A 55,816-nucleotide genomic window follows, 5' to 3' on the forward strand; every position below is an offset into this window, starting at 1 on the left:
GTCCGCGCCAGGGATGGCGCGGCCGATCCGCATGGATGCGGGAATCCTTTGCGATCAGGCATACCTTTCCTGACCTTGCACCTAAATCCAATAGCGATTGTTTTTGCTGTCATACAAAAGACAACCTAAGTCTTTGCTATAACTTAACCCTTTCTTGAACTTGCACTTTCCCCCACCAGCCTGTATTGCTTGTAGCCTGAAAAAACAAAGGTCGCCAGCGCCATGCACATTGCCGAGCTAAACCAACATCCCGGCTTCGCCGGACAAACCGCACAACTGTTGCACACTGAATGGTCACACCTTCCTGCATGGTCTCACCCGCCTGCCATCCTTGAGCGTTTAAAACAGCGCAATCAGAAACCTTCGGCAGAATTTACTCTTATTGCCACACCGGATGGCGAAACGGTGGTCGCGACCTGCAGCGTCATTCGCTATGAACTGGATGACATTCCGGCACGAGAATTCTGGATTGGTGAGGTGGTGACGGACAAGGCATTCCGGGGTCAGGGCGTGGCAAAAGCGTTAATACAGCAGGCGATTGCGCGAGCCAGACAACAGCAGATGGGTGAACTGTGGCTCTATACACCCGATCAACAGGCGTACTATCAGCGTTCAGGATGGCAGGCGGTGGAACAGCGGCAAATCGCGGGTGAAGAAGTTACGGTAATGGTGCTGCCTCTGGCGCAGTAAAAGGCGGCTCCTGCGAGCCGCCATTGATCGGAGTACTGAAGAACTCAGGAAGGTAATCGCTTAACGGGCGCGTTCTGCTGACGATCCCAGATGACCGTCAGTAACCGCTGCAGGGCGATAAACGCAAACAGCAGAATTCCGATGGCGATCTTGGTCCACCAGGAACTCAGCGTACCGTCGAAGTTAATCCAGGTCTGAATCAGCCCCTGAATCAACACACCGAACAGCGTGCCCAAAACTGTACCGACACCACCCGACAGCAGCGTGCCGCCAATCACCACTGACGCGATCGCATCCAGCTCCACACCCAGCCCTGCCAGCGCATAACCTGCCGAGGTATAAATCGAGAACACGATCCCGGCCAGCGTCGCCAGCGTGGTGGAAAGCATATAAATCTTAATGGTGGTCGCACGGGTCGAAACGCCCATCAGCTGGGCGGATGTCATATTGCCACCGATGGCGTAAACCCGGTTACCAAAGCGCGTGCGGTGCGCCAGAATAATCCCGCCAGACACTACCACCAGCATAATCACCGCCAGCAGGCTGAGACGCCCACCGCCCGGCACTTTCCACGCCAGACTGGAAAGCATGCTGTAGAACGGATGATCGATAGGAATTGAGTTCTCCGACACCAGATAACTGCATCCGCGCAGGAAAAACATCCCCGCCAGCGTAATGATAAATGCCGGAATCTTCAGTGCATCGATCAGCCAGCCCATCATGGCGCCGAACAGCGCGCCCAGCGACAGAATCAGCGCAAAGGCCAGCAAGGGATCGATATGAAAATCACCGATCGCCCGGGCAAGAAACACGCCGGTAAAGGCGATCACTGCACCCACCGACAGATCGATACCGCCCGATAAAATCACGAAGGTCATGCCGACGGCGATAATCCCAAGGAAAGCATTATCGGTCAGGATATTGCAGATTACCCGGGTGGAGGCAAAGCCCGGAAACTGACTCAGACAAAACAGGTAACCCGCCACAAACACCAGCAAGGTGATCATCAGCGGAAGATGACGTTTAATCATGTCGGGCGTCTCCGTTTCAACATCGCAATAAACCGTGGTGACTGCAGCAACAGCACGCACATCACCACCACCGCTTTCACCACCTGATTCAGCTCAGGCGGGAAGCCGGAGAGCAAAATCCCGGTATTCATCGACTGAATAATCAGCGCACCGAGCAGCGACAACACCAGATTAAAGCGGCCACCCATCAGCGACGCACCGCCAATCACCACGGCGAGAATCGCATCCAGCTCCAGCCATAATCCGGCGTTATTCGCATCCGCACCGCGAATATCCGCCGCGACGATCAGCCCCGCAACTGCGGCACAAATGCCACTTATGGCGTAGGTTGACATCACCACCAGCCAGCCTGTCACCCCCGCGTTACGGGCCGCGCGCAGATTAATCCCCACAGCTTCGATAAACAGACCCAGCGCGGTTTTGCGCGTCAGCAACCAGACCGCCAGCGCTACCACCAGTGTGATCCAGACCGGGACCGGCAACATCCACAGCGAGCCGTTACCAAACCAGCCAAGACTGTCACTGTCGAACGTCACAATCTGCCCCTGCGTAATCAGCTGAGCGATTCCGCGCCCGGCGACCATCAGAATCAGCGTGGCAACAAATGGCTGAATACGCAGCAGCGCCACCAGCACGCCATTCCATACGCCACAGGCTAAACCGGTTCCCAGCGTGCAGAGAATAATAAACGGCACACCGTGTCCGGCTACGGTCAATGTCGCAGCCGTCGCGCCTGCTATCGCCATCACCGCACCCACGGAAAGATCGATGCCGCCGGTGGCGATCACCAGCGTCATCCCGATCGCCAGCAGGGCAACCGGTGCCGCACGGTTAAGAATATCGATCGGACTGCCGAACAGACGCCCATCCTGCAGATGCACGGCAAAAAAGTTATTGGCCACCAGACTGTCAATCAACAGCACCAACAGCAGCGCGGCGATTTGCGGCATCCCTGGCGGGAGTTTCAGCTTACGACGTGGCGTTTTTTCAGATGTCATAGGGGACTCAAGCATGTTTTACCCCTCCGTCCGCGATAGCATTGACGATCGACGCTACCGAAAGCTGCTCCAGCGGAATTTCTGCCACCTGCTTCAGATCGCGCATAATCAACACCCGATCGGCATAACCGACCAGCTCTTCGAGTTCAGAGGAGATCACCAGCAGCGCCAGACCATCAGCGCACAGGGATTCAATTAAACGGATAATCTCGGCGTGCGCGCCCACATCAATGCCGCGCGTCGGTTCGTCGAGGATTAAAAACTGCGGTTTGGTCACCAGCCAGCGCGACAGCAGCACCTTCTGCTGGTTGCCGCCCGATAACAGCTCCACAGGCTGCTCTGCATGCGGCGTACGAATACCCAGACTCTTGATAAAACGATCGGCAATCGCCTGCTGCTCACGCTTCTTAATTGGCCGTAGCCAGCCGCGCTGCGCCTGCAACGCCAGAATAATATTTTCACGAACCGAGGCCGCGCCGATAATCCCGTCTGTCTTACGGTCTTCCGGGCAAAAACCCATGCCCAGCTGCGAGGCTTTCGCCGGATTAGTAATGCGCTGCACCTTGCCTTTGATCTTTGCTGTTCCTCGGTCGGCACGACGAATACCAAACAACACCTCGGCGGTTTCGGTGCGGCCCGAACCCAGCAGCCCCGCCAGTCCCACGACTTCGCCTGGACGAACTTCCAGGTTAAAGGGCTCAATGGTGCCTTTCCTGCCGTAATCTTCAAACGACACCACCGGCTGATTGCTGCGCAGCGTGCTGCCCTGCCGCTGTAGCGCCGTCTCCAGCAGTTCGCGACCCAGCATCAGCTTAATCAGCTCAATCTGCGGCAGCGTGGCGGTATCGCGGGTGGCGATAAACTGCCCGTTTCGCAGCACGGTAATCCGGTCAGTAATGCGGTACACCTGGTCGAGAAAGTGCGTCACAAAAATCAGGCTCATCCCTTTGGCTTTTAACTGCGCCATCAGGGTAAACAGCATCTCAACCTCGCTGGCATCCAGACTGGCTGTCGGCTCATCCAGGATCAAAACCTGGGCGGAAAGATCGACCGCGCGGCAGATGGCGATAATCTGCTGCATCGCCACCGAGTAGTGGCCCAGCGGACGTGTCACATCAAGGGAAAAACCATAGTTCCGCATCAGCGCATCGGCCTCCCGCACCATCCGGCGACGGTCAATCATGCCAAAGCGGCGTGGTTCGCGGCCAATATAGAGGTTATCTGCCACCGACATGTTCGGCAGCATATTCACTTCCTGATAAACGGTGCCGATGCCCATCTCCTGCGCCTGCGCCGTATTATGCGGCGTAATCGGCTCACCATTCAGGGTGATGGTCCCTGCATCACGGCTGTAAACACCGGTCAGCACTTTAATCAGGGTGGATTTGCCGGCACCGTTCTCCCCCAGCAGCGCCATGATCTCCCCTTTACGGATATCAAAGGAAACATTATTCAGCGCTTTGACGCCGGGAAAACCTTTGCTGACGCCGCTGATGGATAACAGCGGTGTTTCATTTTGCGTGGTCATTCTGCTCACTCCGCCTCACGTCATGAAAAACCGCCCCGTAAGGCGGTCTGCGGCTGGTCTGCGGCTGATCGGTGAATCAGTAACCCATGCCTTTTTTGGTATCCAGCTCCTTCTGCGCGTCGGCAGGCAGGAACAGCTTAGATTCGGTCTTGATCACTTTTGGCGGCAGCGTGCCATCTTTCTTGAATTTTTCCAGCGCATCAAACGCCGGGCCAGCCATGTTTGGCGTCAGCTCCACGTTGGCGTTAGCCTCACCCGCCAGCATCGCTTTATAGATATCCGGTACACCATCAATCGAGCCGGTCAGAATATCTTTGCCCGGTTTCAGGCCAGCTTCTTTAATCGCCTGAATGGCACCGATCGCCATATCATCGTTATGCGCGTAAACCATGCAGATGTTTTTGCCGTTGTTCTCCGCCTTGATAAAGCTCTCCATCACCTCTTTACCCTTACTGCGGGTAAAGTCACCCGACTGCGAGCGGATCACTTTAATGTTTGGATGGTTGCTGATCGCTTCAGCAAAGCCTTTCTTACGATCGATTGCCACGCTGGCACCCACCGTGCCCTGCAGTTCCACCACGTTACACTGCTTGTCGCCCACGGTTTTCACCAGCCAGTCGCCAATCAGCTTGCCTTCCAGCACGTTGTCAGCCGTCACCACCGCCTGATAGAGCGATTTGTCTTTTACCACAATGGCGCGGTCCAGCAGGTAAACCGGGATTTTGGCATCTTTGGCTTCTTCCAGTACCGGCTCCCAGCCGGTCTGCACCACCGGTGCGATGAAGATGGCATCAACGCCCTGAGCGATGAACGAACGTACCGCCTTGATCTGATTCTCTTGTTTCTGCTGTCCGTCGGCGATTTTCAGGGTGATTCCGCGTTTTTTGGCTTCGCTTTTCGCTACGTTGGTTTCCGCCGAACGCCAGCCAGATTCCGAACCTACCTGCGAGAAGCCGACCGTCATATCTGCAGCGAGTACCGGGCCGGTTAACGCGGCGCTGACCAGCGTGGTCAGAAGTAAACGTTTCCACATAGTTTTTAATCCTCTGAAAGGCGTTTGCTGTTTAGGGTAGAGAGCCTGCTTAGACTGGACTAAAAAAGCGTGCATAATGGCGACACACTTCACAAAACAGAGCAATTTAAAGGGGTTACGTGTAGTCACACGGTTTGGCTGACGAGGGAGCTATGGATAAAACGGCTGAGTAGAAAAAATCTGCTCGTTAAATAATTGTAATAAACAGAATCGCTTATGCTTACTGCCACTGGAAACGATTACAGCCAGGCGTACAAAACGGGTTATCCGGCCTGCGATGAACAAAAAATGGGATTTGTGATAGTCCGCACAGTAGATCGCTGGCCTGAGTCAGGGGCGAAACGTTTCTCTGGCACTAAGTGCAGAATGGTTAATTTTTTTGGGCTAAAAGGGTGAGAAAGAAGCCACTAATGCATTGTCAGCGCTGAATAAGAAAAAAATAATATTTAACCTCTGCTTTTAAACGCTTTATGCCGGCTCTGTCCGTAATAAGTTAGTGAGGTGTTTAAGATAGAGACGCTGAGTTGCTGGCTCAGACAATAGTAAAAAAGCCAGATATGGAGTTTTAGTGACTAATAAGGTGCTTTTATCTGATTTTCGCCTTTTTTAAGCCGCATGATCTGGACAGCATAAGCTTGCCCCCTATACTGAGCACTCCTTTGTTACTTCTATCTGTTATGGCAATGATGACTGCGCACGATTACCTGCTTAAATTCCGCAAAGTAAATAATTCAGACAGTCTGGAAAAGCTTTTCGATCATCTTAATTACTCCCTGACGAATGATCTGGAAATCATCAATATGTACCGGGCTGCCGATCACCGACGTGCTGAATTGGTCTCTGGCGGACGGTTATATGATCTCGGCTGTGTCCCTAAAACGGTGTGGCGCTACGTGGTCTGATTTTCGGCTGATTTATCGCTGTTTATCCCGCTGATCTTGTCCGGATGGGCGTGCCCCTCTGGACATGTTATTCTGCTGCGCTTCGACTCCCTGAGACAGGAATAACCACGATGAATGAACAGGTTGCTGCGCCGCGTATTGGTGGCTGGCTTTTGCTGCCGCTGGCCTGGCTGATAATGACCCTGTTAACCACCGTTCTGGTGCTGGCGATGTATCTGACACCACTGTTTAATCCGGAATGGCGTGTGGCGCTGTTTTCTCACGGCAGCACACTCTTCTCTTACTGGGCTATTTCCCTGCTCACCGCCGTGGCGGTCTGGGCTTATAGTCTCTGGATCAGCTGGCTGTTCTTTAAGCGCTCCCGCCGCCTGCCGCGTCACTACCTGCTCTGGCTGCTGATTACCGTGCTGCTGGCGCTGAAAACCTTTGCCTTTACGCCGGTTACCGATAGCCGTGCCCTCCAGACATTACTGCTGTCACTGCTGGCCGCTGCGGTGTTTGCGCCCTACTTCAAACGCTCAAAACGGGTAAAAACGACCTTTATCGCGCCATAACGCTGTGAGTTATGTCAGGAATTTAATTCTGAGTGCGGTCTGCCGCTCAGCAGATGGCGCAGGTGTTGAGATACGCCGCGCTATCAATGATAATAAGCCGCTTTCTGGCTCCCAGGCGAAAAAATGACCGATTATCTGCTTCTCTTTGTTGGCACCGTGCTGGTGAATAACTTCGTCTTAGTGAAGTTTCTCGGCCTGTGTCCTTTTATGGGCGTTTCCAAAAAACTGGAAACGGCGATTGGCATGGGCCTCGCCACGACATTCGTCATTACCCTGGCCTCGATCTGCGCATGGCTGGTCAACCATCTGATCCTGCTGCCGCTGGATCTGGTCTATCTGCGTACCATGGCCTATATCCTGGTGATCGCCGTCGTGGTGCAGTTCACCGAAATGGTGGTGCGTAAAACCAGCCCGTCGCTCTATCGTCTGCTGGGTATCTTTCTGCCGCTGATCACCACCAACTGTGCGGTGCTGGGCGTACCTCTGCTGAGCGTCAACCTTAACCACACCTTTATGCAGGCCGCGCTGTATGGTTTCAGTGCCTCTATCGGCTTCTCGCTGGTGATGGTGCTGTTCGCCGGTATGCGCGAGCGGCTTGTGCTGGCTAATGTTCCTGCCCCGTTTAAAGGCAACTCCATCGCCCTGATTACCGCGGGCCTGATGGCGCTGGCATTTATGGGCTTCAGCGGTCTGGTGAAATTCTGATGACCGCGATCTGGATTGCTGTTGCCGTATTAAGTGCGCTGAGCCTGGTGTTCGGCGCGCTGCTGGGTTACGCCTCGCGCCGCTTTGAGGTCGAAGAAGATCCTATCGTTGAGCAGATTGATGCCATTCTGCCGCAGAGCCAGTGCGGTCAGTGTGGCTATCCGGGTTGTCGCCCCTATGCGGATGCGGTCGGTAACAATGGTGAAGCGATCAATAAATGCGCGCCAGGTGGTGAGCAGACCATGCTCAAGCTGGCAGCCCTGCTTAACGTTGAACCGCAGCCGATTGATGGCGATGAAACGGCGAAAGAGCCGGTGCGCACCGTGGCGTTTATTGATGAAGCCAACTGCATTGGCTGCACCAAATGTATTCAGGCTTGTCCGGTAGATGCCATTGTCGGGGCAACCCGCGCCATGCACACCGTGCTGAGCGATGTCTGCACCGGCTGCGATCTCTGTGTCGCGCCCTGCCCGACTGACTGTATTGAAATGCGTCCGGTTGCCACCACGCCAGCTAACTGGAAGTGGGATTTAAATACCATTCCTGTACGGGTGATCCCGGTAGAAACTCATGCTTAATCTGTTTAACTTCCTGAAAAAAGATAAGGTCTGGGATTTTCAGGGTGGTATTCATCCGCCGGAAATGAAAACCCAGTCCAACGGCACGCCGCTCTCCGAACTGCCGTTGCCGCACCGTTTTATTATCCCGCTGAAACAGCATATCGGACATGAAGGTGAGATCTGCGTTGCGCCTGGCGACAAAGTGCTGCGCGGTCAGCCTCTGACATTTGGCACTGGCCGCATGCTGCCAGTCCACGCGCCCACCTCCGGCGTGATTGAAGATATCGGTCAGCATATGACCGCGCACCCTTCAGGTCTCTCTGAGCTTTGCATTTTCCTGACGCCAGATGGCGACGACCGCTGGATGCCGCTGGATCCGCTGCCTGACTACCGGCAGCATCCGCGCGCCGACATTGTGCAGCGTATTCACGACGCCGGCATTGCCGGTCTCGGCGGCGCGGGTTTCCCCACCGCCACCAAACTGAAGGGCGGCCTGCGCGGGGTTAAAACCCTGATTATTAACGCGGCGGAGTGTGAACCTTATATCACCGCTGACGATCGTCTGATGCAGGACTACGCTGCCGAAGTCCTGGAAGGCAGCCGTATTCTCGCCTGGGTGTTACAGGCTGAACAGGTGCTGATTGGCATTGAAGATAACAAGCCTGAAGCCATTGCCGCACTGAAGCAGGCGCTGGGTAGCGAGCGCGATCTGCACATCCGGGTCATCCCGACCAAATATCCCTCCGGCGGTGCCAAGCAGCTGACCCGAATCCTGACCGGGAAGGAAGTGCCGCACGGCGGACGTTCCTCCGATATCGGCGTGCTGATGCAGAACGTCGGCACCGCCTGGGCGGTTAAGCGGGCCATTATTAATGGTGAACCGATCACCGAACGCGTTGTGACGCTGACCGGCGAGGCGATCGCCCAGCCGCGTAACGTCTGGAGTCGTCTCGGCACCCCGATCAGCCATCTGTTGTACCATGTCGGGTTCACGCCTGCGCCGCGTCAGATGGTGATCATGGGCGGTCCGCTGATGGGCTTTACTCTGCCATCGCTGGATGTGCCGGTGGTGAAGATCACCAACTGTATTCTTGCCCCGTCTGCCAGTGAGATGGGCAACAACGACGAAGAGCAGTCCTGCATTCGCTGTTCAGCCTGTGCCGATGCCTGTCCGGCCAAACTGCTGCCGCAGCAGCTTTACTGGTACAGCCAGGGCGGCGATCACGATAAAGCGCGCGCTCACCATATTGATGACTGCATCGAATGTGGTGCCTGCGCCTATGTCTGCCCGAGCAACATTCCGCTGGTGCAATATTACCGTCAGGAAAAAGCGGAACTGCGCGCCATCGATCTGGAAGCGAAACGCACGCTGGAAGCCAAAGCACGCTTCGAAGCCCGTCAGGCGCGACTGGAGCGTGAAAAGCAGGCTCGTGAAGCGCGTCATGAAGAGGCGAAGCAACGCGTTGCCCGCACCGATACCAGCGAACTGGCTGCGGCCAAAGCGCGGGTGAAAGCCCGCCAGGCGGCCGAACCGGATGAGGCAACGCTTGAAGCCCAGCGTGAAGCCCGCCATGCGCAGGCGCGTCTGCGTCAGGCCGAGGCGCAGGCTGAAACCCAGCCGGTGACGCGTCAGACCGTCGATCCGCGTAAAGCGGCGGTTGAAGCGGCTATTGCCCGGGCGAAAGCGAAGAAAACAGTGCCGGTTGAGGCGGCGGATAACCAGGCTGAGGCCAGTGTCGATCCGCGTAAATCGGCAGTAGAAGCCGCCATTGCCCGCGCCAAAGCGAAGAAAGCCGCTCAGGCTGAAGGCACCGAGGCACCGCAGGCCGCAACCGACAGCGCTGCAGAAGCCGTGCCAGACGCCGCCGCTGAGACCGATCCGCGTAAAGCCGCGGTTCAGGCTGCCATTGCCCGCGCCAAAGCGAAGAAAGCCGCACAGGCTGAAGGCGCCGAGGCACCGCAGGCCGCAACCGACAAAACTGCAGAAGCCGCGACAGACGCCGCCGCTGAGACCGATCCGCGTAAAGCCGCGGTTCAGGCCGCTATCGCCCGCGCCAAAGCGAAGAAAGCCGCACAGGCTGAAAACGCCGAGGCACCACAGGCCGCAGGCGACAGCGCTGCAGAAGCCGTGCCAGACGCTGCCGCTGAGACCGATCCGCGTAAAGCCGCGGTTCAGGCCGCTATCGCCCGCGCTAAAGCGAAGAAAGCCGCACAGGCTGAAAATGCCGAGGCACCACAGGCCGCAACCGACAGCACTGCAGACGCCGCGCCGGACGCCGCCGCTGAAAGTGATCCGCGTAAAGCCGCGGTTCAGGCTGCCATCGCCCGTGCCAAAGCGAAGAAAGCCGCACAGGCTGAAAACGCCGAGGCACCACAGGCCGCAACCGACAGCACTGCAGACGCCGCACATGACGCCGCCGCTGAGACCGATCCGCGTAAAGCCGCGATTCAGGCCGCCATCGCCCGCGCCAAAGCGAAGAAAGCCGCTCAGGCGGAAAGTGAGGCGGATGCCGCTTCACGTGATGCCGCAGCACTGGCTACCGCCGCGCATTTTGCGGTGGATAAAGCGGAGCAGGCCCAGGAGCAGGCAAACAACGCCAATGCAGAACCTGAACAGGCACCTGAACTGAATCAACCCGATGATGCGCGCAAGGCCGCTATTGCTGCCGCCATCGCCCGTGCCAAAGCGCGTAAAGCGCAGTCGTCTACGACGCTTGAGGATTAAATGGCTTTTCGTATCGCAAGTTCTCCTTACACCCATAATCGCCGCAGCACCGGCAATATCATGCTGCTGGTGGTGCTGGCCGCGGTGCCAGGTTTTGCTGCACAGTGTTATTTCTTTGGCTACGGCACCTTTTTACAGGTCTTACTGGCGACGCTGACCGCCTGGCTGACAGAGGCAGCAATTCTGCGACTGCGCAAAGCGCCCGTTGCCAGTACCCTCGCGGATAACTCGGCGCTGCTGACCGCCGTCCTGATCGGTATCAGCCTGCCGCCGCTGGCGCCGTGGTGGCTGGTGGTGATCGGTACCCTGTTTGCTGTTGTCATTGCGAAACAGCTCTATGGCGGACTGGGTCAGAACCCGTTTAACCCGGCGATGGTGGGCTATGTGGTCCTGCTCATCTCCTTCCCGGTGCAGATGACCAGCTGGTTGCCGCCCGATACGCTTCAGGCGATCAAATCCGGGCTGATGGACAGCCTGAGCATGGTGTTCCAGGGCCACACGCTGGCGGGTGAAACCATGCAGCAGTTACAGATGGGTTTTGATGGCATCAGCCAGGCGACGCCGCTTGATACGTTTAAAACCGGTTTACGCGCGGGGCACAGTGCTGAACATCTGCTGGCGCAGCCGATTTACAGCGGCGTGCTGGCGGGCCTCGGCTGGCAGTGGGTTAACGTGGGTTATCTGGCCGGCGGCCTGTTCCTGCTTTGGAAAAATGCTATCCGCTGGCATGTCCCTGCCGCCATGCTGCTGTCACTGGCCTTCTGCGCGACGCTGGGCTGGTTCTTCTCACCAGAATCGCTGAACAGCCCGCTGATTCATCTTTTCTCCGGTGCCACCATGCTGGGTGCGTTCTTCATTGCCACCGATCCGGTGACCGCTTCAACCACCAACCGTGGCCGCCTGGTGTATGGCGCGCTGATTGGACTACTGGTCTGGCTGATCCGCAGTTTTGGCGGTTATCCCGATGGCGTAGCGTTTGCTGTGCTGCTGGCGAACATCTGCGTGCCGCTCATCGATTACTACACCCAGCCGCGCGTTTACGGCCATCAGAAGGATTAAGCGATGCTGGAGACGATTCGCAAAAACGGGGTTACGCTGGCGATTTTTGCTGCGATCACTACCGCCGCCACGGCAGTGGTAAATACGGTAACCAAGCCGACGGTGGAACATCAGACCCTGTTGCAGCAGAAAAACCTGCTGGACCAGGTGGTGCCTGTTGAGCTTTATGACAACAACATCCAGCAGGACTGTTACGTTGTCACGGATGCAGCGCTGGGCAACAGTGCGCCGCATCATCTCTTCCTGGCGCGTAAAGGCGGCCAGCCGGTCGCGGCTGCGCTGGAGACGACTGCACCTGACGGCTATTCTGGTGCGATACAGATGCTGGTCGGTGCCGATTTCCAGGGTAAAGTATTGGGCGTGCGGGTGATTGAACACCACGAAACGCCCGGTCTGGGGGATAAGATCGAACTGCGTATCTCTGACTGGATCAACAGCTTTAATGGCAAAGTGGTTCATGGTCCGGCGGATAAAGCTTTTGCGGTTAAAAAAGATGGCGGTGAATTCGATCAGTTCACCGGTGCCACCATTACCCCACGCGCGGTGGTCAATGCGACCAAACGCACCGCGCTGTTAATGAAAACGCTTCCGGAGAGACTCTCTTCGTTACCGGTATGTGGAGACGCAAATGAGTGAAGCTAAAAGCCTGCTGGTCGGTGGATTATGGAAGAACAACTCAGCGCTGGTGCAGCTGCTGGGCCTCTGTCCGCTGCTGGCGGTTACGGCAACCGCCACCAACGCGCTGGGTTTAGGTCTGGCGACCACGCTGGTGCTGACCCTGACTAACAGTTTTATTTCCGCCTCGCGCCGCTGGGTGCCATCGGAAATTCGTATCCCGATATATGTGATGATCATCGCCTCGGTAGTGAGCTGTGTACAGATGCTGATCAACGCCTATGCCTATGGTCTTTATCAGTCGCTGGGAATTTTTATCCCGCTGATCGTGACCAACTGCATCGTGGTTGGCCGTGCTGAAGCCGTCGCCTCTAAAAGCAGCATCCCGCTTGCCGCGCTGGATGGCTTCGCCATCGGCATGGGCGCGACCTGCGCCATGGTGGTGCTGGGATCGCTGCGCGAAATTATCGGCAGTGGCACGCTGTTTAACGGTGCCGACCAGCTGCTCGGTCCCTGGGCGAAGTCGCTGCGTATCGAAGTGGTCCATTTCGACTCGCCAATGTTGCTGGCGATGCTGCCGCCAGGCGCCTTTATCGGCCTGGGCATGATGCTGGCCGGAAAATATCTGATCGATCAGAAGATGAAACAGCGGGCAGCACTGCGTGCTCAGGCGGCTGAAACCGCGCCGCCTCAGGACGCTGTCGGGAAACCGGTGTGAATCAGACCAAACGCACCGAAATTCTCCGTCGGCTGCAGCAGAATAATCCGCATCCGACCACCGAACTCAACTTCAGCACGCCGTTTGAGTTGCTGATCGCGGTGCTGCTCTCGGCGCAGGCGACCGATGTCAGCGTGAACAAAGCCACCGCAAAGCTCTATCCGGTGGCCAATACGCCTGCCGCGATGCTGACGCTGGGTGTGGATGGCGTGAAGGAGTACATTAAAACCATCGGCCTGTTTAACAGCAAAGCGGAAAATGTGATTAAAACCTGCCGCATTTTGCTTGAGCAGCACAACGGCGAAGTGCCGGAAGATCGTGCGGCACTGGAAGCCCTGCCCGGTGTCGGCCGTAAAACCGCCAATGTGGTGCTCAACACCGCCTTTGGCTGGCCGACGATTGCCGTCGATACCCATATCTTTCGCGTCAGCAACCGGACGAAATTTGCGCCGGGTAAGAATGTGGAAGAGGTGGAGCAGAAGCTGCTGAAGGTGGTTCCGGCGGCGTATAAGGTTGATTGCCATCACTGGCTGATTCTGCACGGTCGCTACACCTGCGTAGCGCGTAAACCCCGCTGTGGCTCCTGCCTGATTGAAGATCTCTGTGAGTATCCCGACAAAGTCGAGTGATTGCACTGATGAAAGACCCGCTGCGGCGGGTTTTTTATTATCCGGCGATCACTTCTGCTAACGCGTCTCCTGCCCGATCCCCCTTTTCGCTGCTCTCCCTGTTCGTACGAATAACAGTACAGTTTGTCGGGTTGTTACATTGATGTTGATGATGGAAAATCGCCGCCCCTGACGATAAGAAAATGTTATGACACAGTGAGTAAAGTAATGAACAAAAGCGCTTCTGCCGGAAGCCATCCTCTGCGCCTGTTTCTGGCGCGCCTCTGGCCACATCCGCTGGCAGTGAGTAAAAAGCATGTGGTGATCGCCGGACTGGGTGCCGGTATCGGCTTGATCCTGACCAGCCTGCTGAGCCACTGGGTGCTGGGCGAGCTGAACCTGTGGTTTGTCGCGCCGGTCGGTGCCTCGGCGGTTTTACTCTTTGGTCTGCCCGCCAGTCCGCTGGCTCAGCCGTGGGCAATCGTCGGCGGCAACAGCCTGTCAGCGCTGGCGGGCGTTACCGTCAGCCAGCTAATCCCTGATCCTGCCCTTGCCTGCGGCGTCGCAGCCTGTGTGGCGATCCTGTTAATGTTCCAGCTGCGCTGTCTGCATCCGCCCGGCGGTGCCGTTGCGCTGACCGCTATTCTGGGCGGCCCTTCGGTGCAGCAGCTTGGATATCACTTCGTCCTGACGCCGATCCTGCTCAATTCACTGACCCTCGCCCTGCTGGCTCTGCTGTTTAATAATCTGGCCGGTCGTCGCTATCCGCATCCGCTGGCCCCGGAAGAAGTTAAACCCGATCCGGTAGCCATGCCGGTGCCGCTGACGCGCGCCGATCTGCATCAGGCTTTGCAGGACGGTGAACTGCTGGATATTGACGAGGATGATTTGCAGGCGCTGCTGCTGCGTGCTGAAGAGATTGCCCAGCGCCGTCAGTTCAGTGGCTGAAACCTGTCTGCCCGCAATGGCACATCTTTCACTGTCGGCGCGACTTCTGGCATTCAGGTCTCCCCTGAACCCTGGTCCTGAGAAGTTGATCGCTGCCACAGTTTTACTCTGCCGCTTCGCCCACGCCACTCCGTAACATATTGATAACACAACCGTCCAGGCCGTACGCCCATCGTCTCCTGGGCGGATGCCCATAGAGCTGGCTTATTCAGCGCCCTACACTTTGCTCTTCTTTACGTTTCTCACGAGGAAGACCGATGGATAGCGCCTTGTCCCCGCAGCACGATGAGCTGATCGCCTCCGCCATCAAAAAGTTCTTCACCCATATCATCCCGATGCTGGTGGTGATGCTGATTATTAACCAGATAGACCGCGCCAATATTGGCTTTATCAAAGCGGAGTTGCGAACCGATGCCGGGATCAGCGCGGCGGCCTTTGGGCTGGGCGCGGGCCTCTTTTTTATCGGCTATGCGCTGTTTGAGGTGCCGAGCAACCTGATGATGAAGCGCTTCGGCGCCCGCGTCTGGCTGACGCGCATCATGATAACCTGGGGACTGGTGGTGGTCCTGACCGGTTTCGTCACCTCACCGATCCAGTTTTACCTGCTGCGTTTTTTACTTGGCGTAGCGGAAGCAGGCTTCTTTCCTGGCGTGCTGTTCTATTTTCGTCAGTGGGTGCCCAATGCCTGGCGCGGCCGCGCCACCGCGATGGTGCTGAGTGCCACCGCTGGCGCCTTTCTCTTCTCCGGCCCCATCACCGGCGCGATCCTGATGATGCACAATTTCATGGGGATTGCAGGCTGGAAGTGGGTGATGTTTCTCGAAGGCGGTGCGTCGGTGCTGGTCGGCATTCTCGCCGCCTGGGTGCTGGTGTCACGACCTGGCGAGGCGCGCTGGCTGAGTGCTGCGGAGAAACAGGCGCTGGTGCAGCAGCTGCAGAATGAAGAGACGCAGCGTGACGAGCTTAACCGCGAGCCAGGCAAGATGTCGCTGCTACGTAATCGCAGCCTGCTGTTCTTCTGCGCGATCTTTTTCACTATGACCATGACCGGCTATACGCTGGTGTTCTGGCTGCCGCAGATTATTCAGCGTATTCAGGGCTTCAGCAGTTTTGGCATCGGCATTCTTACCGCCGTGCCCTGGCTGTGCGCCATTATTGCCATTAACCTGCTGAGCCGCTTTTCAGACCGCCACCGCGACAAGCTCGATAAAGCGCTGGGTGTCGCCATGCTGGTCGCGGCCTGCGGCACCTTTATGGCCACGCTGGGTTCCCCGTGGTTTGGCTTCCTGGCGATGATCGTGGCCTGTATCGGCTCGAAAGTCAGCGCGACCTTTTTCTGGCCGATGCCACAGGGAGAGCTGCCCGCCTCGATTGTCGCGCCGGGCATTGCGCTGGTGAATTCCGTTGGCAACCTTGGCGGCTTCTTCGCACCGACGGTGTTTGGCTATCTGGAGATGAAGACCGGCTCCACTACCGGCGGTCTCTATGCCCTGACCAGCGTCTCGCTGCTGACCGGGCTGTGGCTGCTGCTGCGCCGCAAGCCATCCCCGCCTTCCCTTGATCCTATGGAGAATCAACATGTCAGACAGTCCAGTCATTAAAACAATGCGGGTAGTGCCGGTCGCCGGATATGACAGCATGCTGCTGAACATTGGCGGCGCACACAACTGCTACTTTACCCGTATCCTGGTGATCCTGACTGACTCGGCTGGCCGTACCGGCGTCGGCGAAAGTCCCTGTCACGCTTCAACGCTGGCGCTGCTTGAGCGCTTTCGTCCGCAGATTGAGGGCAGCGAACTCCTGCGGCTGAATGCCACTATCGCCACGCTGTTTGCCAGCGACGCACGACACCAGCAGACCGCGCATACCGACGACATTCATATTCCGCAGATGAACCCGGAGAAGTTTTACAACGCCACCGCGGCGATTGAAGCGGCGCTGCTTGATCTGCTGGGTCAGCACCTGAATCTGCCGGTGGCCGAGTTACTTGCCAGCGGCAAGCAGCGCGATCGGGTGCCGGTCCTTGGCTATCTGTTCTATATCGCCGACCGTAATCTGACCAGCATGAACTATCAGGCGGGCCACGCGGGTGGTGATGCCTGGCTGCAACTGCGTCATGAGAAAGCGATGGACGCGGAAGGCGTGGTGCGGCTGGCGGAGGCGGCAGCGGATCGCTATGGCTTCCGCGATTTCAAACTCAAGGGCGGTGTGCATCACGGCGAAGTGGAAGTGGAGACGGTCAACGCCCTGCTGGCGCGCTTCCCGCAGGCCCGGGTAACGGTTGATCCCAACGCCAGCTGGTCGCTGGATGAGGCCATTTATTATGGCAAACAGCTGGCGGGCCGCATCCCCTATCTGGAAGATCCCTGCGGCGCGGAGCATGGCTATTCCGGTCGGGAAACGCTGGCAGAATTCAGGCGGGCCACCGGCATTCCGGTTGCCACGAATATGATCGCCAATGACTGGCGACAGTTGCAGCATGCGCTGCAGCTGAATGCCATCGACATTCCTCTGGCCGACCCACACTTCTGGACGATGCGTAACGCACACACCGTGGCGCAGCTCTGCCATGAGTGGGGCCTGACCACCGGCTGCCACTCAAACAACCACTTTGACGTGTCGCTGGCGATGGTGGCGCATCTGGGGGCCGCCGCACCCGGTGATCGCCTGACCGCCTTTGATACCCACTGGATCTGGCAGGATGGGCAGCAGCTGACGCAGCGTGCGCCGCAGATTCGGGATGGCTATCTGGAACTGCCAGAGGGGCCAGGGCTGGGGATTACCCTGAATATGGAACGGGTTGAAGCGGCACATGCGCTCTACAACTCCCTACCGGACAAAAACCGAAACGATGCGCTGGGCATGCAGTTTCTGATCGATAACTGGTCCTTTAACGCAAAACGTCCGGCCATGCTGCGCTGATACACATCATCCTGTGACAGTGTCACAGGATGATTGCGTTTAGCGTTGCGCCAGCGCCGCCTGCATCCAGGCAATCACCAGCGGAGAATCTTTGTCCTGCAGGGCGGCGCGTTCCGACTGAAACAGCGTCGCGACATAGAATGGGTGATCCGGAAGCTCAACGCCACGCACATCGCCCGCGTTGTCCCAGGCAGTAATGCGCAGCGTATTATCGCCCAGCGCTGCACTGAATTCCGGGTTAACACCAAAGTTACAGTGATAACCTTCATCACTCTCCAGCGCGCCATAGGCTCTGGCAATGCGTGACCCGGGTCCGAACCTCACCGCGCCGCGCTGTTCCACCAGCGAGCAGCTCAGCGGGGCAATCACCATCCTTCCCTCGGTGTCTGTCTCGGCATGACTGGCATCCTGCCAGCCCAGTACGTTGCGCGCATATTCGATCAGCGCATACTGGAATCCACCGCAGGAGCCAAGAAAAGGCTTTCCGGTTTCACGCACCCAGCGGAGTGTGTCAAACACGCCGGCATCATTTCGATAGGGGCTACCGGGCACCACCCAGACGGCGTCGCTGAGTTGCAGTTCTGACTCATCCAGTCGGTCAGTGGCGATCCACTCCGCTTCAGCGTTGATATTCAGCCAGCGGGCAGCACGTTCAATAGCAAGGGGGATAGCCTGATGGGCAACCGCATCGGCGCGGTAGTCACCAACCAGAGATAAACGCAGGGGGGACGACATAAACAGATCCTTCTCGGGGAAATTGAGAGGTTACAGTAATGTTAATTTTCTGTCGAGGGCGAGCTGAAAGCGGATTATCGCGATACGTTTTTTAACACGCACGGGCGGCTTTTCACCGGCAGGCTGAGCTGATTTTTATCTTGCCTGCGCCTGCGAGCCCCCTCAGCTCCCGCGTCAGACGAGACGACGCAACCGGTTTCTTTTTTTCCTTTCTGAAATAAATCATCTGTTTGTGCACAGGATCATCATTTGACGGTTTTTCCGGCAATGCCAGGCGTGTAATGTCCGATAATTCGGCAGATTGACTGTGAATTAATCAGCAACCTGCCGTTAGTGCTGCCTGATTATCATTCAGCAAACTATTTATCTGGTTAATCACGCATTAGCAGTTAATGTTAATACTCTCCAGTGCGAGGCGCTTATCCAGCGTTTATGCGCTGCTATTTTCACTACACTCAAAATTAAAAACCAATTAACAGTTTGCTATAAGTTTTTTAACCCAACATTCCAGGGTCAGGCGGGTTGTCAGAAAATTCTTGCCCTGCCGCCCGTAATCAGCCAAATTAGTCGCCGCTTTTCCCTTCTAATAACAATCTTGCGCATGGAAAACTCACATGACGCGGACTTAATTCCTGTCCCGAAACAGGGTATGAAAAAACTGAGGTACATGTGTCAACTGCAAACAAACACACTGATGAGGCTGTCAGTCTCAATGCGTTTAAACAGCCGAAGGCGTTCTACTTAATCTTCTCGATTGAGTTATGGGAACGTTTTGGCTTCTATGGCCTGCAGGCCATTATGGCGGTTTACCTGGTGAAGCAACTGGGATTGTCTGAATCAGACTCCATTACCCTGTTCTCTTCATTCAGTGCGCTGGTGTATGGTCTGGTCGCGATTGGCGGCTGGCTCGGTGATAAGGTGCTGGGTACCAAACGCGTCATCGTGCTGGGTGTCCTGGTGCTGGCGCTGGGCTATGCGCTGGTGGCGTTCTCCGGTCATAACGTCAGCATTGTCTACATCGGTATGGCGACCATCGCGGTGGGTAGCGGCCTGTTTAAGGCAAACCCCTCTTCGCTGCTCTCTACCTGCTATGACAAAGATGATCCGCGTCTCGACGGCGCTTTCACCATGTTCTATATGTCGATCAACATCGGTTCACTCTTCTCAATGATGCTGACACCGTGGTTAGCGGCGAAATATGGTTATAGCGTAGCCTTCTCACTGTGCGTTATCGGTCTGATCATCACCCTGTTTAACTTCCTGTTCTGCAAACGCATGGTTAAGGATTACGGTTCTAAACCCGATTTCGCTCCGTTGCAGATCGGAAAACTGCTGATGACGCTGGTCGGCATCGTCGTACTGATCGCACTGGCCAACTGGATGCTGCATCACCAGTCTATCGCACGACTGGTGCTGGCGGTGATTGCCCTGGGTATCGTGCTGGTGTTTGCCAAAGAGGCCTTTGCACTGCAGGGTGCGGCACGTCGTAAGATGATTGTTGCCTTCCTGCTGATGGTCGAAGCGATTCTGTTCTTCGTGCTTTATATGCAGATGCCAACGTCACTCAACTTCTTTGCTATCCGCAACGTTGAGCACACCATTCTCGGCATTACTTTTGCCCCCGAGCAGTTCCAGGCACTTAACCCGTTCTGGATTATGCTGGCCAGTCCGCTGCTGGCGGCGCTCTATAACAAGCTGGGCGATAAACTGCCTATGCCGCACAAGTTTGCCTTTGGTATGGTGCTCTGCTCCGCTGCGTTCCTGGTGCTGCCGGTGGGTGCGAAGTTCGCCAGCGATGCCGGTATCGTTTCCGTTAACTGGCTGATCCTGAGCTATGCGCTGCAGAGTATCGGTGAGCTGATGATCTCTGGCCTCGGCCTGGCGATGGTGGCACAGCTGGTGCCTCAGCGTCTTATGGGCTTTATCATGGGTTCCTGGTTCCTGACTACCGCTGGCGCGGCGGTGATCGCCGGTAAAGTGGCAAACCTGATGGCCGTGCCTGAAAACGTTACCGATCCACTGATTTCGCTGGCGACCTACAGCCGCGTATTCCAGCAGATTGGTATCGTGACGGCGGTGATCGCCCTGCTGATGCTGATTACGGCGCCGATGCTGAACCGCATGGCGCAGGATCCTGACGCGAAAAAAAATAACGTGCAGGCGTAATTCACGCTGCACTTCAGCTAAGCCGGGCTCTGCCCGGTTTTTTTTATGGCTTGCCGCAACGCCCTTCGCAGATCCCTGATCTTTGTCACTGGTAATCCCGCTTTGACTCTTTACTATGCAAGGATCCCATTGCAACAAGGAGTACCTGGTCATGAAACTGTTTTGCAAAGCGGGTGCCTGCTCTCTCTCACCCCATATTGTTATGCGTGAATGCGGACTCGACTTCACTCAGGTGAGTGTTGATCTGGCCACAAAAATCACTGAACGGGGCGATGACTTCCGCCAAATCAATCCTAAAGGCCAGGTGCCCGCGCTGCAGCTCAGCGACGGTTCTGTGCTGACGGAAGGCGTCGCCATTGTTCAGTACCTGGCGGATCTGAAGCCCGATCGCCATCTGCTGGCACCGGTTGGCAGCCTGACGCGTTATCACACCGTGGAGTGGCTCAGCTACATCGGCAGTGAGCTGCATAAAAGCTTTGGGCCACTGTTTCGCCCCGGTTACTCCGATGAGGTGAAAGCACAGACCCGCAGCCAGCTGGAAGCAAAATTCCGCTATGTCGATGAGTCACTGCGCGACAAACAGTGGCTGATGGGGCTGCATTTCAGCGTGGCGGATGCCTATCTGTTTGTGGTGACGCGCTGGGCAAAAGCGCTGGGACTGGATTTATCCGGCTTTACGGCGCTGGGCGCGTGGTTTGATCGTGTCGCGGAACGTCCTGCGGTGCAGGCGGCGCTTAAAGCGGAAGGCTTAGCCTGAGTCAACAGGGCCGGTTATCCGGCCCTGATGCGTTACAGTTTTTCTGCCGCGAAGTGCTGCGTCGGCGTGGCGATGGCATCCTGTGCCGCCACCAGCTGCAGTTCATATTCGCCCATCTGATGGGTTTTCAGCATCACCTCGTACACCGCTGCGGTGACATGCTCCAGCGCATCCTGTAATGATTTGCCGTGCAGCAGATTCACCAGCAGCAGACCGCTGGTGAGATCGCCCACGCCGACCGGCTGACGGACACCGAAATCGACCAGCGGACGGCTGATGTGCCAGGCATCTTCCGCCGTCACCAGCAGCATTTCAAAGCGATCGCTGCGACGACCCGCACGCGCCAGATGCTTCACCAGCACCACGCGTGGTCCCTGGGCAATCAGTGCCCGCGCAGCGTCTACCGCCGCGTCGACGTCTGTGACGGTGCGCTCGCTCAGCATCTCCAGTTCAAGCAGGTTCGGAGCGATAATGTCGCTGGCAGGCATCGCCATTTTACAGTGAAACTCCGCCACACCCGGCGCCACGATGCAGCCTTTTTCCGGATGGCCCATGACCGGATCGCAGAAGTACCAGGCATTCGGGTTGGCCGCTTTGACCTGACGGACAATCTGCAGAATCTGCTCGCCCTGCTCTGCCGAGCCCAGATATCCGCTCAGGACCGCGTCACAGGTCTTCAGGCGGTCGATGTCAGCAATGCCTTTAACAATGTCGGTTAAATGCGTTGCAGGCATCACCGTGCCGGTCCAGTGGCCATATTGCGTATGGTTGGAAAACTGCACGGTATTCAGCGGCCAGACGTTTGCGCCCATACGGCGCATCGGAAACTCAGCCGCCGCGTTACCGGCGTGACCAAAAACAACGTGCGACTGAATCGCTAAAATATTTTTCACTTGTTTGCCCTGTCCTGCCTTGCCATAAAAAAGGGCCGGAAACCGGCCCTGAAATCTTACTGCCAGTTAATCAGGCAGTAATGTTTCTTGCCGCGACGCAGCAGCGTATAGCGGTTAAACAGTTTGTCACTGTCGCTGAAGCGGTACTCCGCATCGGACTGCTTTTCACCGTTCAGTGAAACGGCATTGGAGCCGATCATGGTGCGCGCCTGCCCACGGGACGGCACCAGCTCTGCTTTCACCAGCGCCTGCTGCAGATCATCGTCAGCGCCCAGCACGATAGTTGGCATACCATCCTGCGCCAGCTGTTCAAAATCGGCTTCGGTCATTTCGCTGACGGATCCGGAGAAGAGGCTGGCAGTAATGCGTTTCGCCGCAGACAGACCCGCTTCGCCATGCACCAGACGCGTCACCTGCTCAGCCAGCACGTACTGCGCACGTGGCGCGGTGCCGCTGTTTTTGTCCTCTTCTTCCAGCGCGTTGATCTCTTCCATGCTCAGGAAGGTGAAGAACTTCAGGAAGCGATAGACGTCAGCATCCGCGGTGTTGATCCAGAACTGATAGAACTTGTACGGGCTGGTTTTCTTCGCATCCAGCCAGACTGCGCCGCCTTCGGTTTTACCGAATTTGGTGCCGTCAGACTTGGTGATCAGCGGAACGGTCAGGCCAAAGACCTGGTTCTGATGCAGACGACGGGTCAGATCGATACCGGAGGTGATGTTGCCCCACTGATCAGAACCACCAATCTGCAGGGACACACCGTGCAGCTCGTTCAGACAGGCGAAGTCATAGCCCTGCAGCAGATTATAGGAGAACTCGGTAAAGGAGATGCCCTGATCGTCACGGTTCAGACGCTGCTTCACCGCTTCTTTGTTGATCATCTGGTTAACGGAGAAGTGCTTGCCGATATCACGCAGGAAGGTCAGCACGTTCATGCCGCCAAACCAGTCGTAGTTGTTGGCAGCGATGGCGCTGTTGCTGCCGCAATCGAAGTCGAGGAATGGCGCCACCTGCTGGCGGATCTTTTCAACCCATTCGTTGACGGTTTCACTGGTATTAAGTTTACGCTCTGCGGCTTTGAAGCTCGGGTCACCAATCAGGCCGGTTGCACCACCGACCAGCGCCACCGGCTTGTGGCCGGCATCCTGAAAACGCTTCAGGCAGAGCAGCGGTACCAGATGGCCCAAATGCAAGCTGTCAGCAGTGGGGTCAAAGCCGCAATAGAGCGAAATTGGCCCCTGCGCCAGTTTCTCTGTTAACGCGTCTTCATCCGTCACCTGGGCGATTAGGCCCCTCTCCTGCAATTGTTGTATCAGGTTACTGCTGGTCATTACTGACTCCAAATTGATCAGACTGCACCTATGCTGGTACACAGCTTTCCGCTGAGTTGCGGAATCGAAAAAAATCAGGGCTATAGCATAAAGCGCTGACGCTTTCTGTGCCAGCGCTGATAGGGGCGAATCGTGCAGATTCAGGGTGCCAGACGGTCGATTTTCCAGCCGTCGTGATCGCGCTGATAGATGAAACGATCGTGCAGACGATGTTCGCCACCCTGCCAGAACTCCATCGTGTGAAATTTCACCCGGTAGCCACCCCAGAAGCTGGGCAGCGGCACTTCGCCCTGCTGGAACTTCTGTTTAAGCTCCAGGAACTTTCCTTCCAGAATACCGCGTGCCGAAATACGGCTCGATTGCTTCGACACCCAGGCACCAATCTGACTGTCGCGCGGACGACTGTGGAAATATTTCAGCACCTCGAGGGGCGACAGTTTTTCCACTTCACCCAGCACCATCACCTGACGCTCCAGATAGTGCCACGGGAAGTGCAGAGAGATGCGCGGATTGTGCGCCAGCTGCAGCGCCTTACGGCTGCCGAGGTTGGTGTAAAACACCATGCCCTGCGCATCGTAGTGCTTCAGCAGCACGATACGCTGCCATGGCTGGCCCTGCTCATCCACGGTTGCCACGGTCATGGCGGTAGGATCGGGCAGTTTTGCCTCGCAGGCCTGGCTTAGCCACTGTTCAAATAGCGCGATCGGATCGTCCGGCAGATCCTTACGACGCAATCCACCGCGGGTATATTCACGCCGCAGATGGGCAATGGTGTGTAGCGTTTCGCTGTCGCTCATAATGCTCGCCTATTCAGATAACAAGTCAGCTGGCAGGTTGCAGCTCACAATCATTCACGACAATTTTATCGTTACGTTCGATAAATGCGCCGTTTCCTTTGGACCAGAACACATAGGTGTTATCGCTGTAGCGTGCGCCGGAAGCGGATACCGTCTGCTTCAGCGTCAGAGGCTGCCCATCCATGATGAAACTGACCTGCTGCTGCGCCTCGTCCAGCGTCACGGTCAGGGGCATGGTTCCGCAGCGATAGTGCAGGGTCTGCGGCGACGGCGGCTGTTTATGCATCAGGCTACAGCCTGACAGCAGTAGCACCGCGGCAACGGTTAATCCTTTCAACATAAGCGGGTCTCCTTCACGAGTGAAGCTGGCATTATAAGAAGGATTGGGCGCGAAGTAAGTGGGAATCCACGCCAATCTGGCAGATGCTGTCACTCAGGCTGAATTATTGCGCCTTTTCAGACGGTTGTCTGAATGCACAGGCCGCGTTCTCAGGCTACGCTCTATAGATCTTAAGCGAGGAAGACAAACATGAAATTTGATAACGAAGATGCATTTAAGCTGGCAGTGGCGTTTATGAACCACAAAGAGAATGCCACCATCGCCAGCAGCTACTTTAAAACCTTTATCGACACCTACCAGAAATTTGACCGCTGGCTGAGCGCATCAGACCCGGTCAGCGCCATGAAAGCAGAAAAAGCGGCCGCCAAAGCGGGCGAAGACTCCATCCTCTGATCCCCTTCTCCACAGGTCCGATAGCCTTCAGGGTATCGGACCCGTGAATCCCGCCAGACATTCACCCCATTGCTCACTATTTCCGCACAGCTATTCTGGCTTTTACGGAAATATCCGCTCTGGCTGCCGTGCTTATTTCCCGCATCAGCATCGATCTTATTTCGGTACAGCGCATCCTCTGCTGAAATGGCCCAGAACGGCTGGGTACATTTGCAATAAATGCTATTTCGCGCCGTCATACCCTCTAATCAGCACCACACACTCCGGTTTTGTTTAAAAAACAGGCAGCGAGACGCGACAGGGCCAGCAAACCTGATAAAGCCGACTATGCTGTAAACGTTCGGATATACTTCATGGAGCAGAAAAAATGAAAATGAAATCCCTGTCAGCCATTGCGTTGCTGGCTCTCTCTTTAGGTACGCTGGCAGGTTGTGCCTCAAACCAGTCGATTAAGACCACCGATGGCCGCACGATTGTCACCGATGGCAAACCGCAGATTGATTCAGATACTGGTCTGGTTTCTTACCGCGATGCTCAGACAGGAAAAACTGAGCAGATCAATCGTAATGAGATCAGTAATATGAGTGAACTCGACAACTAATATAAGGTGAATAAGATGAAAAAAGCGCTGATTTTACCTCTCGCCGCATTGATTGGTATGACCGTATTAACCGGCTGCACCCGTACCAGTTATGCGATTCAGACTAACGATGGACGCACCATTATTAGTGATGGCAAGCCTTCTGAATCGGATGCCGGCCTGCTGGCTTATACCGATGCAAATGGCGTGAAGCAGCAGATTAATAAAGCGGACGTTAAAGCGGTCTCTGAAGTACCGAAGAAATAATCCGATCGCTGTTGCCCGATGAATAAAGCCGCCCACGAGCGGCTTTATTTTTGTCTGCGCCTGGCACGAAGTGGCGCACAGGCCCGGTTTTATTCCCCGGTGGTTTATAAATCAGAAATATCCGCTGCGGCGTGGCCATAATATGGCAGGCAACCGTGCGGATAGTGGTGCAGATAATAATCTGATAACGAAATGCGCCGTTCCGCCCTTATCTGAATTTCCGGCAACTTCCAGCTTTTTTAACCAGCATAATAGCTCAGTTTATTTCTGACGAAAAAACTCAGCCTGTTTTTATGCTTTGATATGAGTGGTTTACCGCCTCGATTAAAGGTTCACTTTATTTTTGGTAAATTTTAATCATAGCGCCCTGCTGTTTCCCACCTTTTAGTCCGGAACGCCTTTAACTAGACTCTTTATATCGCTACTTAATCTGGAGGGTGCAGATGGTTTATCACGACAAAACAACGGGTCATATGATTCTTGGTGAAGCTGCAATTAATCTGGCGTTTGACGAACAGGAGATTACGCTGGTAGCACTGATTCGCCAGCTGAGCGACATGGCCGAACAGGAGCGCAACGATGAGCGGGTCACGCAGATTGCCGATGCGCGCAACTGGCTCAAAGGTTTTATCGAATCCTCAACGCGCGACCGTGCCGAATTAAACTGGCTGGTCGAGACCGGACAGGCACCGGTTTCCCTTAAAGATTATCGTTAGTTATGTGCGGGTCATTGCTGTTTATTTTGGGTGCCGGGCGCGCGCCTGGCCTCACCGCCAGAGACGCTGGGACAGCGTGGCAGTGGAATAGTGCATGTCGGCCAGAACGTACATTGCAACGCTCTGCACCCGGCTCCTGCGTCCGCCTGAAACGGCTTCCACGCAGATTGATGAGTGCTATTGCTCTGCACTCATCGGCCTGCCATCTGGCCATTAACCGGCCTTCGTCGGCTTCTCTCCACCTGCCGTCACGGTCAGCGCGTCAGCGGCTCCCCGTTTTCAGTCACCTGCAGCGTTTTTGGATGTTTCGCTGTAGTGGTTTCAAACCCACCACGGGCAGCAAAAACAGAACAGCCAATGGCTGCCACAAGTGTCAGTAAGATTGAGGTTTTCACGAAACGCGCCTTAATTTTCTTCGCTACAGGATAAAGCGTGAAAGCCTGGCACATAATCAGATGGGGGGAAAGGAAAGTGCAGAATTTCTCTGTCTGGAAGCCCATGTCCGGGAAGTCTGTTTACTGATTGAGCGGCCTTGCCTGGTTACCCCAGTACTTTCAATGCCAGCGCCAGCGTCTTTTCTTCGTTAGTCACATCGCTGACCTTACCTGCCACCCGCAATCCAAAAGCAATACAGAGAATTAAACCGGCTGCTGCCTCGCTGTCCAGCGTGTTATCGATAGATCCATCCTGTTGCCCCAGCTCCAGCAGCGAGACCAGGAAGCGTTGATTACGCTGAACGACCTCATCAATGCGCTGCGCGAGTGGCTGATCCATCGTCTGCAGCGCAATCGCGCTGGCGACGACCAGACAGCCGCAACGCCCTTCTGTGGCACGTGCCGAATCCAGGTAGAATTGCAATAGCTCGGTTATTTTCCCCCGCCCGCTGGCACAGGGTGCCAGACGACGGTGCAACTCACTATTTCTCAGCAACAGATAGCGTTCGAATACCAGCAGGAAGAGCGAGCGCTTATCTTTAAACGCCTTATAGATGCTGCCTGCGGAGAGATGCATCGCCTCACCCAGATCGTTCATTGAGGCCGCGTGATACCCTTTTTGCCGGAAAACGATCATGGCGTGATCCAGAGCCTGTTCGATCCCGAACTCTCTGGGGCGTCCCCGCTCTTTGTTTTTATACGTTGTGGCTGTCGTGGTCATTGTTACCGGCCTGGGGAGGTGTGTTGCTGTCAAAATCAATGGCGATTCTATCCCAGGCGCGGGTAACAAGCCAGGCCGTCCGCCACCCGTCACGCGCAGACGGCCCGTTATTTCCCGGACGCGTTAGTATGATTCGCCGCCGTCTGGTCTGCGGTGCAAGCCGGACGCGGTTCATTCAGATAAGGATGTTGTCTCTGTGCGGCCTTTTTCCCGCTGCTGGCTGCGCTTCAGCGCGTTTATTTTTATCAGCCATAACGTAAATTGCTTAATAAGCAGGCTGGCGTGGTTTTCATTGTCAGCAAAACAGAGAAAAAGTCGGGTTTTTATATTGCTGTTATCGTCGATCGCATAAATCTCATATTCGTCATGATGGCGGGATTTTATGATTGCTGTGAAATGTATTGCGGGCCAGAGCATCACTCTGGCTTCAAACTGCCTGAAATCCATTATATTTACCTGGTAATTTTCTTAAAATACCCGATGAAAAACTACTCATCGGGTCAGGCAAAGCATAACTTCCTGCCACTTTAATCGCGTGATAAAAAAAGCTTTTAGCAGAGGCCGCGGTTTCAGCAGCAGAGGAACATCGGGTCAGCCTTCACTTAAGCGCAACCACAGGCAGATCGGTTATCCGGGTGGTATAGGCAGGCGACAGCATCTCGCGTTTCATCGACCAGGCTTTGTTGATCCCCTGCCCGGCAAACCACAGCTTCCCGCTGCCGAGCTTGTTGACTGTGTCGATCAGCTTCATCAGCTCTTCGCTATTGCGGCGTGGCTGATGTTCGTCAAACAGATCAAACTGAGCAACGCCCTGGCTGAAAAAATCCCCCAGCACGATGCCGGCCTTCATATAGCGATGTCCCTCAATCCAGATGTTATCCAGGCACGCCATTGCAACTCTGATGATGTCGCGTGTGTCCTGCGTCGGAATCAGCAGTTGCTCCATCGACTGATTGCCATAAAAGGGTTCGTCAGTCGCATGCGGACTGGTGCGCACAAATACCCCTACCTGACGGCAATATTGATTCTCACGGCGCAGCTTCTCCGCCGCGCGCTCGGCATACGCGCAGACAGCCTCGCGCATCTGATCGTAGTCGGAGATACGGCTGCCAAACGAGCGCGAACACATGATTTGCTGTTTTACCGGCGTCACTGACTCCAGCTCCAGGCAGGATTCGCCACGCAGCTCTCTGACAGTGCGCTCCAGCACGACGCTGAACTGTTTGCGGATGGCCTCGGTGCTTTGACCGGCCAGATCTTTTGCCGTCATAACGCCCATAGCGTTGAGCCGTTTGCCGATCCGATGACCCACGCCCCAGACTTCCGCCACATCAATCAGCGCCAGCAGCTTTTTTTGTCGTTCAGGGTTCGACAGGTCGACAATGCCGCCGGTTTTGCTCCACTTTTTGGCCGCAAAATTCGCCAGCTTGGCCAGCGTTTTGGTCTGTGCAATGCCGACGCCCACGGTCAGATGGGTCTCTTTGCCTATTCGTTCTCTGACCTGATGACCAAAGGTCTCCAGCGCCATACAGTTCTGCACGCCGGTGAGATCCATAAAGGCCTCGTCGATCGAGTAGATCTCCACCGACGGCGCCATCTCTTCCAGTATGGTCATCACCCGATGGCTCATGTCGGCGTAGAGCGCATAATTTGAGCTGAAGACCTGCACCGCGTGACGCGTTAGTTCTTCACGCATCTTAAAATAGGGCGCGCCCATTTTGATGCCGACTTTCTTTGCCTCGGCGCTGCGCGCAATCACGCAGCCGTCGTTGTTCGACAGCACTACTACCGGTTTACCTTTAAGATCAGGCCGGAAAACGGTCTCACACGACGCGTAAAAGCTGTTTACGTCGACCAGCGCGAACATGGTCAGTGGGTCGCTTTAATAACAAAGGTCACAACGCCAAACACCTCCAGCGCATCTTCGGTCTGGATAGCGATCGGTTTAAATTTGGTATTCATCGGCATCAGTTGCAGGCAGGGATGAAGCTGGAGACGTTTAACGGTGAATTCACCTTCGACCGCGGCGACCACAATATCGCCGTGTGAGGCGGTGAGTGAACTGTCGACCACCAGCATGTCACCATCATTGATGCCCGCCTCAATCATTGACTCGCCGCTGACCCGGACAAAATAGGTGGCGCTGGGGTGCTGGACCATCAGCGCATTGAGATCAATACGTTGTTCGACATAATCCTGCGCCGGGGATGGAAACCCGCACGGCACACGTTCGATATATAGCGGTAAAGGCATAACGGCACGAATGTCCGCAGGTTTAATGAATTCCATAATTTCGCTCCTTTTTCAGATTACTGTATATAAACACAGTAATAGCTAATCCCCCTTTTAATCAAGTGACATGGAACATCTTTAAGCGAAAGGGTTGATGGTAATGCACTTTTTTTTAAACGTTTTTTCGCATTGCCGTCAGAGTAAGCAGAAACGGGTTACTTTCGCCGCACCGCCGGAATAGCGTCGATTTCTTCTTACAGTAAAGAATCTTATAAATTCACCGGCTGATTATTTTTACTTAAGGAAAATCTGACAACGCTTCTCTGGCATTCGGAGAGGTTTGAATATTACGGGCGGGCTGGTTATTCTGCTTTTTTAAGCATGGAGGGATTATGGCAGACGACGATCGAATCAAACATCTGGAAGAGGCAGTTGCGCAGTTAAGGGTTGAGACTACGGTATTAAAAGCGATACTCGGTCAGCAAATTGCGCTGAATAATCTCAATTACAAAGGGAAGTTTGACGATGTACTGGCGGCGCTGGCGAAAGAGTATGCCGAACGCGGTCTGGAAGAGGGCAATAACCAGGCTATCCATGATGCCCTGCGTCAGTATATTAAATATGAGCCACCCGCAATGGAATAAGCGGATTTTCCGGCAGCGTCCGATTGCCGGACTTTACCGGCTCCTGAACGCTGCCACCGCCCTGTCCTGCACCGCCTCCGCAGCAGCCTCAGACGATACCGGTTAGTATTTACACCTCGCTGTCACTCTCCAGCGCATCCTGAATCGCGTCGGCCAGATTAGCAACTTCATTCGCCACGGCCTGCAGATCCCAGGCGGTTTTTGAGCCGGTTGCAGAGGTGGAGGCGCTGACGGACTCCTTTGCCACTGACAGAGCAGCAGCCACGGCGACCGAACGTTTATGTTGTTCCTGAGTCATGCCCGCAGGCGGAATTGCGAAATAGTCGTGAACCATGATCATTTCCTTGTGATAAATAAGGGGTCAACCTTAGCCTTCTGCATCAGGCGTGGGAAGTGAATTATGCGGCATGGCCTGTCAGACGGCCAGGATTGCAGCAGCACAATCGCACCCGCCACTTTTCCAGCGCTGAAACCTGTACAACTTTGGCTGAAATCTGCGGAAAAAAGCGGTTTTAACGCATTGATGTGTCGTCAGCACAATCCCCAGTCTGCTGGTCTGAAAATCGCCCCCCCTCTGAAAACCTCACCAACTCACTGTATTTATTCAATTAACCATCGAAAGCCTCTTTTTTCATTTTAAACATGCTTTTTACATACACCACCGACCAGTTAAATTTTGTCAAATTTCATTGTACAACTTTGCGATTCTTGTATAACTTTGTCTCGTGATGTTAAATCACTTGTAACGAAAGGTGCTTTGCACCGCATCTGAAGGTGTTGTGGATTTCCACCTTCAGATGCATTTTTTTTGCGTCAGCCGGTGACCGGATCTGAATCGACGCGTTCTTCCCCCCATTTCTTATGAGGCCTGACATGCAAACAACGATGAATACAGAGTCTCAGATTTCTGATTACTTCATGAACTCTGGCACAGCGCTGACCACTGAAAAACAGGTTATCGCCGCAGTCCATGCCGAACTTGCCCATGCGAAAACCCATGTCTCCGATAAAGACATTGTGCTGGGCCTGATTCACCGCCTGGAGAGTGAGCGTGACGTGGTTAAGCAGGATATTTACCGTCAGGCGCTTGAACATGTTCTGCAGCGCGCTTCGGCGACCAGCGACAGCTAAAAATCTGTGTCTGTTATGAGGGAACGCGAATTAGCATGGATGCTTTTCCCGTCCGGAATCAGCCCCTGTTATGGGGCTTTTTTTATTTCTTCTGCTCTGAATCACTTGTCCCCTTCACACCGCTAAGATTGCCTGCCCCACCGGACCAGATATAGCTCCGGAAAACACCGTTTTCGCCATTTATTCAACCTGAAATTCCGGTTAATTGCTGTCGTTTCGCTTTATTTATCCGATATCTGTGTCCAGGCTTTTTCTGCATCCACTGCAAACACAGTCGAGGAAAATAATCATGTTTCATCATTCATCAAAACTTCAATTCCCGGTTCGTGTAGAGAAACCCGATCCAGAATTTGCCATGCTGCTCCAGCAGGCCATCGGCGGCGTCGAAGGTGAGATTCGTGTAGCGATGCAATACTTTTTCCAGGCGATGGGCGCGCGCGGTGATGTGCGGATTCGTGATCTGCTGATCTCGACCGCTACCGAAGAGCTGAGCCATATCGAAATGCTGGGCTACGCCGTGGCGCTTAACCTTGAAGGCGCCCCGCTCTCTTACCAGGAAGCGTCAGCGAAAGATCCGGTGGTTAATGCGATTCTGGGCGGAATGAACCCGCGCCATATCCTCTCTTCCGGTCTGGCAGCGATGCCGGTTAACGCCAACGGCATGCCTTTTGATATGAGTCATATCTATGCCTCCGGCAACGTGGCGGCCGATATGCTGGCTAACGTCACCGCAGAAGCCACGGGCCGCGTACTGGCTACCCGCCTCTACAACATGACGGAAGACAAGGGCATGAAGGACTTCCTCTCCTTGCTGATCGCCCGTGACACTATGCACCAGCAGCAGTGGCTGGCGGTGATCGAAGAGATGGGCGGACTGAACGCGTCGCTGCCGATCCCGAACAGCTTCCCGCAGGAGCATGAGGCGCAGGAGCACTCTTACTACTGTCTGAATACCTCGCTGGATAAACCGCTGCCGGAAGGTCGCTGGAGCAGTGGCCCGGCTTACGATGGCCATGGTCAGTTCAGCGCGAAACAGCAGCCAGATATTCTGGGTGATGAGCCGCTGCTCGGCAATGCCCGTCCCGGTTCTGGTGCGCAGTCAGAGCAGATTGACGGCATTACGTCACCGAAGCCTTAACTGACACCGGTTGTTTTACGCTAACGGATTTTTATGGAGGAATATTCATGTCATCGACTCAACGCCCGCAACCCCCTTTTGCCGAACAGCAACAAACGCCGCCGGGTAAAACCGCTGCGATGCAGCCTCAGCCCGATCACGGCGAGCAGAGTTATCAGGGCTCCGGCCGCCTGGCGGGGAAAAAAGCCATTATTACCGGTGGCGATTCCGGCATTGGCCGGGCCGTCGCCATTGCCTTTGCCCGGGAAGGGGCCGATGTCCTGATCTCCTATCTTGATGAACATGAGGATGCGCAGGATACCGCCCGGCTGGTTGAAGAAGCGGGACAGAAAGCGGTTCTGGTGCCTGGCGATATTACTGAGGCGTCACACTGCAACGCCCTGGTCGATAAAGCCGTCGAAGCCTTTGGTGAGATTAATATTCTGGTGAACAACGCGGCGTATCAGATGACGCGCGAATCGCTGGATGAGATCAGCGACGAAGAGTTTGACCGGACCATGAAGACCAACCTTTACGCGATGTTTTACATCACTAAAGCGGCAACACGGCATATGCCTGCTGGTGGATCGATCATTAATACGGCCTCGATCAATGCTGACCAGCCGAAACCGAAGCTGCTCGCCTACTCCGCCACCAAAGCCGCCATTATTAATTTCTCTGGCGGCCTGGCAGCCTTACTGGCTGAAAAAGGTATCCGTGCCAATGCGGTCGCGCCCGGCCCTATCTGGACGCCACTGATCCCGTCGACCATGCCGGTTGAACAGGTGAAGAACTTTGGCAGCGAAGTGCCGCTGCAGCGTGCCGGTCAGCCTGCTGAACTGGCGCCAACCTATGTGATGCTGTCCAGTGACGAAGCCAGCTACATTTCAGGAGCGACCATCGCCGTGACGGGCGGTGTGGCCATTATTTAACGTTCGCCGATTCCCTGGTCTCTTCGGCCAGGGGATTAGCTATTAGCTTCTGTGTTATCCCCCACTGGTAGAGTTGTTCCCGCGCCAGATTCTTCATTTTCACTTCGCACATGATATCGAAATCCTGAAACGACAGTGCCCATGCATTCAGCGTCGGGTTAAAGAAGTAGTCAGAGTGCGCCCGCAGCTTGCTTTTGCTCACGCCCAGCTGCTGCTGATCGGGCCAGCCCTCCTGCGGAATCATCCCCTCCTGCGAAATCGAATAGTGCAGCACCGGCCGCACGCCGCGCCACGAATCGATCACTCTGGCAACACGCGCGTCATCCGGCTGAATAAACTCACTCTCTTTTACCCAGTGATGGTGAATATCCAGCACCACCGGACAGAGCGGTGCTGCCTGCAGCACGTCATCCAGCGAGCAGGAGATCTCATCATTCTCCACCGTCAGCATCCGCCGCGCTTCCGGGCTGAGCTGATTAAACGACCGTTTGAAGCCGTCGAATCCCGCCTTGCCGTTCATATGAATGTTGATTTTAAAATCCTGGAAGGTCTTGCCATATCCCATCAGACAGGCGCAGAGCGTGTGATACTCCACATCCTCCAGCGCGCGCACCACCACATCGGGATTATCGGAGGCGAGCACGGTATATTGTCCTGGATGGAATGAGAGACGGATGTGATGCGCCCGCGCCAGCTCGCCACAGCGGGCAAAGAGCGGATAGAGTTCGGGCAGAAATTCGGTGAACAGTGGCGTGGCCTCGGGAACCGTATAGAGCGGTAACAGATCGCTGCCAATACGCATCATCCTGAGTGGCTCAGGTAAGGTGGCCAGATGCTCAAGCGTCAGGTAGAGATTGTTGAGGTTGGTGACGGTAATCTCATAGATCAGCTGATTGCGTTCATCGTGCGATAAACTCAGAAACCGTTTACGGGTGGTGGCGCGAAACGGGAAAAACTGTTTGCCATCGCTGTTGAGATACTTACATGCAAAGCCTAATTTCATGTCTGCTCCTGATTTATGCTTATCAGAAGTGTAACAGGCCCCTGGCGACCAGCCAGTCGCGGGCCGCAGACTCAGGCTGAATAATTACAGGGAGACTCACTATGCAGGGCCATGAGATCCAGCGCATCGCCATTGAAGCGGCTGAGCGGCTGCCCGCCGCTGAATGCAGCTATCCATTCGGGCCGGAACATCAGGTCTATAAAGTGTGTGGAAAAGTGTTTTTACTGCTGACCGAACTACGGGGTGTCCCGATTATCACCCTGAAATGCGAACCGCAGCAGGCGGAGCTGCACCGGGTGATCTATCCCTCGATCACCGCCGGTTATCATATGAATAAACGTCACTGGATCACGGCCTATCCCGGTGACGACCTCTCGCCTGGCTTGATTCAGCAGCTGGTTGAGGATTCGTATCAGCGTGTGGTTAAAGGTATACCCGCCTCGCGCCGCCCGGCCTGGGTGGGATAAAACCCGTGGAGGGGATACGTGTGCACCGGAAAGAAAGTTTGCTTGATAGCAGGCAAGATAAATAGCAGGGCCAGCATTGTTCTGGCACCTGCCATCATCTCTCAATCAAAGAGAGATCTGGGGATTTTCAACGCCACAGGCACGGGCATAGCGGGCGAGTGTTTCAACTGTGGCTTTATCTGCGCGACGCTCGGTGCGTGACACTGCCGACGGGCTGACACCGAGCGCCTCCGCGACCTGAGCGCTGGTCATTCCGGCGCTTTCCCGCCATTTGGCTAACTGCTCGCGCAAGTGCTCTGCCCGAACTTCTGCCTCGTAATGTTCGCGAACAGCCGGATCAGATAAAATTTCTTTGCGGGCCGTCGTCCACGCAACTGATTTCTTACTCATCGTTTAACATCTCCTCTAAACGGTGCGCCGCTGCCGTCATGACTGCTGCTGGCGTTTTCTTTGTCTCTTTCACAAAAGCTTTCAGGATAAAAATACGTCTGCCTTTCTGGTAAACATACACCGCTCGCCCAATCTCATTGGCCTTCGCCCTGAGCTCAAAAAAACCCGACCCTAACGGTTTGGTATCCGGCTCTCTCAAATCAGTTCCACGGGCAGCCAGTTTATCTATTTGCCGGGCCAGCTTAGCCCGGAGCATCTCTGGCATTGCCTTAATTTCAGTGAGCGCGTCCTTGTGTATCGTTATCTCAAACATAGATCCTCCGTTGGAGTTAAGTTAACTCATGAGTTAACTTAACTCAAGGATCTATATTTCCTCAAACGGGGGAAATGAATCCAGTCGCTATCCTTGCGAAACAGCTCTGATCCGCGGAGCATCTGACACCGGCCCGGCACTCAGTGGTGCAGCATCTCCTCCACGACCTGTGAGTTCATCATCTGGTAAGGATAATAGGTCGGCCAGTTATCCATCTCCGCCAGCAGGGCTTGCTGAGAATCGTTGCCCATAAAGATATGGAAATGGGCAGATTTACGCGGCCCGATGGTGTGGTCGCTGAACTGCACATATTTGGGCGCTTTGCTGCCCGCGTCCTGGCATTCAAACAGGTAGCGCACCCCTTTTTTACCTGAGGCATAGGTCAGGATTTTGTGGCCCGCATACCGGTAGTGGCAGGCGCTGACCTGGTCGCCGATGTGGAACTCCATCACGCCATTTTCAATACCGATGGTATCGACGTCGGTGGCGTAGCCCTTGCGGTAATACGCTTTATACTCCTCTGCCGTTTTGCTGTGATCCTGCTGCGCTTTCTTCTGCCAGACCGGGTCCAGCTCCCCGCTTTGCAGCAGCGGATAAACCGACTGCCACAGGCCATCCCAGTCAGCGAGCGGACGATCTTTCACATCGCTGTCAGCAAAAACCCCTTCTGCCGCTTTCTGCTCCAGGGCCGACAACGGTTTTCCATGTGCATGCGTGCCGTGTGCCAGCGACGGCTGGCTGACTAACAGTGCGCCCAGTAGCCCAATCCATTTACCTGCATGATTCATCAAAGTCTGATACCCCGGTCAACGTTACAAAATGAAATGTTATGATATAACATTTCTAATCTCAACCGAAAGAGGCGAACGTCAGCATTAATTTTATTAATCGGTTAATGCCCTGCATCAGGCAATGAGCGCCTCCTGCGGCGGCAGATTCTGCATCCTCTGAAAGCACACTATCCGTATAGCAGGCGCGGGCTGGAATGCCGTTAAGCCAGACGGCACAAGGCATGAATAAGCGAAGCGATAATCCGGATTGAGAGATAAGTGCGCATTTCTGGCGGACAAAAAAGGCACAGTCGTCACAGTTAAATGCCCGATTTAACCTCAGTATTGTTCAGGTTGTTCTATATTTAGTGTCGTCGAAAGTAAAATAACAGCTGGAGCATGAATTAATGTCGAAAGAAACAGAGAAGAAACCCCTGAGCGAGCGCGCCCCCACCACCGGTCCGGAATCCTCAGAGCCGGGTCTGGGTTCACTGGCACCAAAAGATGGTTCGCATCAGCCCCCAGCCGAACCGACCCCGCCAGGTAAGCAACCCACCGCCCCCGGCAGCCTGAAAGCGCCTCAGACGCACAACGCCAAACTTGACCAGCTTGAAGCCAGCCGCAAAAACGGCACCGACCGCGCCCTCACCACCAACCAGGGCACACGCATCGCCAACGATCAAAACTCACTGCGTGCCGGTTCGCGCGGTCCGACGCTGCTGGAAGACTTTATTATGCGTGAGAAAATCACGCACTTTGACCATGAGCGTATCCCGGAACGTATCGTTCACGCCCGTGGCTCTGCCGCACACGGCTATTTTCAGCCTTACCGCTCCCTGAAAGATCTGACCAAAGCGCAGTTCCTCAGCGATCCCGAGCAGACCACGCCGGTTTTCGTGCGTTTCTCTACAGTTCAGGGCGGTGCCGGATCGGCTGATACCGTGCGTGACATTCGCGGTTTCGCCGCCAAGTTCTACACCGAAGAGGGTGTCTTTGACCTGGTGGGCAACAACACGCCGGTGTTCTTTATTCAGGATGCGCATAAATTCCCTGACTTTGTGCATGCCGTTAAGCCGGAACCGCATAACGAAATCCCGCAGGGCCAGAGCGCCCATGACACCTTCTGGGATTACGTCTCTCTGCAGCCGGAAACCATGCACAACGTTATCTGGGCGATGTCTGACCGGGGTATTCCGCGCAGCTATCGCACCATGGAAGGCTTTGGTATTCACACCTTCCGCCTGATTAACGCAGAAGGTAAAGCGACCTTTGTCCGTTTCCACTGGAAGCCGGTGGCCGGTAAAGCGTCGCTGCTGTGGGACGAGTCACAGAAACTGACCGGTCGCGATCCCGATTTCCATCGCCGCGATCTGTGGGAAGCCATTGAAGCGGGTGATTTCCCGGAATATGAACTGGGCCTGCAGCTGATCCCGGAAGAGGATGAGTTCAAATTTGACTTCGATATTCTGGATGCCACCAAGCTGATCCCGGAAGCGCTGGTGCCGGTTGAGATTGTCGGCAAGATGGTACTTAACCGTAACCCGGACAACTTCTTTGCTGAAACCGAGCAGGTCGCGTTCCACCCAGGCCATATCGTGCCGGGCCTCGATTTCTCCAACGATCCGCTGCTGCAGGGTCGTCTGTTCTCCTATACCGATACGCAGATCAGTCGTCTGGGCGGACCGAACTTCCATGAGATCCCGATCAACCGTCCGACCTGCCCGTACCATAACTTCCAGCGTCAGGGCATGCATCGTCAGGATATCGACACCAATCCGGCGAACTACGAGCCGAACTCGATCAACGATAACTGGCCGCGTGAAACCCCACCTGCTGCAGAAGGCGGCGGCTTCGAGAGCTATCAGGAGCGGATTGAGGGCCATAAAGTGCGCGAGCGCAGCCCCTCATTTGGTGAGTACTATGCGCAGCCGCGCCTGTTCTGGCTGAGCCAGACTGAAGTCGAGCAGCAGCACATCATTGGCGCCTACTCGTTTGAACTGAGTAAAGTGGCGCGTGCTTATATCCGTGAGCGTGTGGTGGATCATCTGGCACGCATCGATACTAAACTGGCGCAGGGCGTGGCGGATAACCTGGGACTCGCTCTGACGGATGAGCAGCTCAACATTCAGCCGCCTGCACCGGTGAATGGCCTGACTAAAGATGACAGCCTGAGCCTCTACGCCATTCCGGATGGCGAGATCAAAGGTCGCCAGGTCGCACTGCTGCTCAGCGATGGTGTGAAGGCGGCTGATGTGCTGGCGATTTTGCAGGCGCTGAAAGCGGTGGGTGTTCACGCCAAACTGCTGGCTCCGCATATGGGCCAGGTGCGCGCCGATGACGGTTCAGTGCTGCCGGTCGATGCGACGTTCGCCGGTCTGCCCTCTCTGACCTTTGATGCGGTGATGGTGCCGGATGGCAATATCGATGCCCTGCTGCTGAGCGGCGATGCCCGTTACTTCCTGCTGGAAGCCTACAAGCACCTCAAGGTGATTGGTCTGGTGGGCGAAGCGCGCCGCTTTAAAGCGCAGTTCGGTCTGGAAGATGCGGATCAGGAAGAAGGTATTGTGCAGGGCGACTCGGCGGAGAGCGCGCTGATGTCTGAGTTCACTCAGGCGATGAAAGCGCACCGCGTCTGGTCGCGCAGCCAGAAGGCACAGTCCGTCCCGGCCTGATGTCAGCGGCACGATGCCGCGTCACGAAATAAAAAACCGCCCCTGTGAACTGACCCCATAAAGTTGGACGGTTTATATCAGGCGGTTAACTGGCCTGGATTCGGTACTCTACCGGATTCAGGCTTTTTTGATAAAAAAATCAAAAATTAATGACATGTGAAGCATCACCTTCAAAAAAACGTATCACATTATCAAAAGCCGTTCTGAAATAGAGCGAATAGCTGGCCTTTTCAACGTATCCAAGATGTGGAGTGCAAAGAACATTTGGCATCTGTAAATAAGGATTGTGAGTGTTATACAAAGGTTCTTGTTCGTAAACATCCAGTGCAGCAAATCCAGGTCGTCCCTGTTTCAGAGCTTTATAAAGCGCGCCTTCACAAACCAATTCAGCACGACTGGTGTTCACGAATAAGGCATCTGTTTTCATCAGCGCGAGATCGGCTGAAGTAATATTCCCTTCTGTCGCAGCCACCAACCTCTGATGTACCGTTATGACATCGCTTGTTGCGAAAAACTGTTCACGGCTGGCAGGAACCACCCATCCGGCAGCGCGAGCCTCTTCTTGTGCTCGCAGACTTCCCCATACCTGCACCTGCATACCAAAAACGGCTGCAAATGAGGCGAGACGCTTACCTATTTTGCCATAGCCCAGAATACCTATAACCTGATTGTGGACGGCCGAACCTATCTCTGTTTGCCAGTGGCCCTCAGCCATCGCGTTCACCGACGAGACTAACTTCCTTCGGGATGCCATGATTAGCAACCAGGTTAATTCAGCAGGCGCAATCGGAGAGCCAATACCTTCAACAATGGCAACTCCCGCTCGGGTGCATGCATCAATGTCAACATTTCTCGCCAGCTTACCCGTCTGACTGATCAATTTAAGATGTGGGGTACGCCGTAGAAAAGCCTCATCAATGATGGTTCTTTCGCGGATCAGTATTAATGCTTCTGCACATGATAACTCCTGATCTGCCCGTAAATCTTTGCTGAGGTCTCCCAGCGCTGAGCAATGAAACTTGTCATTGTGCTGGAGGAAACCCAACTGCTGAGTGGCAAGCTGATAGTCATCTGGAATTACAATATGAATGGCCATTCAAAAACCTTCTTTTTCCTGAAGACTATTAGCTTACAGCAAGATCAGACTGCATCACACGACCGGTCCCAAAGGCTGGAAAGGTTGCTGATATTTAAAGTTTTAATGTTGAAATATCAGACTTCACGCAGGGCATGCTATATCCGCTTTTTAGCGCTATCGTCTTTCCCGAAACTCATCAGTTACCCCCGCAGCGTACCGATCACGATAGTGGCGCAGCGTGTTAGCCTGCGCCGCTGTTTAGCAATCAAACACCTTCCCGGTTGAGCTCAAATGCAGTGAACTCAACCGGACTATCCAATAACCATCAGCGCACGTCTGGCTAACGGCCATCCACTCAGAAGGTCTGCCAGTTATCGTTGTCCGCCAGGCGGGCAGGCTGAAGTTTTGGCACGGCAAGGGCTTTCGCCACCGGCGCAGCAGAGAACGCCACCTGCAGAGTGCCGGTTTTGAATACCGATACCGTTTTACGCAGGTAGCTCGCCTGCTCTTCCAGTGAGGCGGCAGCAGTCGCGGACTCCTCCACCAGCGCGGCGTTCTGCTGCGTCACACCATCCATTTCCGAGACCGCTTTGCAGACCTGCTCAATGCCACGGGTCTGTTCAGTCGAGGAGGCCGCGATCTCTTCGATCAGCTGCGTGACACGACTCACCGACGTCACGATGCTCTCCATCGCGACGCCCGCCTGAGAAGCATGACCGGCACCGGTTTTAATCCGCTCGGCTGAGCGGTCGATCAGTCCCCGGATCTCCTGCGCGGCGCTGGCGCTGCGCCCGGCCAGCGAGCGCACTTCACCCGCTACCACTGCAAATCCACGACCCTGCTCACCGGCACGCGCGGCTTCAACGGCGGCGTTCAGCGCCAGAATATTGGTCTGGAAGGCAATACTGTCGATAATGGCGATGATACCGGCAATCTGATTCGAGCTTTCGCTGATCTGATCCATGTTGGCGATGACCCGGGCGACAGTCTCACCGCCCTGCATGGCCGTGGCTGAAGCCTCTTTCGCTACCGTGGTCGCCTGCTGCGCATTGTCTGCATTGAGTTTCACCGTTGAGGTGAGCTGCTCCATACTGGCTGCGGTCTGTTCCAGCGCGGCAGCCTGCTGTTCGGTACGGGAAGAGAGATCGGTGCTGCCCGCAGAGATTTCCGCTGCACCGGTAAAGATAGAGCGGGTGGCGTCATCGACCGAGGTAATGGTCACCACCAGCGCATCACGCATCTGTTGCAGCTCCTGAATCAGCAGGCCCATCTCATTGCGGCCTTCATGCTGAATATCGGAGGTCAGATCGCCGCCTGAAATGGCGCGCATATGGCCGGTCAGCCTGCCCAGTGGGCCAATCAGCAATTTCTGCAGCCCAATCCAGACCGCGACCCCAATCACGCCGGTGATCAGGCCAATAGTCAGCAGCGCCCAGAGCGCATCCGTCAGGCTACGCTGGTTATGCTCCGAGGACGCTTTCATCAGCTGGATGTTCACTGCACGCCAGGCCTCATAGGCACTGTCGAGCTGGTCCTGCGCCGCCTGTGCTTCAAGGTTGCCGTAGCCCGCGTAGTTGCCCTGCTTCAGAAAGGTAATCGAGGCCAGCATGGTGTCACGCATCTGCTGGTAGGCGGTCTGCACCTGCGTCGCCTGGGCTTCACCCTGGCCCTCTTTGCGCGGCAGCGCCTGCCAGGCTTTGAAGTCCGCATCGGCAGCAGCAGCAGACTTTCCAGCCTGCTCCAGCAGCGCAGCCATAGCTGCCAGTGATTTTGGATCCTGCTGATTTTTCAGGAAACGGATTGCCACACGGTTGATAGTGACGCGGGTTTTGATCAGGGTTTTTACCGCGTCACTCAGGTGCTGCTGCTGCAGCGTAAGCTGCTCTGCCGCCACGAAGTTTTTGTCGGCTTTTGAGACGCCGTTGTAGAACAGGAATCCGGTCAGGGTCAGTAACGTCACAAAGACCACCAGAACAGCAGCGATACCGTGAGTGATTTTAATATTTTTAAGCATGTCCGCAGGCTCATATCAGAGGAGATAAAGCTGTTATCGGCCAGCGCGGCGTTTATCTGAGTGTTGCACCAGAGAAGGTAACAATCCGCAGGATGCCGGGTGCTGCCAGCGCACCGTTACGCAAAAAAAGCGGTGCGGCTCAGCCTGAACGCATTCGGCGCTTAACAACCGTCCCCGTGCTGTGGTTGAATTCGCCCCTTATCTTTTTTGCAAGTGGTTATCATGCATTACATTCAGAGTCTGATGAGTTTTATTGAGGGAAACAGGGTACTGTCGATCAGCTTCAGCCTGTTGCTGCTGATTATGGCCGGGATGGTCACTCACCTGATCTGCAAATTTTTCATCGTCAAAGTGATCAGGAAGGTCTTTTTCAGCAGCCACAAAAAGGGCGTGCCGCTGGATAAAGATGTCCGCCTCTCTCAGAAGCTGTCAAATTTTGTGCCGGTGATTGTGGTCTACAATTTCCTGCAGTTTATGCCGGGCCTGCCTGAAAATCTGAAAGTGGCGATTCAGACCATCTGCGGCATCCTGTTTTTTGTCTATCTGTCGATCTTCTTCAACGAAGTGCTGGAGATTGTTAACAACTCCTATTCGCGCAAATCAAAACGCAAGAATCACTCGATCAAAGGCTATATCCAGATCGGAAAAATTCTGGTGCATATTATCGCCGCGATCATGATTCTGGCGATTATGTCCAACAAGTCGCCGGCGATTATCATCTCCTCGCTGGGTGCGGTCGCCGCGGTGCTGATGCTGATCTTCCAGCATACGCTGCTGTCGCTGGTGGCGAATATTCAGCTCTCCTCTAACGATGTGCTGCAACTGGGCGACTGGATTGAGATGCCGGACAGAAATATCAGTGGTGAAGTGATCGATATTGCTCTGCATACCATCACCATCCGCAACTGGGACAACACCATTTCGCGCATCCCGACCAAGAACTTCCTGACCGAGACCTACACCAACTGGCAGGCGATGTTCTCCTCGGGCGCACGCCGCATCATGCGCAGCTTTTATCTTGACCAGAAGTCGATCACCTTTGTGAATCAGGAGATGCTGCAGGCGATGAGCCAGATCCGCCTCGCTGGCGAATCGATCACTGAGCTGCTGGATGGGCGTGATATCAATGCCGTGGGCGACCGCTGGTTTATGGAGAACGGCATCACCAATCTGATGGTGTTCCGTAAATACCTGACCGCCTGGCTGGCGCAGCGTGACGACATTCAGAAAGAGATGTATATCGTGGTGCGACCGCTGAAACCGTCGCCGGATGGATTGCCGGTGGAGATCTACTGCTTCACCTCCTCTATTTTCTGGGCCGATTACGAAAATACTCAGGCAGCGATTTTTGAGTATATCTACGCGATGGCCCGCCACTTTGAGCTGCAGATTTATCAGCATCCGGCAGGATCCGATTTTGCCCGTCTGGCTCAGCCGCGCCCCGACAGCCGGGACGCACAGCAGAGCGGCGGGCAGTAACCAGAATGCGCGGTGGCGATCTGCCGCCGCCGTAATTCACGTTTGTTCAGCGCATTAACTTTTACTCAGCGCATAATTCAGCACTTTGTCATTTTTCATCTGCACGGTCAGCGTCTGCCCTTCGGTGGTATTCAGGGTGCGCGCCTCGCTGTAGGTCCACTTCAGCAACCGCTGCCCGTCCGGGTAAGGTGTTTCACTGTCAGGCTGACCAAACAGCGCGATCAGCTGGGCTTTGGTGGTCTGACCGGCATGAATTTGCTGCAGATTACTGCTGTCCAGCCTGTGTCCGACCCGGTTAGAACAGGCGGAGACCAGCAACAACAACGCGGCTAACAGAACTCTTTTCCTCACGTAACATCCTTCTGAAGTGTTCAGCGCCGCAGGTCATCCGGAGCGACCTGCGCCATCGCGCATAAGCTTATAGCGAATCGGCGCCATCTGGCAGGCTTTTCTGCGCCTGGCTCCTGCTTTCGCCCCGCCGGATACAGATTCACAGCAATTAACGCAAATTAATGCCTCTCTACCCCCCGCCGCCCTGCGATTGCAACATCTTAGTCTATGATTACTCTCTGTATGCCGCGTGGAAGCGGTCTCACGGCCCGTTTTCCGCCACACCACGCTGAATACCAGTCCGGCTTTCTGACTGAAGAGACGCGCCAGCCCACCTGGCCTCCTGGTCTCGCTGATAGCTTTAAGATTTTTTGACGCTTGCGTCATCGACATCCTTTTCGTGCGGTGGCCACCATCGCGCATTTCCAGGCTAAATGAGGCAACTGAATGGAATCCAAATCTTTTTTTAAAAGTTGGGGCGCTGAACGGGTTGCCAGCGACGAGGTGCGTTTCCGCCTCTGGGCAACCGGTCAGCAACGCGTGACGCTGCGGCTCTCCGGTAAAGACATTGAGATGACGCCGCAGGCTGACGGCTGGTTTGAAACTCAGGTCGCTGGTGTGGCAGCCAATGCCGAATATGATTTTGTGCTGGCCGATGGTACAGCGGTGCCCGATCCCGCCGCCCGCGCTCAGAAAGCAGAGGTCAATGGCCCGTCGCTGGTGATCGATCCTGACGCTTATCAGTGGCAAAACACGAGCTGGAAGGGTCGTCCATGGCAGGAGTCGGTGGTCTATGAACTGCACATCGGCACCTTTACGCCTGAGGGCACCTTCCGGGCGGCGATTGAGAAGCTGCCAACGCTGGCTGAAACCGGCATTACCATGATTGAAGTGCTGCCGGTGTCGCAGTTCGGCGGTAATCGCGGCTGGGGCTACGATGGCGTGCTGCTCTATGCACCGCATGCCGCCTACGGTACACCCGATGATTTTAAAGCCTTTATTGACGCAGCACACGGCCACGGTCTGTCGGTAGTACTGGATATCGTGCTGAACCACTTCGGCCCGGAGGGCAACTATCTGCCGCTGCTCTCACCAGACTTCTTCCACAAAGAGCGCCAGACGCCGTGGGGCGCCGGTATCGCCTATGACGTTGATGCGGTGCGCCGCTATATCGTGGAAGCGCCGCTCTACTGGCTGCAGGAGTTTAATCTGGATGGCCTGCGCTTTGACGCCATCGATCAGATTGACGATCCCAGCGACAAGCATGTGCTGATTGACATTGCTGAGCACATCCGCGCCTCGATTACCGACCGCCCTATTCATCTCACCACCGAAGATTGCCGTAACGTCACCTTCCTGCATCCGCGTGACGAAAACGGGGACGCTCCGCTGTTTACTGGCGAATGGAACGATGACTTCCACAACGCCGTGCATGTGCTGGCAACCGGTGAAAGCCACGCCTATTACCAGGATTTCGCCGACCAGCCGGAACAGCGGGTAGCGCGGGCGCTGGCAGAAGGCTTTGTCTATCAGGGTGAAGTCTCGCCGCAGTCGGGCGAGCCACGCGGCGTGAAAAGCAGCAGCCAGCCGCCGGTCGCCTTTGTCGACTTCATCCAGAACCATGACCAGACGGGCAACCGTGCGCAGGGCGAAAGGCTCATCAGCCTGGCCGGCGCAGAGCGCACCCAGGTGCTGCTGGCGATGTTACTGGTCTCGCCTCATATTCCGCTGCTGTTTATGGGTGAAGAGTATGGCGAAACCCGGCCGTTCCTGTTCTTCACCGATTTCCACGGCGATCTGGCTAAAGCGGTGCGTGAAGGTCGCGCCAGAGAGTTTGAAGGCCATGCCGGTCACGGCGAAACCGTGCCGGATCCTAACGATGTCACCACCTTTGAACAGTCGAAGCTTAACTGGCAGCGAACAGACACGCCGGAAGGTCAGCAGTGGCTGGCGCTGACGCGTCAGCTGCTGGCCCTGCGTCAGCAACATATCGTGCCGCTGCTGCAGACCGCCGGTGGCGATGCAGGTCAGGTGGTGAAAACGGCGGAAGGTTTCCTCGCGGTGCGCTGGGACTTCCCGCAGGGCACGCTGTCACTGGCGCTGAACGTCGGCAACAGCACACAGCCGATCCCCGATCTGCCAGGCGAAACGCTGTTTGCCTGGCCGCAGGCCGCCAGCGAACTGATTCCCAACGCTATCGTGGTTCGCCTGGCTAAGAGAGAAGCAGAATGAATATTCCAACCGCAACGTACCGCATTCAGTTCCGCAACGGCATGACGTTTGACCGTGCGGCGGCGCTGGTGCCCTACCTGAAACAGCTGGGTATCAGCCATCTTTACGCGTCACCGATCTTCAGCGCTACTGCTGAATCGACCCACGGCTATGACGTGACCGACGTTAACCAGATCGAGCCGTCGATTGGCGGCCGTGAAGGATTTGATCGCATGGCTGCTGCGCTGAAAGCGGCCGGGCTGGGGCTGATCCTCGACATCGTGCCCAACCATATGGCCGCCTCGCTGGAGAACCCGTGGTGGCGCGACGTCATTGAGCATGGCGAACAGAGCCGCTATGCGCATTACTTCGATATCGACTGGTCACGCCGCCTGACGCTGCCGTTCCTCGGTGACACCTTTGAGGCGGTGCTGGCCAACGGCGAGATCAGCGTGAAGCGCGATCCGCAGACCGGCAAACCGGCGCTGGCCTACTTCGACAATTTCTATCCGCTGGCACCTGATACCTGGCAGGATCGGGAAGAAGCGGTGCTCGCCTTGCGCGACGCGGCAGAGATTGCTGAACTGCATGACCAGCAGCCGTGGCGGCTGATGTCGTGGCGCGATGCGCCCAACGATCTCTCCTACCGTCGCTTCTTTGAAGTGACCGGTCTGGCAGGCGTGCGCGTGGAAGACAAAACGGTCTTTGATGCCGCACATCAGCTGATCCTGGAACTGGTTCACAGCGGTGCGGTGCAGGGCTTACGCGTCGACCACGTGGATGGCCTGGCCGATCCGCACGGCTATCTGGAACAGTTACGCCAGGCTGCCGGTCCCGACTGCTATCTCACCGTGGAGAAAATCCTGGGTGACAATGAACAGCTGCCTGATGCATGGCCGGTTTCCGGCACCACCGGATATGAATTTATGGCCGCGCTCGCCAATCTGCTGGTCGACAGCGATCAACTGAGCGGACTGCGCAAAGCGTATCAGGCCGTCATCGGTAAAACCGTTGATATGAAAGCGGAGCTGCGCGCCGCCAAACTGCTGATGGCAAACCGCAATTTTGCCGGTGAATTTAACCGGTTACTGCAGCTGGCACTGAAGATTGCCGACGCAGAAGGCACGCCACAGCCGGAAGCGGAACTAAAGAATGCGCTGCGTGAACTGCTGGTGGCGTTCCCGGTCTATCGCACCTATGGTACGCCGCAGGGCCTGACCCCAGCCGACACCGCGCTGTTGCAACAGGTGGTCAGCGAGGTGAAAGCCAGTGCCCATGCGCCCGACAGCCAGGCGCTTGATTTCCTGACCCATATTCTGCGCGCAGAGGTTGCCGACTCCGCTCGCGACGATGCCACGCAATTCCGCACCCGCTTCCAGCAGCTGACCGGACCGCTGATGGCGAAATCGGTGGAAGATACCCTCTTCTTCCGTCAGCACATGGCGCTGGCGCTGAATGAAGTGGGCGCTGAACCGCTGGCGCGCCACTTCTCGCTGGATCAGTTTCACGCTGAAATGCAGGCGCGGCGCGAACATCAGCCCGATGCGCTGTCGGGCACCTCCACACACGACACCAAGCGCGGTGAAGATGCGCGTGCGCGACTCTATACCCTTACCGAAGCGCCGCAACGCTGGGCGGATTGCGTCAACCGCTGGCGGGAGATGAACCACGATCAGGTCGTACGCCTGAAAGATGGTCCGGCACCCGAACCGGCCGTGGAGTGGATGCTGTATGAAGCGCTGGCGGGCGTCTGGCCAACCACCCTGCAGCCGCAGGATGCGGAAGGTCTGGCGGCGCTGGAAGCCCGCTTTGTGGTCTATGTGGAAAAAGCGCTGCGTGAAGCCAAGCTGCGTACCGACTGGGCCGACAACAACGACGCCTATGAGGAGGCAGTGCTGGACTATGCCCGTCACCTGCTTGCGCCCGCCAGCAGCACCTTCCTCAATGATTTCTGCCAGTCGCTGCAACCCTTTATGCGTGCCGGTCTGGTCAACAGTCTGACCCAGACTGTGGTGAAGCTTACGGCGCCTGGCGTACCCGATATTTATCAGGGCAGCGAGGCGCTGGACTTCAGCCTGGTCGATCCCGATAACCGCCGCGAACCCGATTTCGACGCGCTGGCGGCGATGCTTAACGCGCCACAGCACGACGGCAGCGAGGCGCACTGGCTGCGCGGTCAGGTCAATCAGCAGGCGATTGTGAAGCTGCTGACGCTGCGTCAGCAGCAGCCTGCCCTGTTCCGCCACGGTGACTATCTGGCACTGTCGGCAGAGGGCGAGCAGCAGAATAATGTGCTGGCCTTTGCCCGCACCGGACAGGATCAGGCGGTGATAGTGGTTGTGTCACGCCGGGTCTTTAACCAGTTGCCGGCGAATCTCGACCAGCCGCCCGCTGCGCGCTGGGCTGACACGGTCATTGCGCTGCCCACCGCACTGGGCCAGCGCCGCTACCAGGATGTGCTGACCGGTAAAACGGTGGCTGCGGGCGACCAGTTGCCGCTTACCGGGCTGGCATCGCAGTGGTGTGCCGTGCTGGTGGCACAGTGAATTCCGGAAAGAACTTTTTTTATTACGCGTCAATCTGTTCATTGAATAACGAGGCATAAATGTCAAACAGTCAGCGTTTTGAAATTACGGCGGGATACAGCCATTTACTGGGGGCCAACTTTGATGGTCAGGGCGTGAACTTCGCCCTGTTCAGCGCCCACGCCGAGCGGGTTGAACTCTGTCTGTACGATCCCAGCGGTAAAACGGAAATTGCCCGTCTGGAGCTGCCGGAATATACCCATGAAGTATGGCACGGCTATATTCCGGGCCTGCAGCCCGGCGCGCTCTATGGCTATCGCGTTTATGGCCCTTATGACCCGGAAAATGGTCATCGCTTTAACCCGAACAAGCTGCTGCTCGATCCCTACGCCCGTGAACTGGCGGGAGACATCGCGTGGAACGAGGCGCACTTCGCTTACGATCTCTATCATGACGATAAAGATCTGACCTTCGACAGCCGCGACAGCGCGCCGTTTACGCCAAAGTGCCGGGTGATCGATCCCAACGAATTCGACTGGCAGGATAAAAACCGCCCGAATGTGCCGTGGCCGAAAACCGTCATCTATGAAACCCACGTTAAGGGCTTCACGCAGCTCAACACCGCCCTGCCACCTGAAATGCGTGGCACCTTTGACGGCATGAGCCACAAATCGACTGTGGACTACATCAAAAGCCTGGGCATTACCTCGGTCGAACTGCTGCCGGTACACTGGTTCCCGGATGACCAGCACCTGCTGGATAAAGGGCTGAAAAACTTCTGGGGATATAACACGCTGAACTTCTTTGCCCCCGCCACCCGCTACTTCGGGCCGCGCGGCATTCAGGGCTTCCGTGACATGGTGCGAGCCTTCCATGATGCCGGTATTGAGGTGATCCTCGACGTGGTTTACAACCACACCGCCGAGGGGAATGAGCTGGGGCCAACGCTGTCGTTTAAAGGCATCGATAACTTCTCCTATTACCGTACGTTGCCAGACCAGCATCGCTATTACATCAACGACACCGGTACCGGTAACACCGTCAACACCTCGCATCCGCGTGTGCTGCAGATGGTGCTCGATTCGCTGCGTTACTGGTCAGAATCAATGCATATCGACGGCTTCCGTTTCGATCTGGGTACCATTCTCGGTCGCGAGCCTGATGGTTTTGACCCGCGCGGCGGCTTCTTCGATGCCATCATGCAGGACCCGGTCCTGTCGCAGAAAAAGCTGATTGGTGAACCCTGGGATATCGGTCCGGGCGGCTATCAGGTGGGCAGCTTCCCGCCAGGCTGGGCAGAATGGAACGATCAGTATCGCGATACGGTGCGTGACTACTGGAAAGGCAACAACGTCTCCACAGACTTTGCCGCCCGCCTGCTGGGTTCCGGCGATCTCTACGATCAGCACGGTCGTCGTCCATGGGCCAGCGTCAACTTTATCACCGCGCACGATGGCTTCACCCTCAACGATCTGGTGTCGTACAACGACAAACATAACGCGGAGAATGGCGAAGACAACAACGACGGTCACAACGACAACCGCTCTTACAACTACGGAGTTGAAGGCCCGACCGATGATGAAGGCATCAACGCGGTGCGCGAGCGTCAGAAGCGCAACTTCCTCGCCACGCTGATCTTCTCACACGGTACGCCAATGCTGCTGGCGGGCGACGAGTTTGGCCGCAGCCAGATGGGCAACAACAATGGCTACTGCCAGGACAGCGAAATCTCCTGGGTACACTGGGATAACCTGCCGGAATCTGCCGAGGCGCTGCGCGAGTTCACCCGCCAGATCCTGACGTTACGTGCTCAGCAGCCGTTACTGCGCCGTGAAAACTGGCGTGATGGCATGGATATCAAATGGTTTAACGCCGGTGGCGGCTTCCAGCAGGCTGAGCAGTGGGACGAAGGCTCAACGCTGGGGGTTTATATCGGCCGACCGGACCTCCAGACCGAGGAAGGCATCTGGCACGACGTCCTGATGCTGTTCAATCCGTTTGAAGGCAATGTACCGTTCCAGATCCCGCAGTTTGGTGAAGGCGGCTGGGTGCTGGAACTGACCACCAGCGACACCGCGAAGCGCGGTCTGGTGATCACCAAGGAGAAGGATTTCGAACTGGAAGGACGCAGCTTCGCCCTGTTCAGACGTCCATAGCCGCTGACCCGATTAAAAAGCAGTCATCTGGCGCAGCGCATTTCGCGCTGCGCTTGTGTTTCTGGCGATCGCTGCCAGGCTTAACCGGTTGTTAACAGTGAGAATTGATGCTGAAAAGGAGGCATAATGTCCAGATTTACGCAGAAAGTTGTGGTTGTGACAGGTGCCGGATCCGGCATTGGCGAAGCCAGCGCAAAACGCTTCGCTGAAGAGGGTGCATCAGTGGTGCTGGTGGGCCGTACCGCGCAGAAACTGGAAGAGACGCTGGCCGACATGACGCCAGGCGATCACCTGGTGGCTGCCTGCGACGTCTCAGAAGCCGCACAGGTTAAACAGCTGTCAGAAACCGTGCTGAAGAAGTATGGCCGTGTTGACGTACTGGTAAATAACGCCGGCGTCATCGTGCAGGGCCGCATCCATGAAGTCGACCTCGACGCATGGAAAACCCTGATGAAAACTAACCTTGATGGGGTTTTCCACGGCGTACACTATTTCATGCCTGCCCTGTTAAAGAGCAAAGGCAACGTGGTTAACATCTCTTCCGTTTCCGGTTTAGGCGGCGACTGGGGCATGAGCATCTACAACGCGGCTAAAGGGGCGATTACCAACTTCACCCGTGCGCTGGCGATGGACTACGGCGCAGATGGCGTACGAGTCAATGCAATCTGTCCCGGCTTTACCTTTACCGATCTGACCGAAGATGCCAAACAGGATCAGGCGCTGCTGGAGCGCTTTTACGACCGTATTCCACTGCGCCGGGCCGGTGAAGCGGATGATATCGCCCGTGCCATTCTCTTTATTGCCAGCGATGAAGCCAGTTATATTACCGGCGTTAATCTGCCGGTTGATGGCGGAATTACCGCTTCAAATGGCCAGCCTAAACAGGCTTAAATAAAGAACAGGGCAGCGTCTTTACGCTGCCTTTTTTTATTCTAACCGGCCCGCAGCATTAATTCCCTTTATTATCCTTCTGCCACAGCAGAACAATAACTGCCTGCATACAAATTAATGTTTTGGCGTATGGCGGGTTGGCGTTGCCGCGCGTGCCGGTTTAATTGCCGTGCTGCTGGTCGGGCAAATAAAAGTGCTCAGGCAGGCATTACAGAGTATGGCATTAGCGTGATGGACTTTCGCCACGGCCAGCGCCTGCTGGCGGGTATAAAGCGAACCAATAAAAACGCGTTTATCGTTCTTTGACAGATTAACGCAACCTTCTTTGTGTAAAATCCATCCACCCATGGGACGCGGGCACAGATAATAGTAGCTGGCTTTGAGCATGGTAGTCATCCTGATAGTTGCTGTATGTATCTTAAAAAACGAACCAAAATTCGTAAGAGGTTTTTTTTGTAATCTGAAGCTTTATTAAACTAACTGAGAATTATCCCTAAAACCACTTTATTGCGTGAGTCTGGCTGACTTTGAGAATATGCCCTTTTTCATTGCTTATGTCGCTTCAGGCATTCCACGCGCTGTAACGCCCTCACCCTCACTGTCGCCCCGCTTACATTTATACTGCTAATGCATCATTAAAAAAGCAAAAATCAAAACAACACCTTAAAAACAATACCTTATAAAATCAACCTGCGCGCCAGGGATGACGCGCTACTCAGATATGATTAGAGCAGAAGCTGAAAAATATCATCCCCGCAGGGGTATTTATGAGTATTGATAAACTGAACCTGAATAAGAGTGAAAGTGGTGCACAGCGTGCCTTTAAGCGGAACGCCAGCTCCCCTGGCATCAGGGATTTATCAATACCAGCGGGCGTAATTAACAGCGACCGGCTTGAAAAAGTAAAACGATCGGTTTACTTTTAAAGCATGAAAAAGAGAAACGATATCATCCAGGCCGCCGAGCGGCTCTTCTACACCCACGGTTTCCACGCCACCAGCACCGACAATATCTGTCGCGAAGCGGGCGTCTCTACCCGCACGCTTTATCATCACTTCGCCTCACGCGAAGCGCTGACCGCAGCGGTACTCGACGCGCGCGAGCAGCGCTTTATGGCCGATCTGCTGCCACCGCAACAGCCTGATGCGATAGCGCATCTGTTCAGGGTGCTGGGCGAGTGGACGGCAGCGAACGGTGCCCGTGGCTGCTTCTTTCTTAAAGCCTGGGGAGAGTATGCCGAGCGGGACAGCGAACTGGCCGCTCAGGCGCTGGCCTTCCGGACCACGATGCGGGCTTATATCACCCTTTGTGTGACGCATCTGCGCGGTGCTGAAAATAAGTCGCTGAGTGATGCTATCTGGATACTCTTTGAGGGTGCCATTACCACGGCGCTGATTACCGGTCCCGCCGCTGCTCAACAGGCGGCGCAGGTCGTCAGTCAGTTACTTCAGAACAGGGCGACAGGATGAGATCGCCCATCGCGCTGGCGCTGACCGGCTTCAGCCTGATCGCCGTGACCTATGGCATGGCGCGCTTCTCATGGGGATTGATGCTGCCCGCTATCTCAGCGGAGATCCCCTTCAGCCCTCAGCAGGCGGGTATGCTGTCAGCCTGCAGCTTTGTGGCATATTGCCTCACTATTCTTACCGCAGCCGCGCTGGCAGATCGCTATGGCACCCGGCTGACGGCGCTGCTGGCCTCACTCAGTGCGACGGCGGGTCTGCTGCTGCTCGCCTGTGCCTCATCAACGCTGCTGCTGGCGGCCGGACTCTTTATTGCCGGATTGAGTGCCGGTCTGGCTTCACCTGCTCTGGCGGCGGCGGTCAGCGATCGAATTCCTGCTGCAGGTCAGCCGCGCATCAATACCCTGATCAATGCCGGCACCAGCGCGGGCATTATCCTGACGGTGGTCATCCTGAGCGTTCTGCCCGGCGGCTGGCGTGCCACCTGTCTGCTGTTCGCTCTGCTGTCGCTGGCCTGTGTGCTGCCGGTGATGCGCGTGTTATCGGGTCACGCCGCCAGTCGTCCCACCAGAGTGCGTCACTGGCACCAGCGGCTGTATCGCCGCTCCATGCATCGGCTGATGAGTATTGCGCTGATTTCGGGTCTGGTCAGTGCAGCCTGGTGGAGCTTTGGGTCAGCGCTGCTGCGACAGCATGTCGGTGTGGATGAAGAGACCGCCCGCTTACTCTGGCTGATTGCCGGAGGCGCAGGCATCGTGGGTGCGGCAACCGGCCCGGTCGCTGCCCGTATCGGGCTGAAGGGTGTATACCGGCTCTCACTGTGCGGGATGGCAGTGCCACTGCTGGTGCTGGCCTGGAGTCGGGGCGAATCCACCGGCTTAGCGATCGCGGTTGCCTGCTGTGGCGCAGGTTACGTCACGCTATCGGGCGTGCTGCTGGTGTGGGGCGCACGCGCCACTGCTGAAGATCCGGCGACCGGCGTCGGCATCCTGTTCTTTATGCTGGCGGTGGGCCAGGTAGCGGGATCGCTGCTGTTTGGTCAGCTCTACGCCTCTTTGGGAGCCAGTACGGCATTAACGCTGTTTGCGTTCAGCGCCCTGCTGCTGCTGCTGTTTATTGCACCCGCGCAGAACAGCAGCGAGTCGGGTAAATAAGCAGGCGTAAACGAATGGGTTGGCAGAAAACAGGGAAGTTAGAAATAGCGTCGATGCTATTTACCAGACAGCGCCAATATTATCGCCCGGTTAATGAGAAACTATTACACAGGTGTTATGGCTGAAGCGATAAACTCATCGCGGCGTCCGTTCAGATCGCGCGGATATTTTTAATGCGTGGATTTATTTTCTGCTGAAGCAAATCTTCTTCGGGCCCCAGATAATAAGGCACAGCACACTGCTTACCATCTTTGGTAAAAATAATCTGGTTATCATGCAGGAATAACGCAGTAAAATGGCCCAGTACCACACCATTTAATTCAAAGCAGTGATTTCTTGCTGCACGCAGCCCCTGCTTACTATTCAGAAAATCAACAAATCGCATCACGCTGCGCCTCCAGTTAATAAATCAACCCCATCAGAACCGCGAAGATAATAGCCTTAACGCCGGCCCGGATCATCCGGCTGACGCTGTTTTCAGAATAGGCTTAATTACCATTCAGTAGTGGCACTAAACCGACGTGATTTTTTATCTGCTTCCTGCCAGGAATAATCCTGGCGAACGACGCACTCATAAAATTTCATGAGCGCGTAATATTTATATTGCGCCCTCACATCGCCCGCTATACCGTTGTTTTTCCACCAGGTGCAGACTTTCGGGGCAAAACCGCATAATGGAAATTTTTGAGGCAGATGAACGCCACATCATGGCGATTCAGCAGATCTACGCCTGGCATGTCCTTAACGGCACCGGCTCATTTGAGACAGTGCCGCCCGACGCGGCAGAGATTGGCGAGCGGATGCGGAAGATTCAGCAGGCGGGCCTGCCGTGGTTTATCGCTGTCAGCGACGGAGAAGTACGTGGGTTCTGCTATCTGACGCCTTATCGCCCGCGCCATGCCTACCGGCATACGCTGGAGGACTCAATTTATATCGATCCCGGATTTCAGAAGCGCGGAGCCGGTTCGCGCCTGTTAAACCATGTAATCCGCTGGGCTGAGCAGGCAGGGTTCCGCCAGTTGATCGCCAACGTCGGCGACAGCGAGAACCAGGGCTCGATTGCCGTACATCGCGCCGCAGGCTTTGAGATGACAGGCATCCTGCGCTCGGTGGGTTTC

The 55,816-nt window shown here is 55.6% G+C and carries 58 protein-coding genes (1 of these 58 only partly in view); 34 read left to right on the forward strand and 24 right to left on the reverse strand.

All coding sequences use genetic code 11. The features are described 5' to 3' along the window. Positions 1–222: 222 nt before the first annotated feature. The gene (locus NR195_RS03820) at positions 223–690 is read left to right on the forward strand and encodes a GNAT family N-acetyltransferase (protein ID WP_010670081.1); all 468 of its coding nucleotides are present in this window, start codon (positions 223–225) and stop codon (positions 688–690) included. A 44-nt stretch (positions 691–734) separates the two neighbouring features. On the opposite strand, the gene yjfF is transcribed toward NR195_RS03820, so the two are convergent. From yjfF to ytfQ, 4 genes are all read right to left on the reverse strand, one after another. Further along, complete coding sequence (gene yjfF, locus NR195_RS03825) at positions 735–1,721, reverse strand: galactofuranose ABC transporter, permease protein YjfF (RefSeq protein ID WP_010245373.1); 987 nt, start codon at positions 1,719–1,721, stop codon at positions 735–737. Beyond that, positions 1,718–2,734, reverse strand: a complete 1,017-nt coding sequence (ytfT, locus tag NR195_RS03830) for a galactofuranose ABC transporter, ATP-binding protein YtfT (protein ID WP_256844145.1) — start codon at positions 2,732–2,734, stop codon at positions 1,718–1,720. Before ytfT ends, yjfF begins: the two co-directional genes overlap by 4 nt. Then, positions 2,727–4,247: a sugar ABC transporter ATP-binding protein gene (locus NR195_RS03835; protein WP_010245377.1), complete on the reverse strand. Its 1,521-nt coding sequence runs from the start codon at positions 4,245–4,247 to the stop codon at positions 2,727–2,729. Before NR195_RS03835 ends, ytfT begins: the two co-directional genes overlap by 8 nt. A 76-nt stretch (positions 4,248–4,323) precedes the next feature. Then, positions 4,324–5,280, reverse strand: a complete 957-nt coding sequence (ytfQ, locus tag NR195_RS03840) for a galactofuranose ABC transporter, galactofuranose-binding protein YtfQ (RefSeq protein WP_010245380.1) — start codon at positions 5,278–5,280, stop codon at positions 4,324–4,326. Positions 5,281–5,966: 686 nt separating this feature from the next. Between ytfQ and ydgT the strand changes: the two genes are divergently transcribed. From ydgT to NR195_RS03900, 12 genes are all read left to right on the forward strand, one after another. Continuing rightward, complete coding sequence (gene ydgT, locus NR195_RS03845) at positions 5,967–6,182, forward strand: transcription modulator YdgT (RefSeq protein ID WP_003853427.1); 216 nt, start codon at positions 5,967–5,969, stop codon at positions 6,180–6,182. Positions 6,183–6,292: 110 nt separating this feature from the next. Next, a complete protein-coding gene (locus tag NR195_RS03850; RefSeq protein ID WP_010245382.1) occupies positions 6,293–6,736 on the forward strand; it encodes a DUF2569 domain-containing protein in 444 nt (147 codons plus the stop codon). A 123-nt stretch (positions 6,737–6,859) separates the two neighbouring features. Next, a complete protein-coding gene (gene rsxA, locus NR195_RS03855; RefSeq protein ID WP_003853423.1) occupies positions 6,860–7,441 on the forward strand; it encodes an electron transport complex subunit RsxA in 582 nt (193 codons plus the stop codon). Beyond that, entirely contained in the window at positions 7,441–8,019 is a 579-nt protein-coding gene (gene rsxB / locus NR195_RS03860; RefSeq protein ID WP_010245386.1) for an electron transport complex subunit RsxB, read from the forward strand. Before rsxA ends, rsxB begins: the two co-directional genes overlap by 1 nt. Further along, the gene (gene rsxC / locus NR195_RS03865) at positions 8,012–10,726 is read left to right on the forward strand and encodes an electron transport complex subunit RsxC (protein WP_256844146.1); all 2,715 of its coding nucleotides are present in this window, start codon (positions 8,012–8,014) and stop codon (positions 10,724–10,726) included. The genes rsxB and rsxC overlap by 8 nt, the downstream gene beginning before the upstream one ends. Beyond that, positions 10,727–11,785, forward strand: a complete 1,059-nt coding sequence (gene rsxD / locus NR195_RS03870; protein ID WP_256844147.1) for an electron transport complex subunit RsxD — start codon at positions 10,727–10,729, stop codon at positions 11,783–11,785. It abuts the gene before it with no gap. Between the two features lie 3 nt (positions 11,786–11,788). Further along, positions 11,789–12,421, forward strand: a complete 633-nt coding sequence (gene rsxG, locus NR195_RS03875) for an electron transport complex subunit RsxG (protein ID WP_010245397.1) — start codon at positions 11,789–11,791, stop codon at positions 12,419–12,421. Next, positions 12,414–13,118 carry an electron transport complex subunit E gene (locus tag NR195_RS03880; protein WP_010245400.1) on the forward strand — a complete coding sequence of 235 codons (705 nt, stop codon included), beginning with the start codon at positions 12,414–12,416 and terminating at the stop codon, positions 13,116–13,118. The genes rsxG and NR195_RS03880 overlap by 8 nt, the downstream gene beginning before the upstream one ends. Further along, complete coding sequence (gene nth, locus NR195_RS03885; RefSeq protein ID WP_250488572.1) at positions 13,115–13,747, forward strand: endonuclease III; 633 nt, start codon at positions 13,115–13,117, stop codon at positions 13,745–13,747. Before NR195_RS03880 ends, nth begins: the two co-directional genes overlap by 4 nt. Positions 13,748–13,954: 207 nt before the next feature. Continuing rightward, entirely contained in the window at positions 13,955–14,674 is a 720-nt protein-coding gene (locus NR195_RS03890; RefSeq protein ID WP_010670074.1) for an HPP family protein, read from the forward strand. A gap of 257 nt (positions 14,675–14,931) precedes the next feature. Further along, the gene (locus tag NR195_RS03895) at positions 14,932–16,275 is read left to right on the forward strand and encodes an MFS transporter (RefSeq protein ID WP_111533766.1); all 1,344 of its coding nucleotides are present in this window, start codon (positions 14,932–14,934) and stop codon (positions 16,273–16,275) included. Then, the gene (locus NR195_RS03900; RefSeq protein ID WP_010670072.1) at positions 16,253–17,596 is read left to right on the forward strand and encodes an enolase C-terminal domain-like protein; all 1,344 of its coding nucleotides are present in this window, start codon (positions 16,253–16,255) and stop codon (positions 17,594–17,596) included. The genes NR195_RS03895 and NR195_RS03900 overlap by 23 nt, the downstream gene beginning before the upstream one ends. Positions 17,597–17,635: 39 nt before the next feature. Here NR195_RS03900 and NR195_RS03905 read toward each other — a convergent pair whose 3' ends face one another. Beyond that, complete coding sequence (locus tag NR195_RS03905; RefSeq protein ID WP_250488573.1) at positions 17,636–18,331, reverse strand: CTP synthase; 696 nt, start codon at positions 18,329–18,331, stop codon at positions 17,636–17,638. A gap of 669 nt (positions 18,332–19,000) precedes the next feature. On the opposite strand from NR195_RS03905, the gene dtpA reads away from it, so the two are divergent. Both dtpA and gstA read left to right on the forward strand, forming a co-directional pair. Next, entirely contained in the window at positions 19,001–20,497 is a 1,497-nt protein-coding gene (dtpA, locus tag NR195_RS03910; protein WP_010245419.1) for a dipeptide/tripeptide permease DtpA, read from the forward strand. A 151-nt stretch (positions 20,498–20,648) separates the two neighbouring features. Continuing rightward, positions 20,649–21,254 (forward strand): glutathione transferase GstA, encoded by a 606-nt coding sequence (gene gstA, locus NR195_RS03915; protein WP_033757533.1) that lies wholly within the window; start codon positions 20,649–20,651, stop codon positions 21,252–21,254. A gap of 32 nt (positions 21,255–21,286) precedes the next feature. On the opposite strand, the gene pdxY is transcribed toward gstA, so the two are convergent. The 4 genes from pdxY to NR195_RS03935 all read right to left on the reverse strand — a co-directional run bounded on the left by pdxY (position 21,287) and on the right by NR195_RS03935 (position 24,615). After that, entirely contained in the window at positions 21,287–22,147 is an 861-nt protein-coding gene (pdxY, locus tag NR195_RS03920) for a pyridoxal kinase PdxY (protein WP_010245428.1), read from the reverse strand. A gap of 56 nt (positions 22,148–22,203) precedes the next feature. Next, the gene (tyrS, locus tag NR195_RS03925; protein ID WP_010245429.1) at positions 22,204–23,478 is read right to left on the reverse strand and encodes a tyrosine--tRNA ligase; all 1,275 of its coding nucleotides are present in this window, start codon (positions 23,476–23,478) and stop codon (positions 22,204–22,206) included. 140 nt (positions 23,479–23,618) lie between these two features. Then, positions 23,619–24,275 (reverse strand): pyridoxamine 5'-phosphate oxidase, encoded by a 657-nt coding sequence (gene pdxH, locus NR195_RS03930; RefSeq protein WP_010245431.1) that lies wholly within the window; start codon positions 24,273–24,275, stop codon positions 23,619–23,621. A gap of 25 nt (positions 24,276–24,300) precedes the next feature. Next, positions 24,301–24,615 (reverse strand): MliC family protein, encoded by a 315-nt coding sequence (locus tag NR195_RS03935; RefSeq protein WP_010245432.1) that lies wholly within the window; start codon positions 24,613–24,615, stop codon positions 24,301–24,303. Between the two features lie 189 nt (positions 24,616–24,804). Here NR195_RS03935 and NR195_RS03940 point away from each other — a divergent pair, with 189 nt between their 5' ends. From NR195_RS03940 to NR195_RS03955, 4 genes are all read left to right on the forward strand, one after another. Continuing rightward, the gene (locus NR195_RS03940) at positions 24,805–25,008 is read left to right on the forward strand and encodes a hypothetical protein (RefSeq protein WP_003848989.1); all 204 of its coding nucleotides are present in this window, start codon (positions 24,805–24,807) and stop codon (positions 25,006–25,008) included. A 367-nt stretch (positions 25,009–25,375) separates the two neighbouring features. Then, positions 25,376–25,609 carry a YgdI/YgdR family lipoprotein gene (locus NR195_RS03945; RefSeq protein ID WP_010245442.1) on the forward strand — a complete coding sequence of 78 codons (234 nt, stop codon included), beginning with the start codon at positions 25,376–25,378 and terminating at the stop codon, positions 25,607–25,609. A 15-nt stretch (positions 25,610–25,624) separates the two neighbouring features. Then, positions 25,625–25,855, forward strand: a complete 231-nt coding sequence (locus tag NR195_RS03950) for a YgdI/YgdR family lipoprotein (protein WP_010245445.1) — start codon at positions 25,625–25,627, stop codon at positions 25,853–25,855. A gap of 443 nt (positions 25,856–26,298) precedes the next feature. Further along, positions 26,299–26,571, forward strand: a complete 273-nt coding sequence (locus NR195_RS03955) for a hypothetical protein (RefSeq protein WP_187493079.1) — start codon at positions 26,299–26,301, stop codon at positions 26,569–26,571. 254 nt (positions 26,572–26,825) lie between these two features. On the opposite strand, the gene NR195_RS03960 is transcribed toward NR195_RS03955, so the two are convergent. From NR195_RS03960 to umuD, 5 genes are all read right to left on the reverse strand, one after another. Continuing rightward, complete coding sequence (locus NR195_RS03960; protein WP_223563798.1) at positions 26,826–26,966, reverse strand: hypothetical protein; 141 nt, start codon at positions 26,964–26,966, stop codon at positions 26,826–26,828. 145 nt (positions 26,967–27,111) lie between these two features. After that, positions 27,112–27,726, reverse strand: coding sequence for a TetR/AcrR family transcriptional regulator (locus tag NR195_RS03965; RefSeq protein WP_022625720.1), 615 nt, complete (start codon positions 27,724–27,726; stop codon positions 27,112–27,114). Positions 27,727–27,897: 171 nt separating this feature from the next. After that, a complete protein-coding gene (locus NR195_RS03970) occupies positions 27,898–28,173 on the reverse strand; it encodes a hypothetical protein (protein ID WP_033767133.1) in 276 nt (91 codons plus the stop codon). Positions 28,174–28,324: 151 nt separating this feature from the next. Next, complete coding sequence (gene umuC / locus NR195_RS03975) at positions 28,325–29,593, reverse strand: translesion error-prone DNA polymerase V subunit UmuC (protein WP_223565524.1); 1,269 nt, start codon at positions 29,591–29,593, stop codon at positions 28,325–28,327. 2 nt (positions 29,594–29,595) lie between these two features. After that, complete coding sequence (gene umuD / locus NR195_RS03980; protein ID WP_010245460.1) at positions 29,596–30,015, reverse strand: translesion error-prone DNA polymerase V autoproteolytic subunit; 420 nt, start codon at positions 30,013–30,015, stop codon at positions 29,596–29,598. Between the two features lie 335 nt (positions 30,016–30,350). On the opposite strand from umuD, the gene NR195_RS03985 reads away from it, so the two are divergent. After that, positions 30,351–30,602 (forward strand): hypothetical protein, encoded by a 252-nt coding sequence (locus tag NR195_RS03985; RefSeq protein WP_010670062.1) that lies wholly within the window; start codon positions 30,351–30,353, stop codon positions 30,600–30,602. Positions 30,603–30,711: 109 nt separating this feature from the next. Here NR195_RS03985 and NR195_RS03990 read toward each other — a convergent pair whose 3' ends face one another. Further along, positions 30,712–30,936 carry a hypothetical protein gene (locus tag NR195_RS03990; RefSeq protein ID WP_010245468.1) on the reverse strand — a complete coding sequence of 75 codons (225 nt, stop codon included), beginning with the start codon at positions 30,934–30,936 and terminating at the stop codon, positions 30,712–30,714. Positions 30,937–31,475: 539 nt separating this feature from the next. On the opposite strand from NR195_RS03990, the gene NR195_RS03995 reads away from it, so the two are divergent. The 3 genes from NR195_RS03995 to NR195_RS04005 all read left to right on the forward strand — a co-directional run bounded on the left by NR195_RS03995 (position 31,476) and on the right by NR195_RS04005 (position 33,782). Then, complete coding sequence (locus NR195_RS03995) at positions 31,476–31,733, forward strand: biofilm development regulator YmgB/AriR family protein (protein WP_022625723.1); 258 nt, start codon at positions 31,476–31,478, stop codon at positions 31,731–31,733. A gap of 289 nt (positions 31,734–32,022) precedes the next feature. Then, positions 32,023–32,871 (forward strand): manganese catalase family protein, encoded by an 849-nt coding sequence (locus NR195_RS04000; RefSeq protein ID WP_256844148.1) that lies wholly within the window; start codon positions 32,023–32,025, stop codon positions 32,869–32,871. Between the two features lie 47 nt (positions 32,872–32,918). Then, positions 32,919–33,782: a glucose 1-dehydrogenase gene (locus NR195_RS04005; RefSeq protein ID WP_256844149.1), complete on the forward strand. Its 864-nt coding sequence runs from the start codon at positions 32,919–32,921 to the stop codon at positions 33,780–33,782. Here NR195_RS04005 and NR195_RS04010 read toward each other — a convergent pair. Beyond that, complete coding sequence (locus NR195_RS04010; protein ID WP_033757524.1) at positions 33,775–34,785, reverse strand: UV damage endonuclease UvsE; 1,011 nt, start codon at positions 34,783–34,785, stop codon at positions 33,775–33,777. The genes NR195_RS04005 and NR195_RS04010 overlap by 8 nt on opposite strands. Positions 34,786–34,886: 101 nt before the next feature. Here NR195_RS04010 and NR195_RS04015 point away from each other — a divergent pair, with 101 nt between their 5' ends. Then, positions 34,887–35,252, forward strand: coding sequence for an MmcQ/YjbR family DNA-binding protein (locus NR195_RS04015; RefSeq protein ID WP_010245482.1), 366 nt, complete (start codon positions 34,887–34,889; stop codon positions 35,250–35,252). Positions 35,253–35,357: 105 nt separating this feature from the next. On the opposite strand, the gene NR195_RS04020 is transcribed toward NR195_RS04015, so the two are convergent. From NR195_RS04020 to zinT, 3 genes are all read right to left on the reverse strand, one after another. After that, complete coding sequence (locus NR195_RS04020) at positions 35,358–35,642, reverse strand: helix-turn-helix transcriptional regulator (protein WP_010245485.1); 285 nt, start codon at positions 35,640–35,642, stop codon at positions 35,358–35,360. After that, positions 35,635–35,955 (reverse strand): type II toxin-antitoxin system RelE/ParE family toxin, encoded by a 321-nt coding sequence (locus tag NR195_RS04025; protein ID WP_010245489.1) that lies wholly within the window; start codon positions 35,953–35,955, stop codon positions 35,635–35,637. Before NR195_RS04025 ends, NR195_RS04020 begins: the two co-directional genes overlap by 8 nt. 140 nt (positions 35,956–36,095) lie before the next feature. Next, the gene (gene zinT, locus NR195_RS04030; protein ID WP_010245496.1) at positions 36,096–36,743 is read right to left on the reverse strand and encodes a metal-binding protein ZinT; all 648 of its coding nucleotides are present in this window, start codon (positions 36,741–36,743) and stop codon (positions 36,096–36,098) included. A gap of 389 nt (positions 36,744–37,132) precedes the next feature. Here zinT and katE point away from each other — a divergent pair, with 389 nt between their 5' ends. Continuing rightward, complete coding sequence (gene katE, locus NR195_RS04035) at positions 37,133–39,397, forward strand: catalase HPII (RefSeq protein ID WP_010245500.1); 2,265 nt, start codon at positions 37,133–37,135, stop codon at positions 39,395–39,397. A 139-nt stretch (positions 39,398–39,536) separates the two neighbouring features. On the opposite strand, the gene NR195_RS04040 is transcribed toward katE, so the two are convergent. Together NR195_RS04040 and NR195_RS04045 are read right to left on the reverse strand one after the other, a co-directional pair. Beyond that, positions 39,537–40,493, reverse strand: a complete 957-nt coding sequence (locus NR195_RS04040; RefSeq protein WP_045140397.1) for a D-2-hydroxyacid dehydrogenase family protein — start codon at positions 40,491–40,493, stop codon at positions 39,537–39,539. A 337-nt stretch (positions 40,494–40,830) separates the two neighbouring features. Then, complete coding sequence (locus tag NR195_RS04045; RefSeq protein WP_256844150.1) at positions 40,831–42,489, reverse strand: methyl-accepting chemotaxis protein; 1,659 nt, start codon at positions 42,487–42,489, stop codon at positions 40,831–40,833. Between the two features lie 222 nt (positions 42,490–42,711). Between NR195_RS04045 and NR195_RS04050 the strand changes: the two genes are divergently transcribed. After that, positions 42,712–43,968 carry a mechanosensitive ion channel family protein gene (locus tag NR195_RS04050; protein ID WP_010245507.1) on the forward strand — a complete coding sequence of 419 codons (1,257 nt, stop codon included), beginning with the start codon at positions 42,712–42,714 and terminating at the stop codon, positions 43,966–43,968. A gap of 54 nt (positions 43,969–44,022) precedes the next feature. On the opposite strand, the gene NR195_RS04055 is transcribed toward NR195_RS04050, so the two are convergent. Next, a complete protein-coding gene (locus tag NR195_RS04055) occupies positions 44,023–44,319 on the reverse strand; it encodes a hypothetical protein (RefSeq protein ID WP_033767119.1) in 297 nt (98 codons plus the stop codon). Between the two features lie 426 nt (positions 44,320–44,745). Between NR195_RS04055 and treZ the strand changes: the two genes are divergently transcribed. The 4 genes from treZ (at position 44,746) to NR195_RS04075 (ending at position 52,081) form a co-directional block, all read left to right on the forward strand. Then, a complete protein-coding gene (gene treZ / locus NR195_RS04060; RefSeq protein WP_050680535.1) occupies positions 44,746–46,530 on the forward strand; it encodes a malto-oligosyltrehalose trehalohydrolase in 1,785 nt (594 codons plus the stop codon). Next, positions 46,527–49,055: a malto-oligosyltrehalose synthase gene (treY, locus tag NR195_RS04065; protein ID WP_256844151.1), complete on the forward strand. Its 2,529-nt coding sequence runs from the start codon at positions 46,527–46,529 to the stop codon at positions 49,053–49,055. Before treZ ends, treY begins: the two co-directional genes overlap by 4 nt. Positions 49,056–49,114: 59 nt before the next feature. After that, positions 49,115–51,190: a glycogen debranching protein GlgX gene (gene glgX / locus NR195_RS04070; RefSeq protein WP_010245519.1), complete on the forward strand. Its 2,076-nt coding sequence runs from the start codon at positions 49,115–49,117 to the stop codon at positions 51,188–51,190. Positions 51,191–51,316: 126 nt separating this feature from the next. Next, positions 51,317–52,081 (forward strand): SDR family NAD(P)-dependent oxidoreductase, encoded by a 765-nt coding sequence (locus NR195_RS04075; RefSeq protein ID WP_256844152.1) that lies wholly within the window; start codon positions 51,317–51,319, stop codon positions 52,079–52,081. 114 nt (positions 52,082–52,195) lie between these two features. Here the strand turns inward: NR195_RS04075 and NR195_RS04080 are convergent, their stop codons facing one another. Next, positions 52,196–52,468 (reverse strand): hypothetical protein, encoded by a 273-nt coding sequence (locus NR195_RS04080; protein WP_010245525.1) that lies wholly within the window; start codon positions 52,466–52,468, stop codon positions 52,196–52,198. 380 nt (positions 52,469–52,848) lie between these two features. Here NR195_RS04080 and NR195_RS04085 point away from each other — a divergent pair, with 380 nt between their 5' ends. Genes NR195_RS04085 through NR195_RS04095 form a run of 3 tightly spaced genes read left to right on the forward strand, consistent with a single transcriptional unit; the run spans position 52,849 to position 54,698 of the window. Further along, entirely contained in the window at positions 52,849–53,007 is a 159-nt protein-coding gene (locus tag NR195_RS04085; protein WP_022625733.1) for a hypothetical protein, read from the forward strand. Between the two features lie 3 nt (positions 53,008–53,010). Then, positions 53,011–53,550, forward strand: coding sequence for a TetR/AcrR family transcriptional regulator (locus tag NR195_RS04090; protein ID WP_187491399.1), 540 nt, complete (start codon positions 53,011–53,013; stop codon positions 53,548–53,550). Further along, on the forward strand, positions 53,547–54,698 hold the full coding sequence (locus NR195_RS04095) for an MFS transporter (protein ID WP_256844153.1): 1,152 nt from the start codon (positions 53,547–53,549) through the stop codon (positions 54,696–54,698). The genes NR195_RS04090 and NR195_RS04095 overlap by 4 nt, the downstream gene beginning before the upstream one ends. 151 nt (positions 54,699–54,849) lie before the next feature. Here NR195_RS04095 and NR195_RS04100 read toward each other — a convergent pair whose 3' ends face one another. After that, complete coding sequence (locus NR195_RS04100) at positions 54,850–55,083, reverse strand: hypothetical protein (protein WP_010670048.1); 234 nt, start codon at positions 55,081–55,083, stop codon at positions 54,850–54,852. A 289-nt stretch (positions 55,084–55,372) separates the two neighbouring features. On the opposite strand from NR195_RS04100, the gene NR195_RS04105 reads away from it, so the two are divergent. Continuing rightward, positions 55,373–55,816, forward strand: the 5' portion of a protein-coding gene (locus tag NR195_RS04105) for a GNAT family N-acetyltransferase (RefSeq protein WP_228312169.1). Its footprint extends 78 nt past the window's final position; only the first 444 of its 522 coding nucleotides appear in the window; its start codon is at positions 55,373–55,375; its stop codon lies off the right edge, out of view.

This window comes from Pantoea sp. Ft-CA_14 (genome assembly GCF_024520875.1).
Classification (GTDB): domain Bacteria; phylum Pseudomonadota; class Gammaproteobacteria; order Enterobacterales; family Enterobacteriaceae; genus Pantoea; species Pantoea agglomerans.

Excerpts from the sequence above, each read along its gene's own strand:
- NR195_RS03820 (WP_010670081.1), top strand. The coding sequence starts at position 223 with ATGCACATTGCCGAGCTAAACCAACATCCCGGCTTCGCCGGACAAACC.
- yjfF (WP_010245373.1), bottom strand. The coding sequence starts at position 1,721 with ATGATTAAACGTCATCTTCCGCTGATGATCACCTTGCTGGTGTTTGTG.
- ytfT (WP_256844145.1), bottom strand. The coding sequence starts at position 2,734 with ATGCTTGAGTCCCCTATGACATCTGAAAAAACGCCACGTCGTAAGCTG.
- NR195_RS03835 (WP_010245377.1), bottom strand. The coding sequence starts at position 4,247 with ATGACCACGCAAAATGAAACACCGCTGTTATCCATCAGCGGCGTCAGC.
- ytfQ (WP_010245380.1), bottom strand. The coding sequence starts at position 5,280 with ATGTGGAAACGTTTACTTCTGACCACGCTGGTCAGCGCCGCGTTAACC.
- ydgT (WP_003853427.1), top strand. The coding sequence starts at position 5,967 with ATGACTGCGCACGATTACCTGCTTAAATTCCGCAAAGTAAATAATTCA.
- NR195_RS03850 (WP_010245382.1), top strand. The coding sequence starts at position 6,293 with ATGAATGAACAGGTTGCTGCGCCGCGTATTGGTGGCTGGCTTTTGCTG.
- rsxA (WP_003853423.1), top strand. The coding sequence starts at position 6,860 with ATGACCGATTATCTGCTTCTCTTTGTTGGCACCGTGCTGGTGAATAAC.
- rsxB (WP_010245386.1), top strand. The coding sequence starts at position 7,441 with ATGACCGCGATCTGGATTGCTGTTGCCGTATTAAGTGCGCTGAGCCTG.
- rsxC (WP_256844146.1), top strand. The coding sequence starts at position 8,012 with ATGCTTAATCTGTTTAACTTCCTGAAAAAAGATAAGGTCTGGGATTTT.
- rsxD (WP_256844147.1), top strand. The coding sequence starts at position 10,727 with ATGGCTTTTCGTATCGCAAGTTCTCCTTACACCCATAATCGCCGCAGC.
- rsxG (WP_010245397.1), top strand. The coding sequence starts at position 11,789 with ATGCTGGAGACGATTCGCAAAAACGGGGTTACGCTGGCGATTTTTGCT.
- NR195_RS03880 (WP_010245400.1), top strand. The coding sequence starts at position 12,414 with ATGAGTGAAGCTAAAAGCCTGCTGGTCGGTGGATTATGGAAGAACAAC.
- NR195_RS03890 (WP_010670074.1), top strand. The coding sequence starts at position 13,955 with ATGAACAAAAGCGCTTCTGCCGGAAGCCATCCTCTGCGCCTGTTTCTG.
- NR195_RS03895 (WP_111533766.1), top strand. The coding sequence starts at position 14,932 with ATGGATAGCGCCTTGTCCCCGCAGCACGATGAGCTGATCGCCTCCGCC.
- NR195_RS03900 (WP_010670072.1), top strand. The coding sequence starts at position 16,253 with ATGTCAGACAGTCCAGTCATTAAAACAATGCGGGTAGTGCCGGTCGCC.
- NR195_RS03905 (WP_250488573.1), bottom strand. The coding sequence starts at position 18,331 with ATGTCGTCCCCCCTGCGTTTATCTCTGGTTGGTGACTACCGCGCCGAT.
- gstA (WP_033757533.1), top strand. The coding sequence starts at position 20,649 with ATGAAACTGTTTTGCAAAGCGGGTGCCTGCTCTCTCTCACCCCATATT.
- tyrS (WP_010245429.1), bottom strand. The coding sequence starts at position 23,478 with ATGACCAGCAGTAACCTGATACAACAATTGCAGGAGAGGGGCCTAATC.
- pdxH (WP_010245431.1), bottom strand. The coding sequence starts at position 24,275 with ATGAGCGACAGCGAAACGCTACACACCATTGCCCATCTGCGGCGTGAA.
- NR195_RS03935 (WP_010245432.1), bottom strand. The coding sequence starts at position 24,615 with ATGTTGAAAGGATTAACCGTTGCCGCGGTGCTACTGCTGTCAGGCTGT.
- NR195_RS03940 (WP_003848989.1), top strand. The coding sequence starts at position 24,805 with ATGAAATTTGATAACGAAGATGCATTTAAGCTGGCAGTGGCGTTTATG.
- NR195_RS03945 (WP_010245442.1), top strand. The coding sequence starts at position 25,376 with ATGAAAATGAAATCCCTGTCAGCCATTGCGTTGCTGGCTCTCTCTTTA.
- NR195_RS03950 (WP_010245445.1), top strand. The coding sequence starts at position 25,625 with ATGAAAAAAGCGCTGATTTTACCTCTCGCCGCATTGATTGGTATGACC.
- NR195_RS03955 (WP_187493079.1), top strand. The coding sequence starts at position 26,299 with ATGGTTTATCACGACAAAACAACGGGTCATATGATTCTTGGTGAAGCT.
- NR195_RS03965 (WP_022625720.1), bottom strand. The coding sequence starts at position 27,726 with ATGACCACGACAGCCACAACGTATAAAAACAAAGAGCGGGGACGCCCC.
- NR195_RS03970 (WP_033767133.1), bottom strand. The coding sequence starts at position 28,173 with ATGGATTTCAGGCAGTTTGAAGCCAGAGTGATGCTCTGGCCCGCAATA.
- umuC (WP_223565524.1), bottom strand. The coding sequence starts at position 29,593 with ATGTTCGCGCTGGTCGACGTAAACAGCTTTTACGCGTCGTGTGAGACC.
- umuD (WP_010245460.1), bottom strand. The coding sequence starts at position 30,015 with ATGGAATTCATTAAACCTGCGGACATTCGTGCCGTTATGCCTTTACCG.
- NR195_RS03985 (WP_010670062.1), top strand. The coding sequence starts at position 30,351 with ATGGCAGACGACGATCGAATCAAACATCTGGAAGAGGCAGTTGCGCAG.
- NR195_RS03990 (WP_010245468.1), bottom strand. The coding sequence starts at position 30,936 with ATGGTTCACGACTATTTCGCAATTCCGCCTGCGGGCATGACTCAGGAA.
- NR195_RS03995 (WP_022625723.1), top strand. The coding sequence starts at position 31,476 with ATGCAAACAACGATGAATACAGAGTCTCAGATTTCTGATTACTTCATG.
- NR195_RS04000 (WP_256844148.1), top strand. The coding sequence starts at position 32,023 with ATGTTTCATCATTCATCAAAACTTCAATTCCCGGTTCGTGTAGAGAAA.
- NR195_RS04005 (WP_256844149.1), top strand. The coding sequence starts at position 32,919 with ATGTCATCGACTCAACGCCCGCAACCCCCTTTTGCCGAACAGCAACAA.
- NR195_RS04010 (WP_033757524.1), bottom strand. The coding sequence starts at position 34,785 with ATGAAATTAGGCTTTGCATGTAAGTATCTCAACAGCGATGGCAAACAG.
- NR195_RS04015 (WP_010245482.1), top strand. The coding sequence starts at position 34,887 with ATGCAGGGCCATGAGATCCAGCGCATCGCCATTGAAGCGGCTGAGCGG.
- NR195_RS04020 (WP_010245485.1), bottom strand. The coding sequence starts at position 35,642 with ATGAGTAAGAAATCAGTTGCGTGGACGACGGCCCGCAAAGAAATTTTA.
- NR195_RS04025 (WP_010245489.1), bottom strand. The coding sequence starts at position 35,955 with ATGTTTGAGATAACGATACACAAGGACGCGCTCACTGAAATTAAGGCA.
- zinT (WP_010245496.1), bottom strand. The coding sequence starts at position 36,743 with ATGAATCATGCAGGTAAATGGATTGGGCTACTGGGCGCACTGTTAGTC.
- katE (WP_010245500.1), top strand. The coding sequence starts at position 37,133 with ATGTCGAAAGAAACAGAGAAGAAACCCCTGAGCGAGCGCGCCCCCACC.
- NR195_RS04040 (WP_045140397.1), bottom strand. The coding sequence starts at position 40,493 with ATGGCCATTCATATTGTAATTCCAGATGACTATCAGCTTGCCACTCAG.
- NR195_RS04045 (WP_256844150.1), bottom strand. The coding sequence starts at position 42,489 with ATGCTTAAAAATATTAAAATCACTCACGGTATCGCTGCTGTTCTGGTG.
- NR195_RS04050 (WP_010245507.1), top strand. The coding sequence starts at position 42,712 with ATGCATTACATTCAGAGTCTGATGAGTTTTATTGAGGGAAACAGGGTA.
- treZ (WP_050680535.1), top strand. The coding sequence starts at position 44,746 with ATGGAATCCAAATCTTTTTTTAAAAGTTGGGGCGCTGAACGGGTTGCC.
- treY (WP_256844151.1), top strand. The coding sequence starts at position 46,527 with ATGAATATTCCAACCGCAACGTACCGCATTCAGTTCCGCAACGGCATG.
- glgX (WP_010245519.1), top strand. The coding sequence starts at position 49,115 with ATGTCAAACAGTCAGCGTTTTGAAATTACGGCGGGATACAGCCATTTA.
- NR195_RS04075 (WP_256844152.1), top strand. The coding sequence starts at position 51,317 with ATGTCCAGATTTACGCAGAAAGTTGTGGTTGTGACAGGTGCCGGATCC.
- NR195_RS04080 (WP_010245525.1), bottom strand. The coding sequence starts at position 52,468 with ATGCTCAAAGCCAGCTACTATTATCTGTGCCCGCGTCCCATGGGTGGA.
- NR195_RS04085 (WP_022625733.1), top strand. The coding sequence starts at position 52,849 with ATGAGTATTGATAAACTGAACCTGAATAAGAGTGAAAGTGGTGCACAG.
- NR195_RS04090 (WP_187491399.1), top strand. The coding sequence starts at position 53,011 with ATGAAAAAGAGAAACGATATCATCCAGGCCGCCGAGCGGCTCTTCTAC.
- NR195_RS04095 (WP_256844153.1), top strand. The coding sequence starts at position 53,547 with ATGAGATCGCCCATCGCGCTGGCGCTGACCGGCTTCAGCCTGATCGCC.
- NR195_RS04100 (WP_010670048.1), bottom strand. The coding sequence starts at position 55,083 with ATGCGATTTGTTGATTTTCTGAATAGTAAGCAGGGGCTGCGTGCAGCA.